The following is a 50,144-nucleotide window of genomic DNA, read 5'->3' on the forward strand; positions in this document are numbered from 1 at the left end:
GGGCTAAGGAACCGGCGACTGGCGCGCATCGTGCGCCGCTGCATGGAGTTGCCCGGCCAGCACCTGTTTCAATACCAGGACGAAAACGGGATGCGGCACCCAGTGAATTCGAGCGACGTCAACGTGTTCATTCACGAGATGAGCGGAGGCAACTTCACGGCCAAGGATTATCGAACCTGGGCAGGCAGTGTCCTGGCGTTGGACTGTCTGCGCAAACGTGAATGGCGACCACAGACGGTGGCGCGGCGCAATCTGGTCGAAGTGGTCAAGCGGGTGTCTCACCAGCTCGGCAATACTCCCGCCGTGTGTCGCCAGTGCTACATTCATCCCGACGTGCTTGAAGCCTTCGCTGCTGGCGAACTGGCGCAGCTGGGCAAGGCCAGAAAGCGCAAGTGGATGAGCAGCGAGGAAGTCACCTTGCTGAAATTCCTGAGCAGCCGCACCGCACCCACCGCAGCATCCTAGCGGTACAGGGTGACCTGATTGCGCCCTGAGGCTTTCGAAGAATACAGGGCATTATCCGCGCGTTCGATCAGTTGTGCATAGCCACGGGTGGGCTCGCTGAGATCCGCGATCCCGAGACTGACGGTGAAACGAATGCTACGCCCTTCGTGAACAACTTCATGCGCTTCGATGGATTGCCGTAGCCGCTCGGCAAAAGTCAAAGCCCCCCTGCTATCGGTGTCCGGCAGCAGCACCACGAACTCCTCGCCGCCGTAGCGTCCGGCAATGTCTGCATCGCGAGTGCACCGTCGAACCAGTTCGGCAGTCTGCTGGATGACCGCATCCCCGGCCTGATGGCCGTAGCTGTCATTGATCTTCTTGAAGTGGTCGATATCGAACATCACCAACGCCGCATTGCGCTCGTAGCGCCGATGCCGGGCGTAGTCTTGGCGCAACATCTCCTCCCAATGGCCCCGGTTGAACAGGCCGGTCAGGCGGTCAGTGCTGGAGAGGCGCTGCAGTTCCTGATTCGCCGCTTGCAACTGGCGGCGGTTGGTCGCCACGTCGGTGACGTCGTAGATGATCAGGCAGATCTGCTCGATGCTGCCATTGAGCGCCTTCAACGGCATCAACGTGGTGTTCTGGTACATGAAGTCTTCCAGCCCGGTGATCGGCTGGTAGTTCTTGAATCGCAGCAGGTAGGGCCGCTGTTCCCAGATGGTGAACGATGGCGTCCCGAGTGTCGCCACGTTTTCCACCTTGCGCCGGAACCACTGCTCGTCAACTTCCGGGAACAGCTCGAAAAAACTCTTCTTGCGCGCCTCCTCTGGCAACCGTCCGGAGCGGTTCTCCATGAAGGTATTCCACACATCGATGCGGTACTCGCGATCAAGCACCACGACACCGACATCGATGCTCTGAACGATAGCCAGCAACCAGTGAAGTTCACTCAGATCATTCGAGTCGGACATGGTCAGTTCATCATCAGGGCGAGTTTGCGCGCCAGCAGTTCAACCGAGTCTTCGGTGAACAGCAAGAGCAGGTCGAAATGAATATCATGACCTTCCAGGCTGTAGCTGATCTCCACCGCCAGGGTGTTTTTCCAACGTTGCCGGTTGACGCGAATGAGCTCGTCGATCGAAGCATGCTGGCCCAGCACCTGCGGGTGCCCTTGAGAAAACACCACATCGATTTGGTCTGCAATGCCACTGAGGCACGCACTGATCAGCAGACTGGAAAGATCGAGCAGCATCTCGAGTTCGAGATAATCGTCGGCGCGCAGCAGACGCGCCATATCGGCAATCTCCGAATCATGGAAGATCAACAGCGCCTCGCCGGCGATGCCCCCGCCGATATAGCCCTGGCACACCGCTGACAATTTGTCGCCCTGAGCCGCATCGGCCAGCGCCATGTGCAATTCGCCGACTTCGAGGATATTCACATTGGGAATCGGCAGCTGTACGAACACCCCCAACACCTTGGCCAGCAACGCCGCCGCGCGCCCCATCGCAACGTTGACCACCTCGCTGAAGGCCTCGCGGAACGAGACCTGCCCCGCGTTCCGCTCACCGAGCGCTGGAAGTTCGCTACCCACCACCCCGAGGCCCGCCAGGGTCTGTTGCAAATGCAGGGGATCGGCAGGCTTGCGGATGAATGCCAGAGCCCCCAGCTCGAGCACCCGGCGCACCGCCTCTTCCTGGATGTCCGCCGATATCACGATGACCTTGCAGCCCAATTGCTCTTGGCGAAGAGCAGCCAGAAGCTGGTAGCCGTCCATGTCCGGCATGGTCAGATCAAGCAGCAAGACGTCCACGCCACCTTCATGAATTCGTTCCAGCGCCTCGCGACCGCTGGCAGCCTGGAGAATGTCCAGCGGCCACGCAGCCGGCAGCGCGCGCAGCAATTGCTTGCGCGCCAGGCTTGAATCATCGCAAATCAATACGGTAACGGCAGACATGCAGCGCTCGCTCGGTTGGCCAGGCCTCTGGAACCTGGACAGCTTATCTCAGCTGACGAGCGCCATGGTGGGAGATAGTGGCATTTTGCCAACTAAGTGACCGATACGCCCACCGTTCAGGCTGTTATCACTCAATAATAAGCATTGTCCCGATTGGTGTGGTCGGTCACGTCACGAACGCCCTTTAGCTCCGGGATCCTCTCCACCAAGGTCTTTTCGACACCTTCCTTTAGCGTTACATCAACCTGACCACAGCCTTGGCACCCACCCCCGAACTGGAGCACCGCCACGCCCTCATCCACGACATCGATCAATGTCACCTGCCCGCCATGGCTGGCAAGACCGGGATTGATTTCGGTCTGCAGGTAATAATTGATGCGCTCATTAAGCGGGCTGTCTTCGTTGACCATCGGCACCTTGGCATTGGGTGCCTTGATCGTCAGCTGGCCGCCCATGCGGTCGGTGGCGTAGTCAACCAGCGCGTCTTCCAGGAAGGGCTCGCTGATACCGTCGATCCACGCGGTGAAGCTCTTCAGGGAAATCGCGATGTCGTCCGGCTTTTCCTCTCCCGGCTTGCAGTAGGCAATGCAGGTCTCAGCATAGGGCGTGCCGGGTTGAGTGATGAAGACCCGGATGCCAATCCCGGTGGTGTTCTGCTTTTCAAGCAGGTCGGCCAGGTAATCATGTGCAGCTTCGGTAATGGTAATGGCGCTCATGGGAACTCCTCTCATACGTGCTGAGTAGTGTACGCCAACCACTGCGCCGGATAAAGTCCTAGCATTTTAGTAGGAATTGTCTGTTAAAAAGATTGCCTGTTAAAAAGGTAGTTGCTCAGTCCACCGGGACGGACCCCTCAACGTATCTAAAGCAGGTTGTCGCCGTACGCGTATCCGAACAGGGACGCGACACCCACTGCGCAACCTGATCAGTCTCGTCGATACAGGGTCGTGCCAGTTATGCACGACGCCGCAGCAACATGAGCATTGCTCATGTAAATCGCCGGATGATCAAAAAGCGTGCAGCTTTGCTATTATTCGCGGTTCTCGTAACCAGCTTCAGGTAGCCCTCATGCTCGACCGTAACGCCCGTCTCCAGGCACTCCAGCAGGCCCTCAAGGAGCGCATCCTGATTCTCGACGGCGGCATGGGCACGATGATCCAGAGCTACAAACTGGAAGAGTCGGACTATCGCGGCGAGCGCTTCGCCGACTGGCCGCAAGACCTCAAAGGCAACAACGACCTCTTGATCCTCACCCGGCCGGACGCCATTAGCGCCATTGAAAAAGCCTACTTCGATGCCGGCGCCGACATCGTCGAGACCAACACCTTCAACGCCACCCGCGTTTCTCAGGCCGACTACGGCATGGAAGCGTTGGTCTATGAGCTCAACGTCGAAGGCGCCCGCCTCGCCCGCCAGACCGCTGATGCCAAGACCGCCGACACCCCGGACCGCCCGCGCTTCGTTGCCGGCGTGCTCGGCCCGACCAGCCGGACCTGCTCGCTGTCGCCCGACGTGAACAACCCGGGCTATCGCAACGTCACCTTCGACGAGCTGGTGGAAAACTACACCGAAGCCACCCGCGGCCTGATCGAAGGCGGCTCGGACCTGATCCTGATCGAGACCATCTTCGATACGCTCAACGCCAAGGCGGCGATCTTCGCCGTACAGCAGGTCTTCGAAGAGATCGGTTTCGAGCTGCCGATCATGATTTCCGGCACCATTACCGACGCCTCGGGCCGCACCCTGTCCGGGCAAACGACCGAGGCCTTCTGGAACTCCGTCCGCCACGCCAAGCCGATCTCGGTCGGGCTGAACTGCGCGCTGGGCGCAAAAGAGCTGCGCCCGTATCTGGAAGAGCTGTCGAACAAGGCCGAAACCCATGTCTCGGCCCACCCTAACGCCGGCTTGCCCAACGCTTTTGGTGAGTACGATGAAAGCCCGGCGGAAATGGCATCGGTCGTCGAGGAATTCGCCGCCAGTGGCTTCCTCAACATCGTCGGCGGCTGCTGCGGCACCACGCCCGCACACATCGAGGCGATTGCTAATGCGGTTGCCAAGTATCCGCCACGCGTCATTCCTGACATTCCCAAGGCCTGTCGCCTGTCGGGCCTCGAGCCTTTCACCATCGATCGCAGCTCGCTGTTCGTCAACGTCGGCGAACGGACCAACATCACCGGTTCCGCCCGTTTTGCCCGCCTGATCCGTGAAGACAACTACACCGAGGCCCTGGAAGTCGCCCTGCAACAGGTGGAAGCCGGCGCCCAGGTCATCGACATCAACATGGATGAGGGCATGCTGGATTCGAAGAAGGCCATGGTGACCTTCCTCAATCTGATCGCCGGCGAACCGGACATCTCCCGCGTGCCGATCATGATCGACTCCTCCAAATGGGAGGTGATCGAAGCCGGTCTCAAGTGCATCCAGGGCAAGGGCATCGTCAACTCGATCTCCATGAAGGAAGGCGTCGAGGCCTTCAAGCACCATGCGCGTCTGTGCAAGCGCTACGGCGCCGCCGTGGTGGTGATGGCCTTCGACGAAGCCGGCCAGGCCGATACCGCGGCGCGCAAGCGCGAAATCTGCAAGCGCTCCTACGACATCCTGGTCGAGGAAGTGGGCTTCCCGCCGGAAGACATCATCTTCGACCCGAACATCTTCGCCGTCGCCACCGGTATCGAGGAGCACAACAACTACGCCGTAGACTTCATCGAAGCCTGCGCGTATATCCGCGACAACCTCCCCTATGCGCTGACCTCGGGCGGCGTGTCCAACGTGTCGTTCTCGTTCCGCGGCAACAACCCGGTGCGCGAGGCGATCCACTCGGTCTTCCTCTACTACGCCATCCAGAACGGCCTGACGATGGGCATCGTCAACGCCGGCCAGTTGGAAATCTACGACGAGATCCCGAAGAAGCTGCGCGACGCGGTCGAGGACGTAGTGCTCAACCGCACCCCTAACGGCACCGAGGCGCTGCTGGCCATCGCCGACGAGTTCAAGGGCGACGGCAGCGTCAAGGAAGCGGAAACCGAAGAATGGCGCAGCTATACCGTCCAGAAGCGCCTGGAGCACGCGCTGGTCAAGGGCATCACCACGCACATCGTTCAGGACACCGAGGAGTTTCGCCAGCAGTGCGCACGGCCCATTGAGGTCATCGAAGGCCCCCTGATGAGCGGTATGAACGTGGTCGGTGATCTTTTCGGCTCGGGCAAGATGTTCCTGCCGCAGGTGGTCAAGTCCGCCCGTGTGATGAAACAGGCGGTTGCGCACCTGATCCCCTTCATCGAAGCGGAAAAAGGCGACAAGCCGGAAGCCAAGGGCAAGATTCTCATGGCGACCGTCAAGGGCGACGTCCACGACATCGGCAAGAACATCGTCGGCGTGGTGCTCGGTTGCAACGGCTATGACGTGGTCGACATGGGCGTGATGGTGCCGGCAGAGAAAATCCTGCAGACCGCCATCGCCGAAAAGTGCGACATCATCGGCCTGTCCGGCCTGATCACCCCGTCGCTCGACGAGATGGTGCACGTTGCGCGGGAAATGCAGCGCCAGGATTTCCATCTGCCGCTGATGATTGGCGGCGCGACCACCTCCAAGGCGCATACGGCAGTGAAGATCGATCCGCATTACAAGAACGATGCAGTGGTCTACGTCACCGATGCCTCGCGCGCGGTCGGGGTCGCGACAACATTGCTGTCGAAGGAGCTGAAGCCGGTCTTTGCGCAGAAGACCCGCGAAGAGTACGCAATGATCCGCGAGCGCACCGCCAACCGCAGCGCCCGTACCGAGCGCCTGACATACGCCGAAGCTGTCGCCGTCAAACCCAAGTTCGATTGGAGCGACTACTCACCAGTCAAACCAACCTTCACCGGCCGCAAGGTATTGGAGGACATCGATCTGCGCACGCTGGTGGACTACATCGACTGGACGCCCTTCTTCATCTCATGGGATCTGGCCGGCAAATATCCGCGCATTCTTGAAGACGACGTCGTTGGCGAAGCCGCTAGGTCGCTGTTCAACGATGCCCAGGCGATGCTCACCAAGCTGGTCGACGAAAAGCTGATCAAGGCCCGCGCCGTATTCGGCTTCTGGCCGGCCAACCAGGTCGACGAAGACGATATCCAGGTTTATGGCGACGACGGCGAAGCCTTGGCGACGCTGCACCACCTGCGGCAACAAACGGTGAAGACCGACGGCAAGCCGAACTTCTCGCTGGCCGACTTCGTCGCACCGAAAAGCAGCGGCGTGACCGATTACGTGGGCGGTTTCATCACTACGGCCGGCATCGGTGCCGAGGAAGTAGCCAAGGCTTATCAGGACGCCGGCGACGACTACAACTCGATCATGGTCAAGGCCTTGGCCGACCGCCTCGCCGAGGCCTGTGCCGAGTGGCTGCATCAGCAGGTCCGTAAGCATTGGTGGGGCTACGACCCGGAAGAACAGCTGAGCAACGAAGAGCTGATCAAAGAACAGTACAAAGGTATCCGCCCAGCGCCAGGCTACCCCGCCTGCCCCGACCATACGGAGAAAGGCACGCTGTTCCAGCTACTCGATGCCGACGGCATCAGCCAGGTCACCCTGACCGAGCACTACGCCATGTTCCCGACAGCTGCAGTCAGTGGTTGGTATTTCGCGCATCCTCAGGCGCAATATTTCGCGGTAGGCAAAATCGACAAGGACCAGGCCGAGCGCTACAGCGCTCGCAAAGGTCAAGACCTCGCCGTCACCGAACGCTGGCTGATGCCGAACCTCGGCTACGACAACTAGACCAATGCTGGTCGCCGCATCTCTATGCGGCGCAACCGAAATCAACAAACCCATACGCGAAGCGTGCAAATGTCTACCGCACCCCGTTATCTGCTCGATGAACTGGAAACCGCCGACATGCTCGAAGTCGACGGGCTGCACGCCTGGCAATTCACCCTTGACGATGCGCTACTGGACCGCGCCGACGCGGCCGCAGAAACAGGTGAATCCTTCGCCAGTGATGAACTCGTTGTTCAAATCGAGTCGATCGACGGCCGTGAGCGGCGCCAATGGTCGTTCAGCTATAACAGCGTGATGGAAGCAGTGTACTGCGAGGATGAGCAGTATTGGTGCCGTTGGGAGCACACCGCAGAGCCGCCTTCGCTGTCTTGGCGCGGTGGGCGCAAGCGCTGACGACGACTGAGCCGCGACCGGTCTACTGCCTCGGGGATAGTCCCAGGAACGGGCCGAAACCAATACTCGTCAAACAGATGTCGTACCGTGCCTGAGCAGTAGCCCGATAGCGAGAATGACCAACAAGCTGCCCGGCAGCCACTGCCAACCCATTCGTTGCGGCTGCTCTACAAACAGCAGCAGCATCGATACGAAGGGCACCAGATAGCTATAGGCGGTTACCACACCCGGCGTCAGGACAGCGGTCGCGCGCTGCTGCAGAAAGAACGTCATGCCACTGGAAAAGACCCCAAGGTATGCCACCAGCGCGACGTCTTCGGTCGTCATGTACGCGAGCGCGCTGGGCCGCTCCCAGATCAAGCCCAAGGCGCCGATCAGCAATGCGCCCATCAGCAGGCTCCAAAATGTCCGCAGCACGGCCTGCGGCGCCAGCCAGCCGCGGTGCAATCCCCATTTGCTCAGCGCTGGATACAGTGCGGACGCCACGCAGCCGAAGAAAAACGCCAGCTCGCCGAAACCCAGCCGCAATCCTGAAAACTGACCGCCATTCTCGGCCCAGGCCAGGCCCAGTGCGCCAACGGCACCCAACGCAAGGATCGCCAGCAATCGTCCGGCTGGTTGCTCCACGCCGAGCCCGCGCCCGATGCAATAGGCAAGCAGCGGCACGCTGACAAATAACGTCGCCATCGACAACGCACTGATTCGATGAGCCGCCCAGAACATGGTGCCGAAGAACCCAGCCAGGCTCAGCCCCATCAACGCGTAGAGCAGCAGCCCGTGCAGACTCGGCCATCGCTCGGGCTGTCGCCATAACAGCGGGAACAGCGCCAAGGCGGCAATCATGAAGCGAATCGCCGTCAGTAACAGAGGCGGCAGACCTTCGGTCATGAACCCCACTGCCGGAAAGGACAACCCGACGAAAAGCGCCCAGAGCACCATGCCAAGATGCGCGAGCGTGACTCTCCGCCTGGTGTCAGTCATTGCCCCCTCCTCCAGCGCGAACAGCAGTGTGCGCAACCCGGCCGCCAATGCCTGTTTTTGCTGGGCATCCAGCGGCGCCTGCAGCTCGTGCAGGGTGGCGAGATAGTTATCAAGGCACCCGAGCAGTACCTTCTGCCCTTCATCGCTCAGACGAATCAACAGGCTGCGGCGATCGTCCGGATTCGGCACTCGCTGAATAAATCCGGCAGCTTCCAGGCGGTCCAGCCGATTGGTCATCGCCCCTGAGCTGAGTACCGCAGCGTGCCGCAACGCGTTGGGCGTAAGCCCCTGCGGCTGGCCGCTGCGGTAGAGGGTTGCGAGCAGGTCGAACTCGCCATCGTGCAATCCATGTCGGCGGAACACCGAGGCCACGCTGCGATTGAGGTATTTGGAAAGGCGGTACAGGCGGGCGAATATCGCCATGGGCGATCCATCTGCGGGCGCGCCATTGCGCGAGCACGTGATCCACATGGTCGCTGCGTTGCCTCGCTGACATACATAGCCCCAGGAAAAGAATCTTCACGTGCAGATTCTTCGACGCACCGAAACAAGCAAGGTTTCGGAGCACCGGCACGCGCCCGATCGACGGATGGCCATCAATCGAGCCACAACGGAGCGCTCCAGATTACTGAAAGGGAGGCTTTCAGCGGAGCTCGGAGGGCGAGTTGCGAACGATCTTGATCGAGTGGGTCAAGGCCGGCTTGCGCGTGACGCTGATGGCCCTGCGCGTCACCGTATCGATGGTGATGTTCCAGAAGCCGGTGTTGGGCACCTTGATCCGTGCCGGGAATTTGTCGAACGCACCGCCGTGATAGACGTGACGCCCGCCATTCTTGAAACTACGAAAATTCTTGTCGTTCATCAGGCGGATGTTGCAAGGCTGCGAGCATTCAATGACCACGAAATCGTCTTCATTGAGGTGTTCGCGCTGGTGAATGAACTTCATGTACCGCTCCGGGCCGCATGTTGGCAAACGCGAAGATTACCATGAGCGTCCGGCCCGCTGGATGGTTTGAACCGGGCTCACACAATTAGCACTAGCCGCACTGCGGCCCAAGGTTCGGCTGCCGTCGCAGTTCTTTGGACCCAATGCGCGCCGCAGCCCGTCACGCGATGCCTGAACGCGGCCCCCATGGGGATACGCCAGCCTCGCCCTGATGGCGGGCATGGGCGAGCCTGCTCACAAGCTGGGCAACGTGCTCGACGCCATCGACTTGCTGGGCACCGATGGAGGCATCTGGTACAAGAACGACGCCGGCGCCCGGCGGAATCGCCCCGTGCTAGACGCCAATTGAACGGGTTACAGCGTGCAGTGTCCTAGCGCATTGACCCAATCCCCGGCTCCGACCGGATGCGAGAGCACGCATGCACACGTTGGCACAACTTGAACGCGGCGACCTCGCCGGAACAACCCGCCTGGACCTGTCAGAACAGCTCGACACTTTCCCTCGAGCCATATTCGACCTGGCTGATAGCCTGGAAATTCTCAACCTTTCAGGGAACCAGCTCAGCCGCTTGCCTGATGACCTGTCCCGCCTGCACAAGCTGCGCATCCTGTTCTGCTCGGACAACCCGTTCACCGAGCTGCCCGCCCCGATCGGCCACTGCGCCAGGCTGGAGATGGTCGGGTTCAAAGCCAATCGCATCCGCCACGTGCCCGCCGAAGCGCTGCCGCCCAGGCTGCGCTGGCTGATCCTGACCGACAACCAGCTCGAAGCGGTGCCTGACGATATTGGTCGCTGCGACCGCCTGCAGAAGCTGATGCTCGCCGGCAACCGACTAGCCGCATTGCCCGAATCGCTTGCTCGCTGCCGCCAGTTGGAATTGCTACGTATCGCCGCCAACCGCCTGCCAGCATTGCCGCAGTGGCTGTTGTCGATGCCGCGCCTCAGCTGGCTGGCGTTCGCCGGCAACCCGTTCAGCGATGCGCTGGAATCGCAGACCCTGGCGCAGCATCCGCTGCCACCGGTGGACCGCAGGCAGATCATGTTCGGCGACGTGCTCGGCCAGGGCGCCTCCGGTGTCGTTCATCGTGCTGACTGGCAAGCGCCCGGCCAGCCGAGCCGTGCCATGGCAGCCAAACTGTTCAAAGGCAGCCTGACCAGCGATGGGCTGCCACACAGCGAGATGGCGGCCTGTATCGCCGCTGGCGAACATCCCAACCTGATCGGCATTACCGGACCACTGGCCGAGCACACCGATGCGCTACCGGGCTTGCTGATGGCACTCATCGACCCTTCTTACCGGGTGCTCGCCGAGCCGCCATCATTGGCCAGCTGCACCCGCGACTGTTACGCGCCCGGGCAGCGGTTCTCCGCTGAACAGCTGCTGCGGATCGCGACGGGTGCAGCTTCAGCAACCAGCCACCTCCACACGCGCGGCATCCTGCACGGCGACCTCTACGCGCATAACCTGCTGGTCGATTCGCGCGGCCAAACGCTGCTCAGCGATTTTGGCGCAGCCTCGTTCTTCGATCCGCAGACCCCTGCGGGTCAGGCGCTACGGCGTATTGAAGCGCGTGCCTTCGGCTGTTTGCTCGAGGAATTGCTGGCACGCTGCGATGCATACGGTCAGGACGAGCGCCTTGCGCGTCTTGCCGCCCTGCAGCGTCAATGCATGCAGGAGAACCCCAGCCACCGCCCCGATTTCGACCAGCTGGTCGAGCAGTTGCAGCAACTATCAGCGCAACAGCGCGTTTCGGCCAGGTAGTTGCATAAGCCTTCGTCCCTCTCGCTTCCCGACGGGAACCTGACGCCATGCTCGCTCCAGAATCAAAACCCGATGAAGCACCTGAACGCTACGCCAGCAACCAGGATACCGTCATGCTCGACCAGGACCCGTTCGTGGTCGGACTCAAGCAACGGCTTCCTGCAGAGCTGCGCGAGACGTTCACGCCGCAGCAGCTGGATGCGTTACGCAATGCCTTCGCCAACCGCTCGTGGGCCAGGCACAAGCTCGATCTGCGCGGTACCTTCAGCCTGTGGAGCAACCAGTACTATTTCGTGCTGGTTGGCGGGCGAAACAAGCGCAGCCCGAGCCGAGCTCAACGGAGCCTTTCGCTGGCGGCCAAAGCCGGAGCGATCACCGCGTTTCTGTTCTTCTCGCTACTGGTCGGCCTGGTCGCGCTCTATCTGGTCAAGTCGGCACTCGGAATCAATCTGCTGCCGAACTATTCACTGGGGCTGTGGGACTGGTTCAAGGGATGACCGACAGCAGACCTGCAGATGAAAAGTCTGCAATCTGCATCAATCGCCGATCAGGATCAGCTTGCCGGTGGCCGGATCATGGTAAACTTGGTCAACGCTCTCGAGCCCTTGCCCACAGTCACCGTCAAGGCTGTCAGGTCGCTTTGGAAGCTCCCGCCCCGCGTTCGACGGCAACCGGCTGTTTCGCAGCATTCAACTGCTGGAGCAGGTCCGTCTGTGCGACCAGCGCCGCGATCAGCCCACAGGCGAATACCAGCACGACATCGACGATATTCGCAGCGGCCCGAGCGGATCGTCGTCGGCAGAGACGAACCGACCAGACCGCCAGTCAAGATCAAGCAAGATCAAGCAAGATCAAGCAACGACAAGGCTGACGACCCGTTGATGTCGCTGGCCATTGGATTGACCTCTCCAGAAGCAGGATTGCTGACTAGACTTCAAGGCAGTCAGCCTCACGGAGACACTTATGGACGACGATAGGCAACCCAAATCGCTCACGCTACGACAGATGCTTCAAAGCATGCTGGCCGGCGCTTTGGGCGTGCAGAGCGGGAAGAATCGAGCACGGGACTTCAGCCACGGTAAACCCCGCCATTTCATTCTGCTCGGTATCGGCTTCACCGTAGCGTTCGTCCTGGTGATTCTGGGGGTCGTCAAGCTGGTGCTCTATCTGGCCGGCGTTTGACCCGGTTACCTAGTGGCCGCCAGGTTATTGGTGGCTAACCCAGAACACTGCTGTCGCCACCGCGAGCAGGATCAGAAAGAAGATTGCGACGGCATCTACGCGGCTGTCGTTATCATGGCGTTTAAAGTGCTCTGACACAGCGGTATTCCTTGTTGTGGTGGAATGCAGTGCTTGCAGTTAAGACCATGCATGCAGGGCGCTCAAGGCCCGTGTTTGAAATGTTTTAAACGCGGCGTTTGGTTCTAAACATATTCCCAAACATCACTTTTGCGCATAAACGCTAACTGGTATCGTGCCGCCATCCCTAAATGGGTGCGCGGCCGTGCGCGCGAATGCTGTAGACAGCCTGAAAACAGGACATTTATGTACGTTTACGACGAGTATGATCAACACATCATCGAGGATCGGGTTCGGCAGTTCCGTGACCAGACTCGCCGCTTCCTGGCTGGCGAACTCGCTGATGAAGAATTCCGCCCGCTGCGCCTGCAGAACGGTCTGTATATCCAGCGCTATGCGCCGATGCTGCGCATTGCTGTGCCTTATGGGCTGTTGTCGTCTACTCAGGTCCGCAAGCTGGCCGACATCACCCGGCAGTACGATAAGGGCTATGCCCACATCAGTACCCGTACCAACGTGCAGCTCAACTGGCCCGAGCTGGAGGATGTCCCTGACATTCTCGCCGAACTGGCAACCGTGCAGATGCACGCCATCCAGACCAGTGGCAACTGCATCCGCAATACCACCACCGACCAGTTCGCCGGCGTGGCCAAAGACGAACTAGTCGACCCCCGCCCCTGGTGCGAGATCATTCGTCAGTGGTCGACCTTCCATCCAGAGTTCGCATTCCTGCCACGCAAGTTCAAGATTGCGGTGAACGGCGCTGCGAGTGATCGTGCGGCCATCGAAGTCCATGACATCGGGCTCGAAGCGGTGAACAACGAGGCTGGCGAGCTGGGCTTCCGCGTATCCGTGGGTGGCGGTCTTGGCCGTACGCCGATCGTGGGTAGCTTTATCAATGAGTTCCTGCCATGGCAGCACCTGTTGACCTATCTCGATGCGATTCTGCGCGTGTATAACCGCTATGGCCGTCGTGACAACAAGTTCAAGGCGCGCATCAAGATTCTGGTCAAGGCCCTCACTCCGGAAGTGTTTGCCGAGCGCGTAGAGGCTGAGTGGTCGTATCTGAAAGACGGCGCGAATACCTTGACCGAAGCCGAGGTCGAGCGGGTCAGCAGATTCTTCGTCGACCCGGCGTACAAATCTCTGGAAGACCAGAGCGCGGTGCTCGCTCAGCTTGATGCCGAGCACCCAGGCTTCGCTCGCTGGCGTGAGCGCAACGTTATCGCTCACAAGAAACCCGGTTACGCAGCGATCACGTTGTCGCTGAAAAGCACCGGCGTAGCGCCAGGTGACGTGACAGACAAGCAGCTCGATACCATTGCCGACCTGGCGGACAGATACAGCTTTGGCGAAGTACGCAACTCCCATGAGCAGAACATGATCCTGGCCGATGTCGAGCAATCACGTCTGTTCGAGCTGTGGCATGAGTTACGCGAACTGGGTGTCGCCACGCCAAACATCGGCTTGCTGACCGACATCATCTGCTGCCCGGGTGGCGACTTTTGCTCCCTGGCGAATGCGAAATCGATTCCGATCGCCGAAGCCATTCAACGCCGCTTCGATGACATGGATTACCTGTTCGACATCGGCGATATCGACCTGAACATCTCCGGTTGCATGAACGCCTGCGGACACCACCATGTAGGTCACATCGGCATTCTGGGCGTGGACAAAAAAGGCGCCGAGTTCTATCAGGTTTCACTCGGCGGCAGCTCCGGTCGTAACGCGAGCCTGGGTCAGATCCTCGGCCCGTCCTTTGCCCAGGAGGTCATGCCCGATGTGATCGAAAAGATCATCGGCGTCTATGTGGAGCAACGTACCGAAGATGAACAGTTTCTCGACACCTACCGCCGAATCGGTATCGACCCCTTCAAGGAGCGCGTTTATGCAGCGAATCATTAAGGATGGCCAGGTTATCGACGAAACCTGGCACCTGCTGCCCAAGGTCGTGACCCTTGATGGCCTGTCCAATTGCGACGATCTGATCGTACCCTTCCAGCTATGGCTCGATCATGCTCACGCCCTCAAGGTTCGTGATGGCGGTCTCGGCATCTGGTTGGACTCCGACGAGGCCGTGGAGGAGATTGCCGATGACCTGGAACATTTTCAGGTCATCGCACTGAACTTCCCCGCCTTCACCGATGGCCGTCATTACTCGACTGCGCGACTGCTGCGCGAGCGCTACGGTTACAAAGGCGAGATCCGCGCAATCGGCGACGTGCTGCGTGATCAGCTGTTCTACCTGCGCCGTTGCGGCTTCGATGCCTTCGCCGTGCGCGCTGATCGCGACCCTTATGATGCGCTGGAAGGTCTGAATGATTTCTCAGTCGCTTACCAGGCCGCCGCAGACGAACCTCTTCCGTTGTTTCGCCGCAGACAAGGCTGACCCAACGCTACGCTGTAAAAACCCGCCTTTTGGCGGGTTAACGAGATGGTCACCCCCCACCCTGCGAGGGCTACGCTTTCACAGGGTGTCTTATGTGGAGTCCATCATCATCAGCAGCAGTGTCGCACTGGCTGGTGTCGATCTCAGCAAGCACAGCTTCCATACGCACGGGCAGGACAATGTCGGCCGGGAGATCTTGTGCAAGAAAGCGATTGACTCCGATAACCAGGTATCTCGGTCCGCACCGGCATCGCGCACTTTGACCCGGATGCAGTCCAGGATCGGGCACAGCGGATCGAGTGGGACGGCCCTGCCAGAGCTTCACCTCGTCAGCCGCTTACCGCGTCCGGCCAAGGGCGCATGGTCGAAGATGCCGCCCCGGAAAACACCACCGCAGCCGTAGATCGAAACTTGTCCGACCCGCCTGGATGGTTTGGTCGAACGCCAACCGACAGCACCATCGCGGCGCACGCCTCACCATTTGAGCGCAGGTCGCAGGTCAGCCCAGGCTCAGAAGATTTCTAGTTAATGTCTCCAACCGATTGATACAAAAGCCATATGTGGTTGAAAGGCGAACTGGCACGTAACCTGCTCAAGCTAGAACAGAACGGGATGAGTCGCGACAGCGCTCGCATCGCTCGGCACACAGGAGCTACACAACAGGCGAACTAGGGTTCCGGCTCATGCAGATGAGCGCTGGTCCAAGAGTTCTCCGGTCCCACGGATTGGGACTACACGGCGGGATAAAAGCCCGGGAGGACGCGATATCATCCCGTGCCGGTTCTTCCACTGTGTAGGAGTTTCACCATGACAGGTCCGCTGTTTCCTTCGCTGCACAAGACCCTGCTCGGCGCCACCCTGGCCGTCGCGACCCTGTTCGCGCCGCTGGTGGGCCAGGCGGCGGAAAAACTGAAGATCGGCACCGTGGTCTGGGCCGGTTACGGACCGTTCTACGTGGCCGACAAGAAAGACCTGTTCAAACCTCACGGCCTGGACGTGGAGTTGCAGTTCTTCAACGACCCGGCCCTGATTCCCACCGCCATGCTCAGCCGCGCACTCGATGGCGGCATGCTGACCTATGACCAGGTCGTTGCCTCGGTCGCCAAGGGCCTCAAGCACCGCGTAGTGATGCCCATCGATTTCTCCAACGGTGGTGACGCCATCGTCGCGGATGCGTCGATCAACGCTGTGGCCGACTTCAAAGGCAAGAAAGTTGGCTACAACCCACTCTCGCCGTCCGACTTCCTGCTCGCCTACGCGCTGCAACAGAACGGTATGACCGAGAAGGATATCCAGCCGGTCAACATGACGCCCGAAGGCATTCCCGGCGCCATGGCCTCTGGCAATCTGCCGGTCGGCGTGACCTACGAGCCCAACGTGTCGCAGATCCTCTCCATGGGCAGCGGCGACCAGTTCAAGGTCGTGTATTCCTCCAAGGATGCGCCCGGCCTGATCACCGACGTGCTGGTGTTCGACGAAGCGGTGATCGCCAACAAGCCTGACGCCATCAAGGCAATGATCCAGGGCTACCTCGACGGGCTCGCCTACATGCAGGCGCACCCCGAGGAGTCGGCAGACATCATCGGCGAGGTGCTGGGCGTCAGCGCCGAAGAAGCCACCGAGCAGATGTCCGGTGCCTACAACATCCCGCTCGCGGAAATGAGCGAGAGCTTCGCGCCCAGCGACGACACCCATTCCTTCCATGGCAGCGGCGCGATCATCGCCAAGCTGCTGGTGGCTAACGGCCAGATTCCCTCCGTCCCGGATTTCAGCGACACCTACGATGCGCAGTTCATCGAAGCGCTCGCCAAGTAACGCGCGCCGGGGCGAGCCGCGCTCGCCCCGGCAGGAGACCCGTATGAAACCCCGCAAGCCGCTTTTCCGTTATGCCGATGGTCGAATGCCAAACACCCTGGCCATGAGCTATGCCCTGTTCGGCTACATCGCAGGGCTGATGATGCTGTTCCCGGCCAATGGCTGGTTGAATGCATTGGGTACGCTACTGCTTGGTCATGCAATGATCATTGCCGCCTACCTGATTCATGAGTTCGCTCACGGCACCATTTTCAGCGTGCCCAGGCACAACCAGTGGGCCGGCAATGCCTGCAGCTGGCTGGCCGGCAGTTGCTACGCCGACTTCCAGGACCTGCGCAAGAAACACATGCGTCACCACGTCGACCGTGCCGACGTGATCACCTTCGACAGCAAGGCCTTTCTCAAGGGGCGGCCGGTGTGGTTCCAGAAGCTGGTCATCGCGCTGGAGTGGGCCTACGTGCCGGCAGTCGAATTGATCATGCACGGCTACGTGATCGTGCTGCCCTTCGTCACCCGCAACGAAAAGCACCGTGCGCGCCGCGGCAAGGTCGCCCGGATCATGCTTGTCCGCGTGCTGCTGTTCGGGCTGCTTGGCTGGTTCTCGCTGAAAGCTCTGGTGCTGTATGCCGTGGCCTGGATGCTGATGGTCACGGTGCTGCGCTTCGCCGACGCCTACCAGCACACCTACGACGCCTTCGCCGTGCTCGAGGACGGCCAGGTGCCGGAAAACAAGCAACGCGACCGCGCCTACGAGCAACTCAATACCTTCAGCAATGTGGTGTCCGCCCGCTGGCCATCGCTGAATCTGCTGCTGCTCAACTTCCCCTACCACAACGCCCATCACGAGAAACCGGTCGCGCCCTGGTATCGCCTGCCCGCGCTGCATGCCGAGCTGTATGGCAGCGCCTACAACCAGGTCATTCCGATGCGCGATCTGCTCGGCAGCTTCCACCGCTATCGCCTGCGTCGGGTGCTGGATGACGACTATGGCGCAGTCGGTGAAGGTCCGCAGAAGGCCGACGGCTTCTACGGTGCAGTTGGCGTGTCTTTCCTCACGGCGGTGTGAAATGCATAAAGCGCTCGATTATCGCGGACGTTGCGTCGTCCTCACCGGTGCGGCTGGCGGTATAGGCCGGCAGTTGGCAAAGACCTACGCCGAGGCCGGCGCCACGCTGGAGCTGGTCGATCGCGACCCCGATGCACTGGCCGAACTGGCCGAAAGCCTGCAACCGGAGGGGCCGCTGCACGCCACCACACTGGAACTCGGAGACTGGCACGCCGTGCAGCACTTCGCTGACGATCTGGCCTGCCGTAACCGCTCGGTCGAAGTGCTGGTCAACAATGCCGGTATCGAATACCAGACGCCCATTACCGACCCTGGCGCCAAGGCAGACGCCTGCTGGACGCATTTGCTCGACAACAATGTGTCGTCCATGCAGCGACTGACCCGTGCGCTGCTGCCCCGCCTGCGTGCCGGTGCCAGTGTGATCAACCAGGCCTCGATCTGGGGGCTGAAAGGCGTACCGGGCTTCTCCGCCTACGCGGCCAGCAAGCATGCGGTGATCGGCCTGACCCGTTCACTGGCCTGGGAATTGGGACCGCGGCGCATCCGCGTCAATGCCGTCTGCCCAGGCTGGATCGGCACCGATGCCGCGATGCGTTCGCTGCGCATCATGGCGGCAGAAAACGGCCGCAGCGAAGCCGAAGAGCTGGTCGCGGTGCTGGCGGCCCAGGCGATTCCGGAGTTGCTGACCCCGGCGGACCTGTCCGGCACCTTCTTGTTTCTCGGCTCGCCGCTGGCCGCGGCGCTCACCGGGCAGGCGCTGTCGGTCAGCCATGGCGAGGTGATGCATTGATGAATCGCCAGCCACTGGAAGGCAAAGTTGCGCTGGTCACCGGCGCGGCGACCGGGATTGGCCGGGCCACCGTGTTGGGCCTGGCGCAGGTGGGCGCGAGCGTCTGGATCAACCACCTCGGCCAGCTCGAAGCGGCGGAACAATTGTGTGGAGAGATCGAATCACGGGGCGGAAATGCTCGCCATGTTGAGGCTGATGTTGGTTCGGCAGCCGCCGTTGCGGGAATGTTCGAAGAGATCTTTGCGGACGGGACGCTGGACCTGCTGGTCAACAATGCCGGGGTGATCCTAGAAAAACCTTTTCTCGACACCACTGAACAGGACTGGGCGCAGGTGCTCGGCGTTGACCTGCATGGCGTCTACCGCTGCTGCCAGCACGCACTGCGCCATATGCAACCGCGTGGTTGCGGCGCCATCGTCAATGTAGCTTCAGACCTCGGCTTTCTCGGCCGCAGTGACTACGCCGCCTATTGCACCACCAAGGCCGGCGTGATCGGCCTGACCCGCTCGCTGGCGCGCGAATTCGCCGCCAGCGGCATACGGATAAATGCCGTCGCGCCAGGCCCCATCGCCACGGCGATGGTCTCAGCAGAAAACATGAGCGCAAAATGGATGGCCAAGGAACTGGACATTCCCATGGCCCGACTCGGCACGCCTGATGAAGTTGCGTCGGCCATCGTTTTTTTGCTGTCACCTCAATCCAGCTACTTCACCGGACAAATACTCGGCCCTAACGGTGGCTCCTGGATGGGCGCGTGAGCACGCTGCTACCGCAGATGCTGCTGGTCACCGGTGCGATTGCCTGGGGCCTCGGCTGGCTGCCACTGCACCACTTCGCCAGCGTCGGGCTGGTCGGCATGCCACTGGTGCTGCTGGTCTACGGGTTGCTTACAGTCGTCGCCATTCCTGTGTTGTGGCGCGAGCGTCATGCCTGGCTGCCGCAGCGCAAAGGGCTGCTGGCTATAGCCATCTTCGGAGGTGGCGCGACCGCGGCTCTGGTAACGGCGTTGGCCATTGGCGATGTGGTACGGGTGATGCTGCTGTTTTACCTCGCGCCGGTTTGGGGCGTGCTCGGCGGTTGGCTGCTGTTGGGCGAACGCCTGACCCTGATCCGAATCGGCGCGCTGGCACTGGCAATGATCGGCATCGCTCTGACGCTGGACATCAGCATCGCGCTGATCAAACCGCTGAGTGGCAGTGACTGGCTGGCGCTTGTCGCCGGGCTCGGATTCAGCCTGAACAATCTCGCCACCCGAGCCGCCGATGGGGTGCCGCTGGCCAGCAAGACCTTGGCGCCTTTCGTCGGTAGCGCTCTGATTGCCGCCGTGCTCTGCCCATTGCTGGGCGATTACCCGCCGCCGCTGAGCCTTACGCTGAGCTGGCAGATCGGGTTGATGGCCCTCGGCTGGCTGTTGAGCATGGCCGCGGTGCAGTACGGCGTCAGCCATATCGAGGCTGGGCGCGCCGCTGTACTGGTGGTATTCGAACTCGTCGCCGCGGTGCTCTCCTCCGCCTGGCTCGGTGAACAAACCATCAGCCCCAATGAATGGCTTGGTGCGGCGCTGGTAATGCTTGCCGCACTGATCGCCAGCTGGCCGGAGCGCCCGGCGCTGCCCGTCATCCGGAGTCCTTCGCTATGAACAGCGTTCACATGGATCAACTCAGTTGGGTCGAATACGAACGCCGCGTGCGTGATGGCGCTGTGCTCTTGCTGCCCTGCGGTGCCACCGAACAGCACGGGCCGCATCTGCCGCTGGGCACCGACGCGCTGCTCGCCAGCGCCATCTGCGCCGATGTGGCGCAACGCGTCGGCGGGCTGGTCGCACCCGCCCTGTCCTACGGCTACAAATCACAGCCCAAGTGTGGCGGCGGTCAGCACTTTTGCGGCACCACCAGCCTGGATGGCGCCACGCTGAGCGCGCTGGTCCGCGACGCGGTGCGTGAATTTCACCGGCACGGCGTCAGGCGGCTGGTGTTGGTGGTCGGGCATTACGAGAACCAGTGGTTCGTCACCGAAGGCATCCAGTTGGCGCTACGCGAACTGGGACCGGATGCCGGTCTCGAGGTCATGCGCCTGGAACACTGGGACTTCTGCAGGGAAGATACGCTGGCCGATGTATTCCCCAATGGCTTTCCAGGCTTCGCGCTGGAGCACGCGGCCGTCATCGAAACCTCGTTGATGCTGCATTACCACCCAAGCCTGGTTGCGCTCAACCGTATTCCGGACGATGGTCCTGCGGACTTTCCGCCCTACGACATGTACCCCGCCCGAACCGAATGGGTACCGCCTTCGGGCGTGCTGTCTTCGGCCAAGGGATCGACAGCGGACAAGGGACAGCGCATGGCCGACGACATCGTCAGCGGTATCGCTGCGGCGGTCAGCCATGAGTTCGACCTGGGGAACCTGCAGTGAATCTCGCACTGGCGCATACCGCGCTGCTGGTGATCGACATGCAGCGCGACTTCTGCGCGCCGGGCGGCTATGCCGATCAGGCCGGGCTGGACATCGAGCGCCTGCGCGCGCCCATCGAACCTATCCGCCAGCTGCTGGTGGCGGCGCGACGCTGCGGGCTGTTGGTCGTGCACACCCGCGAAGGCCATCGCGCCGACCTCAGCGACCTCCCCGACACCAAGCGCCGGCGTGCCGAGGCCAGCGGCGCGCCAATCGGCAGCCCCGGTCCGTTGGGCCGTCTTCTGGTGCGAGGCGAACCTGGCAACGCGCTGATCGAGGAACTCACGGCCGAACCGGGCGAGCCGGTGATCGACAAGCCCGGCTATAGCGCCTTCGCTCATACCGACCTGCAAATGCTGCTGCAAAACCGCGGGATCGGTCAATTGATCCTGACTGGTGTAACCACCGAGGTCTGCGTTTCCTCAACGCTGCGCCAGGCGGTGGATCTCGGCTACTCCTGCCTCACGGTCGCTGACGCTTGCGGCTCCGCCTATCCCGCACTGCACGCCGCAGCGTTGTCGATGATTGGCGTCGAGGGCGGACTGTTCGGCGAAGTCATCACCAGCGATGCGCTATTCGCCTTGCTGGAGATGCCCGCATGACCGACGTGCTCAAGCTCTGGCCGCTGCTGACCGCCACCCATCGCTACGACAAATCGATTTCCACCCGCAACCGTGGCCACGGCACCCTGATCGAGGCGCCAATCCTGGCGTTCCTGATCGAGACCCGGCAGGGCCGCATCCTCTTCGATGTTGGCTGCGACTACGCCAAGATCAACGACCCGGCACTCAAAGCGCGCTGGTTCGATCCGCTGGAGTTCCCGATGGGGCCACCGGACATGCATGACGACCAGCGTCTGCCGGCCCACCTGGCCCGGCACGGCCTGACCCCGGCCAACATCGACCTGGTGTTTCTCAGTCACTTGCATTTCGACCACGCCGGCGGGCTTCGTGAGCTGTGCGGCTGCGACGTGCATGTGCACGAGGCCGAGCTGGCGGCTGCGCTCGCCGAGGCCGACGATGCCTACTTCGCCGACGATTTCACTGGCCCCTTCGTTGACCAGAACCGCTGGAGTCTGCAGCGCGAGGAATACCAACTGGTGCCCGGCGTGCAGGCAATCAACACGCCCGGCCACACCGCTGGGCACATGTCTCTGCTGATCGAACTGCCGCACGGCAAGCCCGTCATCCTGACGGGAGACGCGGCGGATCTGGAAGAAAACCTCACCGATGAAATAGCGCCCGGTCTCTGCTGGCAGGACCGCGAAGACATGGCGCTGGACAGCATCCGCACGCTCAAGGGATTGGCCGCCGACAGCGGGGCTGAGTTGTGGCCAAACCACGACATGGCCTTCTGGCGAACCCTCAAACGATTCCCGGAGTACCACGCATGAACAGCGTTCCCGAGACCTATCTGGGCGTATGGCGCCGTCGCCTGTTGACCACCAGCGACGGATGCCGCGACGAAACCAGCGATGTGTACTGGCTGCAGACGGCCCATTTGCACGCCGACGTACGCATCCCCCATCCCCCAACCACCGCTGCCTCGCTTGCCACGTGCACGCATGCACAACAGCTGGCCCTGTGCGAACAGGCCGGCTTTGCCGGCTTGACCAGGGTGGAAGGCGACATTTGCCAATGGCATCGGCTGATCGACTACCAGCCGCCCAGCGGCTCACCAGACATCGGTCGCATGCGCTTCGAGGGGCCCGATCGGTTGCTCGAAGATGGCCTGGACGGCCGCTATCACGAAGTCTGGCAGCGTGTGCCCGAATCCAGCGGCACCAACTGGGGACTGTGGCTGCGGTCAGCCGATGAACCTGAGCGCCAGGCTTGCCTGCTGGTTGCCGGGGATTACTTCATGTTCGCTGCCGACAGGCACGCGGCGTTGGACGCTGAAGGCGGTCGATTGCGCGACCAACTCGCCCGCGCCAATCCGGCAAAACGCCTCGAACTGCTCGCCTGTGAAATGTCCTTTGGCCGCCAACGCAACGGCGCAACGCCCTGGATGATCAGCCACTCGACCTTGCCCGGGCGTGTCGGCGACAACCTGCTGCCAAGCTACTGGAATTTCAGCCAACCCGCCGGTATTCCCGAAGGGGACCTGGCCCACATTGGCCAATTCCCGCCGACCCTCGGCTGGGTCAGCGTGGCCAATCCGATTTCAGCTCTCGTTCAGGAGGTAGTCGCATGACGGCGCATTTGTCCCTCGGCGCGAACACCAACCTGGAGCCGCGCTCGGCAGTCGCAGCGCAACCGCTCAGCACAGAACCCGCGCCCGTTGCCAAGACGCGCCGCGCCCGCTGGTGGCGCATTCGTGGCGATCTGCCGAAAACCACTGCTTGGACACTGGCCGCAGCGGGCCTGGTTTCACCGTTCATTCTCTGGTGGGCCTATACCGCGCTAGGGCTGGCCGACCCGATGTTCATGCCCAGCCCGGGCGCCGTGCTCGAGCGTCTGGGCCGCTGGTGGACCAGCGAAGGCTTGCTGGCGGATATCGGCATCAGTGTCTGGCGGGTGATGGCCGGGTTCGGCGCCTCGGCTTTACTGGCGCTGCCGCTGGGGCTGTACATCGGCACCTACCGCCCGGTGCAGGCTTTTCTCGAACCCCTGACCGACTTCATCCGCTACATGCCGGCGGTGGCCTTCATTCCGCTGGTGATGCTCTGGGTCGGCATCGACGAGGGTTCGAAGGTGCTGATCATCTTTATCGGCACCTTCTTCCAGATGGTCTTGATGATCGCCGAAGACGTTCGCCGCGTGCCGATGACCCAGATCGAGGCCGCCCAGACCATGGGCGCCAACCGCAGCGAGATCGTCAAGCTGGTAATCCTGCCGTCCGCGCGCCCGGCGATCCTCGACACCCTGCGCATCACCTGCGGCTGGGCCTGGACCTATCTCGTCGTTGCCGAGCTGGTCGCCGCCAATTCGGGCCTCGGCTACGCCATTCTCAAGGCTCAGCGCTACATGCACACCGACAAGATCTTCGCCGGCATCCTGCTGATCGGGCTGATCGGCTTGCTCACCGACCAGGCCTTCCGCTGGCTTTCCCGCCGCGCCTTCCCGTGGAGGACACAAGCATGACCGACGCCAAGATCCGTATTCAGCAGGTAGGCAAAGCGTTTATCAGCGACACGCGCGAGGTCGAGGCGCTGCAATCGGTCAGCCTGGATGTGCGCCCCAACGAATTCATCACCTTCGTCGGCGCCTCGGGCTGCGGCAAGTCCACCCTGCTGCGCATCATTGCCGGCCTGGAAACCCTGAGTCGCGGCGAAATCCTGCTCGATGGCAACCCCGTGGATGGCCCCGGCGTCGACCGCGCCATGGTGTTTCAGCACTACAGCCTCTACCCATGGCTTACGGTCATGAAAAACATCAAGTTCTGTCGTCAACTCAAAGTAATTTCGGACACCGTGCGCGGCGACGGCGACGTTGAAACCGCCAGTGGGCGCGCCGACGCGCTGCTCAGCCTGATGGGCCTGACGAATTTTGCCGATGCCTTTCCAAGCCAGCTGTCCGGCGGTATGCAGCAGCGCGTGGCGATCGCCCGCGCGTTGATGCCCAAGCCGGCCACCCTGCTGATGGACGAACCCTTCGGCGCGCTGGACGCCCAGACGCGTGAGGTGATGCACGACCTGATCCGGCACGTGCATAAGCTCGAGAACACCACGATCCTGTTCGTCACCCACGATGTGGAGGAAGCCCTCTACCTCGGCAGCCGCGTGGTGCTGATGGCGCCACGGCCAGGGCGAATCGATTCCATCTACGAGGTGCCGCTGCCAGCACAGCGCAACCAGGACATGAAGCTGTCGCCCGAATTCACCGCGTTGAAGCGCGAGATCCTCGGACGGATACGCGAGACCTCCGGCATGCAGACCGATCTCGACCAGTTGGCCAAGCTCACGGCCATTGCCGGGTAATCCATCGACTGGCCGCGCAAGCTCCCCACCCGCGCGGCCCGTCTGACCTGATGCTTAGCGCGGCATTCAAGAATGGCTGCCGCCGTCCAAAAGCGGACGGTCGTGAACGGCTACAAACAGTCCCAGGACAGGCCACCCAGTAGATACCAAGACCACCATCAGTGCAGTGATCAGGTACTTGGTCACTATCCAGGTCATGACGTGCTCCGCGGTGCTGCGAAAGAAGATCAGAGGTACTTGGTGATCTGTTTGAAGTCGCTCAGCGCGGTGATGTCCCCCTTTTCGGCGGCCGCGAGCGCATGCTCCAGACAGTGATCGATGTGGTCCTGGATCAAAGTGCGCTTGGCCTGACAGATCGCTTTTTCTACTGCGTGTAGCTGCTGGGCAAGGTCCACGCAGGGGCGACCAGCCTCGATCATGCCGACAGTGCTGCGCAGGTGGCCTTCGGCACGCTTCAACCTTTTGACGATATCGCTATGACTTTGGTGCTGATGGGCGTGTTCTTGATCGCTCATGCCTTGAGTCTCATGCCTCGATGACTTACGCTTCGATCCTATCCCCCCGGGGGGGATATGGCAAACCGGCCGTTGTCGTCGGGTGGCCCGCCGAATCTGTAATCGAAGACACAACATGCTCAGTAAACCGGTTAGCGCTCAGTTAACGTTTGTCCTAGCCCTCGTCATGCTAATGGCATGGGCCGGGCATAGCGCCGCGCTTGGCCCTGGGGTGAGCCAAGGTGCGTGGAACGGCGAGGACCGTGCTCATGCTCATTCCCACAGCACGGGTATTTCGGTCTGTGCCAGATGCGCAGATCACTACCACTCCACGCTTACCGTCGACCACGTGCACGAAACGCCATACCTGACCACGCTTCTCACCGTCAGTACGCTGCCAGAGCGTCCGCAGCCGATAGAAGCCACGCGCTACGCCATCCCTCCCAGTCCGATCTTCCTGATCGAGCGGCCACCACGCCCAAGATTCGCGCTCTGACACAGGCCGTTATGCGGCCAAGACCACTGTCACTTAGGACTCAACCATGCATTCGTTATCCATGTGCGGTATGGGCGCGTTTTACGCGCGCCCATACCGCTCGCTAATACTGCTGCTCTTGTTCACTGCATTGCTGTTTCTCGGCATGCCTGACGCGCTGGCCCACGCTGTTGCCGAGGGCGACAAGGGCTTTATCCAGGAAAGCTCCGGGGTGATGGTGCTGCCGTTCATTTACATGGGCGCCAAGCACATGATCACCGGCTACGACCATCTGCTGTTTCTCTTTGGAGTGATCTTCTTTCTCTACCGCCTAAAAGACGTGGGTCTCTACGTCACCCTGTTCGCCGTGGGCCACACCGTGACGCTGCTGCTCGGTGTATTGGCGGAAATCACCATCAGCTCCTATGTGATCGACGCCATCATCGGTTTTTCGGTGGTGTACAAGGCGCTGGATAACCTGGGCGCCTTCCAGCGCTGGTTCGGCCATCAGCCCAATACCAAGGCGGCCACGCTGATCTTTGGTTTGCTGCATGGCTTCGGCCTGGCGACCAAAATCCAGGAGTACGAGATCTCGGCGGATGGCCTGGTTGTCAACCTGATCGCTTTCAACGTCGGGGTGGAAATTGGCCAGCTACTGGCGCTGAGCGCTATTTTGATCGTCATGGGCTACTGGCGACGCACTGCCAGCTTCTGGCGCCATGCTTACACCGCCAACGTCGCCATGATGAGCGCCGGTTTCCTCTTGATGGGTTACCAGCTCACCGGCCTGATCGTCTCTCAGTAAGGAATTCTCAGCATGTTCAATACCAAGCTTCCAACCCAGAGTGAATTGCCGACCAGCCGCCAGCTGCTGCGCTCCACTGTGATCGCCGTGGGTGTTGCCGCAGCCTTACTGGTCACCGTAGTGATGCCTTCTGAATATGCCATCGACCCCACGGGCGTCGGCCGCGTACTGGGCCTGACCCAGATGGGTGAAATGAAAGAAATACTCGCCGAAGAAGCGGCTGCGGATGCAGCTGTTCAGCCAGCGGCGGCCCCGGTCGTACAAGCCCCCGCGCCAAGTCCGGTGGCGCCTCAGGAGCAAGTTGCGGCAGTACCTGTGGCCGAGCCGGTAGCAGAGCCACAGCAAGCCCTAAAGACTGATGAAATGACTGTCACGCTGAAGCCGGGCGAGGCCAGTGAAATTAAGCTGGAGATGCTGGACAAGGCCACGGTCAGCTACGAGTGGGCAACCAATGGCGTTCCGGTCAATCACGACACCCATGGCGAGCCCTACAACGGCCCCAAGGGCTATTACCACAGCTACAGCAAGGCCAAGCAGGTCAAAGGTGATAAAGGCGAATTCACTGCCATTTTCGATGGCACCCACGGCTGGTTCTGGCGTAACCGAACCAACAGAGACGTGACGATTACGCTGAAGACCAAGGGTGAGTACCTGAGCGTCAAACGCGTTATCTAAGACAAATAACCCCAGCGTAATAGGCGCTGGGGCTTTTACATCTAAGATCGAGATTGAAGGAATACATCACGAAAAACTCAATTATGCTGAGCAGCTCCCTGCTGCTGGTTTGTTTACTAGGTCTGCTGTCGGCGTGTGGCGGCAGCGAGCCGGAGACGCAAGCTGAAGTCGAAAGTCACGGTCATTCTCACGACTAAGAGGCGGAAAGTTGTCTTGTTACGTGCAATGACTCGCTAATCGCTTGCACGTAACAATTGGTAAGTTTTAGGCGCCGGCCACATCATATCTAAGATCTGTTAAGTGGCTGCTTTGGCCGAAAGCTGCCCGGCGTAACCAGCTGCAATCAGCCAGGAGCTACCTTTACGTCACTCGCCCAACCGGATCCTCAAGATCGCAGCAGCGCCCGCATCGCTGAGAACACTTGCGCCATGGCGTCGGGGCTGCGCCCTGGCCCGCCGGCGCAGTGGCCCCAGTCAGACTGCAGTACACGCAGCTCGGCGTTGGGCATCAACGAGGCTTCGTGTCGCGCGTCTTCAACGGTGAAATAGAGATCGGTGCTGCTGGGCATGATGATCGCCCGCGCAGAGAGCTGGGACAGTGCCGCGCCCAGGCTGCCAAACCCGGGCAGCGCGGACGGATCGGCTGATTGCCAGGTGTCCAGCACGCAAAGCAGATCGTTGGCGTCCTGCTCCAGGTGGTCCTGTTCCCAATAGTCGAGCAAGGCGTCGAGACTGCTGAAACCCAGCTCACGCCACTGCTCGGCGCGAAAGAACGCCTGCGAGTAAGCCCAGCCGGCATAGGCGCGGCCGAAGGCTCGCAAGCCGCGCTCGGGCGGCTCGATATAACGCCCACCCTGCCACGCCGAATCGGCCTGCAGAGCCGCCTTCACACCTTCGAGGAAGACGAAATTGTGCGGCCAGCAGCGCGCCGTACAGCAAAACGGCAGGATGCGGTGCACTTTTTCAGGGAACAGCAGCGCCCAGTAAAGCGCCTGCATTCCGCCCATGGACCAGCCGGTGACCAAGGACAATTGCCATGTCGGGCCGAACAGCTGGTCGAGCAACAGGCGTTGCGCACGCACGTTGTCCGCCAGCGTGATGTGCGGAAAATCCGCACCGCCCTGCCCTGCGGTGGCATTGCTCGGCGAGCTGGACCAGCCGGCACCGAACAGATTGGTCAACACCACACAGTAGTCACCACTGGCCAGGGGACTGCCCGCACCAAGCAGGGGCAGACTGCCCCAATGCGATCCACCGTAGTAGCTGGGAATCAGCACGATGTTGTCTCGCTGTGCATTCGGCGAGCCGACGACCTGATAGCAGAGCCGCGCTTTCGGCAAAGTCTGGCCCCTTTCTAGCACTAGATCGCCCAGCTCGATGAATCTTTTTTCCCTTTCTATCTCAAGCACTTGCAGTTCCTCTGAGCAGCATTGGCGGGTGTCCCGGCAGGTCTTGCAGCATCTTTTCTATACACGCTGGCATGTATATTGGATGAAGGATTCGTGCCACAGCGCGTAACGCTGGCCCGAATTCAGCAAGGGATTTCCCACCATGACGACCTTTCCGCTTTCCCAGATCGACGAACTCAAACAGAGCCTGCAGGACAAAGGCGTCAAGTACGCCATGGCCAGCTACGTGGACATGCACGGCGTGATCAAAGGCAAGTTCGTGCCACTGGCGCATCTCGGCCAGATGCTGCGTGGCTCGGAGCTGTATACCGGGGCGGCGCTGGACGGCGTGCCGCAGCAGATCAGCGATAACGAAGTAGCGGCGATGCCCGATCCGGCCAGCGCCACCCAGTGCAGCTGGAATCGCAGCCTGGCCTGGTTCGCCAGTGACCTCTACCTGGACGGCAAGCCGTTCGACGCCTGCTCGCGCGGCATTCTCAAGCGCCAGACCGACGCTGCGGCCGAGATGGGCTACAGCTTCAATCTGGGCATCGAGACCGAGTTCTTCCTCTACAAGGACACCCCGAACGGTGGCTTCGCCCCACTCAGCGATCGTGATACCGCAGCCAAGCCCTGCTACGACCCGCGCCTGTTGATGGACAACCTGCCGGTGATCGACGAGATGGTGGAAGCCATGAACGAGATGGGCTGGGGCGTCTACTCGTTCGACCATGAAGACGCCAACGGCCAGTTCGAAACCGACTTCAAGTACGCCGACGCGCTGACCATGGCCGACCGCTTCGTGTTCTTCCGCATGATGGCCAACGAGATCGCCCGCAAGCATGGCGCCTTCGCCACCTTCATGCCCAAGCCGTCCGCGCAGCGCACCGGCAGCGGCGCGCACTACAACATGTCATTGGCGGACCTGGCGTCTGGCAAAAACCTCTTTGAGGTGGACGGTGAGGACCCGCACGGCTGCGGTGTCACCCCGCTCGCCTACCACTTCATCGCTGGCGTCCTGAAACACGCCAAGGCGATCTGCGCGGTCATCGCGCCAACGGTGAACAGCTACAAGCGGCTGATTCGCAAGGGCGCCATGTCCGGCTCGACTTGGGCACCGGTGTTCGTCTGCTACGGCAACAACAACCGCACCAACATGCTGCGTATTCCGTCCCAGGGCGCGCGCGTGGAATGTCGCGCCGCCGATATCGGCTGCAACCCTTATCTCGGCGCCGCGATGATCCTTGCCGCTGGTCTCGAAGGGGTACGTGAAAGGCTCGAGCCGGGCCAGCCGCACCGCGAGAACATGTACGACTACAGCGAAAAGGACGTCGCGGACATGGGTATCGAGACCCTGCCGCGCACGCTGTCCGAAGCCATCGACGCCTTCGAGGCCGACCCGCTGTCGCGCCAGGTATTCGGCGATGCCATGTACCAGGCCTTCGTCGACTACAAGCGCGACGAATGGAATGCCTACCACACCCATGTTTCCGACTGGGAAATCCAGCGCTACCTGAAATTCTTCTGACTCGCTGAAAAGGAGATTCACCATGCAAGCCAATACGTTCAAGCGGGCACTCTGTGCCGGCGCCGTGATCTTTGCAGCCCTTTCGCCTTTTGCCGCGCAGGCCGAGGAAAAGAAAACTTTTGCCATCGCCTGGACCATCTACGCCGGCTGGATGCCGTGGCAGTACGCCAACGAATCGGGAATCATGAAGAAATGGGCCGACAAGTACGGGATCGAGGTGAACATCACCCAGATCAACGACTACGTCGAATCGATCAACCAGTACACCGCGGGCCAGTTCGACGGCGTAGTCGCCACCAGCATGGATGCGCTCTCGATCCCGGCTGCCGGCGGCGTAGACACCACGGCCCTAATCGTCGGTGACTACTCCAACGGCAACGACGGTCTGGTGATGAAGGACAGTGCCGATCTGAAATCGCTCGAAGGCCAGCCGATTCATCTGGTCGAGCTGTCGGTCTCGCATTACCTGCTGGCCCAGGCACTGGACAGCGTCGGCATGAGCGAGCGCGACGTGCAGGTGGTGAACACCTCGGATGCCGATCTGGTCGCCGCCTTCAGCACCGACGACGTGCGCAACGTCGTCACCTGGAATCCGCTGCTGGACGAAGTCGCCGCCATGCCCGGCGCGCACAAGGCCTTCGACTCCAGCCAGATCCCGGGCCATATCAAGGACCTGACCATCGTCAACAGCGAAACCCTGGCGGACAACCCGGACTTCGGCAAAGCGCTGGTAGGCGCCTGGTATGAGGTGATGGGCATCCTCGAAAGCGACACCGAGGAAGGCGCCAAGGCACGAGCGGCCCTGGGACAGGCATCGGGCACCGATCAAGCCGGTTACGAAAGCCAGCTCAAGGGCATGAAGATGTTCTGGAAGCCGGCCGCTTCGCTGGCCTTCATCGAAAGCGACGAGGCCTACCAGGCCATGGACAGCGTTCGCCGGTTCTCCTTCGATCACGGCCTGCTCGGCGACGGCGCCGACTCGGTAGATTTCGTCGGCATCGCCATGCCGGGCGACACGTTGCTCGGCTCCGATGCCAACGTCAAACTGCGCTTCGATACCACCTACATGCAGATGGCGGCGGACGGGAAGTTGTAAAAGGTGCTGGCTGCCAGCTTGTACCTGAAGCTGGCAGCTCGCGTTCGCTCGCCCCCACTCTCAACGATCAAGCTCATGCGCCGCACCAAAGAAGACGCCGAACAAACCCGCCTGAAGATCATCGCCGCCGCGCTGGAGCTGTTCAGCAAAAACGGTTATTCCAACACGACCCTGGCGATGATCGCCGATGAAGCAGGCTTCAGCCGCGGACCGATCTACTGGCACTTCAAGAACAAGGATGAGTTGTACCAGGCGGTTCTGGGATTTTCCCAGCAGCCGCTGGAAAAACTGATTACCCAGAGCCAGGGCATGGCCGAGCGGCCGCTGGAGGCTCTCGAGCATTTCGTCAGCGAATGGTTTCGCCTGTTGCTGGAGGATCGCTGGCACCGGCAATCATTCGAGATCTTGTTGAACAAGACCGAATTCACCGAGCAGATGGCCGATACCCTCGCGCGTGAGCGCAAACTGACACGCGACATCGTTACGCTGCTGGAAACGCTCATCGAAGCCGCAAGCCCAAGCAGCGACCCTGGCACAGCCAAGCCACACAGCCGCGCGCTATTTGTCTATGCAAGCCTTATGGGCATTACCCACAGCTGGCTGTTCTCGCCTGAACTGTTCAACCTCGAGTCGCAACAGATGTTCTTCACCAAGCAGCTGCTCGCCGACTGCCGCGCGCCAGAACCGGCATAGTCCTGTTCGCACCGGCTCGTCAGCGCGTTTTTTCCAATCAATACCAAGCAGAATGCTGACCCATCGGGCCTGGACATCAGCGCCTTCGGTTAATACCGCCGTGCCGGGGATTTTCAGGTCGGTAGCGGCAATCTCTCTGCATCGGCTCGCCATCGTATCGCACCATCCGCAGGCGTCAGCGACTGGCTAACACACCGCCGCACAACTGATCGGCCATCCGCTGTAGCGCTGCACAGCACCGTTGGCGTCGAGCATGCACGCGCCCATGGATGACGTCGAATCCGCGATCATCGAACGGCAGCGAATCCGCAAGGCAATCGGTTGCCGGGTTCGCGCAGGGGATATTTGCAATCGCATCAGCACCTTTCACGGCCAGTCGACGGATGTCCGCGAGCAGCGTTTACCGAACCAAACGAGGCGGCGAACTTCAGCAACCCCGCCGTATCCGTCGCAAGGATAGCCTGTGCATTCATGCAGACAGGCTATGCATCAAGCCGTATTGATGTTGACAAATATGCACTCTAGGATCACAACAGTTCCATCGATTTGCCTATCCGAACAACAACAGTCGCTAGGACACGCCATGACCCAGTCAAGTGCCATCCCCACAGTCAAACTCCTGATCGGCGGTGAGCTGATGGAGTCGTCCACCAGCAACTGGCGCGACATCATCAACCCGGCGACTCAGGAGGTCCTGGCCCGCGTGCCTTTCGCTACCGAAGCGGAAATGAATGCCGCCATTGCCAGTGCCAAGGAAGCCTTCAAGACCTGGCGCAAGACGCCCATCGGCGCGCGCTCGCGCATTTTCCTCAAGTACCAGCAGCTGATCCGTGAACACATGAAAGAGCTGGCGGCGATCCTCACCGCCGAGCAGGGCAAGACGCTGCCCGATGCCGAGGGCGATGTGTTCCGGGGGTTGGAAGTCGTCGAGCACGCCGCCGGCATCGGCAACCTGCAGCTGGGCGAGCTGGCGAATAACGTCGCCACGGGCGTCGATACCTATACCCTGCTGCAGCCGTTGGGGGTCTGCGCCGGCATCACACCCTTCAACTTTCCGGCGATGATCCCGCTGTGGATGTTTCCGATGGCCATCGCCACCGGTAACACCTTCGTCCTCAAGCCGTCCGAACAGGATCCGATGGTGACCATGCGTCTCGCCGAACTGGCGCTTGAAGCGGGTGTACCGCCGGGCGTGCTCAACGTCATCCATGGCGGCGCCGATGCGGTGAATCTGATCTGCGACCATCCGGACATCAAGGCCGTCTCCTTCGTCGGCTCGACCAAAGTCGGCACCCACGTCTACAACCGCGCCAGCCAGGCTGGCAAGCGAGTGCAGTGCATGATGGGTGCGAAGAACCACGGCATCATCCTGCCCGACGCCCACAAGGAGCAGACGCTCAACAACCTGGCCGGTGCGGCGTTTGGTGCCGCGGGTCAGCGCTGCATGGCGCTGTCGGTGCTGATCCTCGTGGGCGAAGCGCAGAGCTGGCTGCCGGACCTGGTCGCCAAGACCAAGACGTTGAAGGTCAACGCCGGCGCCGAAAGCGGCACCGATGTCGGCCCGGTGGTGTCCTGCGCAGCGCTGGATCGCATCAGCTCGCTGATCGAGCGCGGCGTGTCCGAGGGCGCTGAGCTGGTATTGGACGGCCGCAACCCGCAGGTGGCCGGCTATGACAAGGGCAACTTCGTCGGGCCGACCATTTTCTCCGGTGTGAAGCCAGAAATGAGCATCTACCGTGAAGAGATCTTCGGACCGGTGCTCTGCGTGATGCAGGCCGACACGCTCGATGAAGCCATCGAGCTGATCAACGCCAACCCCAACGGCAACGGCACCGCCCTCTTCACCCGTTCCGGTGCGGCAGCCCGACATTTCCAGGAAGAGATCGACGTCGGCCAGGTGGGCATCAACGTGCCGATCCCGGTGCCGGTGCCGATGTTCTCCTTTACCGGCTCACGCGCTTCCAAGCTCGGCGACCTCGGCCCTTACGGCAAGCAGGTGGTGCAGTTCTACACCCAGACCAAGACCGTCACCCAGCGCTGGTTCGACGAGAACGAAGTCGGCGGTCCGGTGAATACCACCATCACGCTCAAGTAACGGGTTGGCGCCTCGCTAACTGCGCGGCGCCGATTCAGCCGTCAAACAGAACAAGAAGGAAACGGCCATGCATATCGGTTTTCTAGGACTCGGCAACATGGGCGGGCCAATGGCCCACAACCTGCTCAAGGCCGGCCATCAGGTCAGCGTCTTCGACCTATCCGCTGCGGCGGTCTCCGCGCTGGTCGAAGCCGGCGCAAAAGAAGCGACCTCACCCGCTGCTGTCGCCCAGGCGGGCGTCGAAGCCATCATCACCATGCTGCCTGCCGCAGCACATGTGAAGCAGGTCTACCTCGGTGAGGACGGGCTGCTCGCGCACGTTCCGTCCGGCGTAGTGCTGATCGACTCCTCCACCATCGACCCGATGTCCGCAAGGGAAGTCGCAGCGGCCGCTGCGCAGAATGGCAACCCGATGCTCGACGCGCCGGTTTCGGGCGGCACCGTTGGCGCCGCCGCAGGCACCCTGACCTTCATGGTCGGCGGCCGCGAGGCGGACTTCCAGAAGGCGCAGCCGATCCTCGCCGCAATGGGCAAGAACATCGTCCATTGCGGCGACACCGGCAACGGGCAAGTGGCCAAGGTCGCCAACAACATGCTGCTGGGCATCTCGATGATCGGCGTGGCCGAAGCCATGTCCCTGGGCGTCGCGCTGGGGATGGACGCCAAGGTTCTGGCCGGAATCATCAACTCATCCAGTGGCCGATGCTGGGCCTCGGAGATCAACAACCCCTTCCCTGGCGTACTGGAGAACGGCCCGGCCTCGCGCGGCTACAGCGGCGGATTCGGCACCGATCTCATGCTCAAGGACCTCGGGCTGGCCAGCGAAGCGGCCAAACAGGTGCACCAGCCGGTTATCCTCGGTGGTCTCGCGCAGCAGCTGTACCAGGCCTTCAGCCGGCAAGGCCACGGTGGGCTGGACTTCTCCGCGATCATCAAACTCTACCGCCAAGAGGACTAGACATGACCCAGGCAGAAGCGCCGGTACTGATCGAGGTACGCAATCGCGTCGGCTATCTTACGCTGAACCGCCCCGCCGGGCTGAATGCCATCACCCTGGAGATGGTGAGGATGCTGCACCGCCAGTTGCAGCACTGGGCCGACGACCAGGACGTGGTGGCCGTGGTGCTGCGCGGCGCAGGCGAGAAAGCCTTCTGCGCCGGGGGTGACATCCGCTCGCTGTACGACAGCTACAAGAATGGCGACAGCCTGCACCGCGCGTTTTTCGAGGAGGAATACGCGCTCGATCAGTACATTCATGCGTATACCAAACCGCTGATGGCGCTGATCAATGGCTTCGTCCTGGGTGGCGGCATGGGGCTGGTTCAGGGCGCGTCGCTGCGGGTGATCTCCGAACGCACGCGCATGGGCATGCCGGAAGTCGGCATCGGCTATTTCCCTGATGTCGGCGGCAGCTACTTCCTGTCGCGCCTGCCGAACAACCTTGGCATCTACATGGGCCTGACCGGCAACCACGTCGGCTCGGCCGACGCGCTGTACGCCGGTCTCGCCGATTACAGCGTGCCGCACGAGCGATTCGCCGAACTCGAACGATGCCTCGACCAGCAGGACTGGTCCATGCCGCCGCTGCAGGCGCTGACCAACCTGCTGGTTTCGATGGGCTGCACCGAACTGCCGGACCCGCCCTTCGCCGCGCTCGCCCCAGCCATCGACAAGCATTTCGCGCATGACAGCGTCGAGGCTATCCGCCAGTCATTAGCCGAAGAGACGCGACCCGAGTATCGCGACTGGGCGGCCGAAACCCTGAAAGTGATTGACAGCCGTTCGCCGCTTTCGCTCAGCGTCACGCTTGAAATGCTCAGGCGCGGACGTACGCTGTCGCTGGCGGCATGCTTCGCCATGGAGCTGCATCTGGACCGACAGTGGTTCGATCAGGGCGACATCATCGAAGGCGTTCGCGCGCTGATCGTCGACAAGGACAAGAACCCGCGCTGGAACCCGCCTACGCTGGAGGAAGTGACGCCAGAACGCGTGGCGGCCTTCTTCGCCGACTAGGAACTGATTTTATGCAAGACATCGAACTGAGCGAAGAACAACGGATGATCCGCGACATGGCGCGCGACTTCGCCCGCGCCGAGATCGCACCGAAGGCCCAGGCGTGGGAACAGGCCGGCTGGATCGGCGATGACACCGTGACGCAACTGGGCGAACTGGGGCTGCTGGGCATGATCGTGCCCGAGCAATGGGGCGGCACCTATATCGACTATGTCGCCTACGCCCTGGCGGTCGAGGAAATCTCCGCCGGTGACGGCGCCATCGGGGCGTTGATGAGCATTCACAGCTCGGTCGGCTGCGGCCCGATCCTCAAATACGGCACGCCGGAGCAGCAGGATGAATGGCTGCCGGATCTGGCCGCCGGTCGTGCCATCGGCTGCTTCGCCCTGACCGAGCCCCAGGCCGGCTCCGAGGCGCACAACCTGCGCACCCGCGCCGTGCTCGAAAACGGCGAGTGGATCATCAACGGCGCCAAGCAGTTCGTCAGCAACGGCAAGCGCGCCAAGATCGCCATCGTCTTCGCCGTTACCGATCCGGACCTGGGAAAGAAAGGCCTGTCCGCGTTTCTGGTGCCCACCGACAACCCCGGCTTTGTTGTCGATCGCATGGAAAAGAAGCTGGGCATCCGCGCCTCGGACACCTGCGGCGTCACCTTGCGCGACTGCCGCATTCCCGAGGCCAACCTGCTCGGCCCGCGCGGCAAGGGATTGGCCATTGCCCTGTCGAATCTCGAAGGCGGTCGCATCGGCATCGGCGCCCAGGCGCTGGGTATCGCCCGTGCGGCATTCGAGGCGGCGCTGGTGTATGCCCGTGAACGCATCCAGTTCGACAAGCCGATCATCGAGCACCAGAGCGTGGCCAACATGCTCGCCGATATGCATACCCGGCTCAACGCGGCGCGCCTGCTGATCCTGCATGCGGCGCGCCTGCGCAGCGCCAATCTGCCGTGCCTGTCCGAAGCCTCCCAGGCCAAGCTCTTCGCCTCGGAAGTCGCCGAGTACGTGTGTTCCAAAGCCATGCAGATCCACGGCGGCTACGGCTATCTGGAGGACTACCCCGTCGAGCGTTATTATCGCGATGCGCGCATCACGCAGATTTATGAAGGCTCGAGTGAAATTCAGCGGCTGTTGATTGCGAGGGAGTTGAATCACTACGGGTTGTGATCAACTCTCTTGTGGCGGGAAATTAGGGCAAGCCCAGGGTTGCTACCCATCAGGAAGCCGTGCGGTACGGATCGCCAGCAAGCTGGCTCCTACACTTCATCGAGCTGCTATCGATGGTCTGCGGCCCTGATCAATTTCGGTATCCCACCCTTGTAGGAGCCAACTTGCTGGCGATCAGGGCCCGACCTTGAGAAACTGAAGAACGAAACACCTCGAAGCAGTATTCCGAGCGAGATGACGCCAAGCGCGGCGGCAAGCGCGGCCGCCATCCAGACAACAATAAGAAGGATACGAAGATGCTAAAAGGTACGATGCAGCAGACCCCGCTGATGATCAGCGGCATCCTGACCCACGCCGCCCTCGCCCATGGCGACCGAGAGGTTGTCTCGCGGCTGGTGGACGAGCCCCTGTGGCGCTACGACTACGCCGGCCTGGCGAAACGCACCGGCCAGGCGGCCAACATGTTGCGCAGCCTGGGGGTCAAGCCCGGCGACCTGGTGTCATCGCTGGCCTGGAATACCCATCGTCACTTCGAGCTGTTCTTCGCCGTACCGGGCATCGGCGCCGTGCTCCACACGGCCAACCCACGGCTGCCGGACGAACAGATCATCTATACGCTCAACCACGCAGGTAGCGGCGTGCTGTTGTTCGATCGCAGCTTCCTGGCCCTGGTCGAGCGCGTGCGTCCGCACCTGGAAAAGGCCCATACCTTCATCATGCTGTCCGATGCCCAGCGCACCGAACCGGGCAAGGTCGGCGCGCTGAGTTACGAAACGCTGATCGCTCAGGAACAGTCAGTCACCGACTGGCCGCAGTTCGACGAAGATGCAGGCGCCATGCTGTGCTACACCTCCGGCACCACCGGCAACCCGAAAGGCGTGGTCTACAGCCATCGCTCCGTCGTCCTGCACGCCATGGCAGCGGGGCTCACCGGTGCCTTCGGCTTCTCCGCGTTCGACTGCATCATGCCCTGTTCCTCGCTCTACCACGCGACCGCCTGGGGCGTGCCGTTTACCGCGGCAATCAATGGCTGCAAGTTCGTGCTGCCGTGCGACAAGATGGACGGCGCCAGTCTGCAGGAGCTGATCCAGACCGAAGGCGTAACCTTCTCCGGGGGCGTGCCGACGATTTGGACCATGTACCTCGATTATTTGGAGCGCACCGGCGAGAATACCGGCCAGCTCAAGTGTCTGGTCATCGCCGGATCGGCCGTGCCCAGGGCCCTCGCCGAGAAATTCGAGACCCGCTACGGCGTCAGCGTCCGCCAGCTCTGGGGCATGACCGAAACCAGCCCGCTCGGCGTGGTCGCCACCCCGACACCCAAGCTCGCCGCCATGGGCGAAGCGGCCACCAACGAGGCTATCTGGACCCGCCAGGGCCGCTTGCAGTTTGGCATCGAGATGAAAATCGTCGACGAAGCGGGCAACGAACTACCGCATGACGGGACCAGCTCCGGCGCCCTGCTGGTGCGCGGACCCTGGACTGTCGAGCGCTACTTTCGCAGCGATTCCAGCGCGCTGGACGAAAACGGCTGGTTCGACACCGGCGACATCGCGACGCTGGACCCCAACGGTTACATGCGCATCACCTACCGCAGCAAGGACGTGATCAAATCCGGCGGCGAGTGGATCAGTTCCATCGACATCGAAAACATCGCCGCGGGCTGCCCTGGCGTGCGCATCGCTGCGGTGGTCGGCGTGACGCACGAGAAATGGGAGGAGCGCCCGATTCTTATCATCGAAGCCCACGATGACGCCGAAGTCTGCGCCGAAGCCGTTCTCGCCTACCTCGAGCCGCAGATCGTCAAGTGGTGGATGCCCGACGCGGTGATCTTCGATGCCGTGCCGCTAACGGCCACCGGCAAGATCGACAAGAAGACCCTGCGCGACCGCTACCGCAACCACCTGCTTGGAATGAGCGCGAGCGCCGTGGGCAGCTAGACCGCCCGAGATGGGTTGCACCCATCCTACGAGTACGACGCAGGGGGCACCTCCTGGCAGGCCGTCCCGCGTGTTCACCGATGATGCATTAGGAAATCACTGCCGAGCTACAAAACGTAGGATGGGTGAAACCATCAATAGGCCTCACCGCCAATCAAGATGCCAGCACGTGCCGCCAGCTATGCGTTGCTCTGTCGGAACGACCTGATGGGTTGCAACCATCGAATACGACGCAGGGGGGACCTCCTGGCAGGCCGTCCCGGGTGTTCACCGATGATGCAATAGGAAATCACTGCCGAGCTACAAAACGTAGGATGGGTGCAACCCATCAATAGGCCGCACCGCCAATCAAAATGCCAGCACGTGCCGCCAGCTATGCGTTGCTCTGTCGGAACGACCTGATGGGTTGCACCCATCCTACGAATAACAATGCAGGCGGATCTCGCTTCGCCGGGTTATCTGCCTGATCGATGCACTAAACCTCGGGAGCTACCGATGTCGATGGACAAATCACGACCCCGCCAAGGTCCCCTGCTCGGCCTTCGCGTGCTGGAATTCGCCAGCATCGGCCCCGGCCCACACTGCGCGATGCTGCTCGCCGATCTCGGTGCGGAGGTCATCCGAATCGAACGGGACGGCGGCAATGGCTGGCCCAACCCAGTCGTGGATCGCGGCCGTAAACGGTTGACGCTGGATATCCGCACCGACGCCGGACGCGAGCGCTGCCTAGCGCTGGCCGAAGATGCGGATGTGCTGATCGAAGGTTTTCGGCCCGGCGTGATGGAGCGTTTGGGGCTCGGACCTGAGCAGGTTCTCGGGCGCAACCCGCGTTTGGTTTATGGCCGCATGACCGGCTGGGGCCAGACCGGCCCATTGGCCAAAAGCGCCGGCCACGACATCAATTACCTCGCCATCACCGGCGCACTGGCTGCGATCGGAAATCGCGAAGGCCCAGCGATTCCGCCACTCAACCTGGTTGGCGACTTTGGCGGCGGCTCGCTGTATCTGGCGTTCGGAATCATGGCTGCATTGTGGGAGCGGGAACGGTCAGGCCAGGGTCAGGTGGTCGATGCCGCTATCGTCGATGGCGTGTCCTCGATGATGAGCTTCTTCGCCGGGCTGCTGCCCAGCGGCGCCATCTCGCTGCAGCGCGACCGCAATCTGCTGTCGGGAGCCGCACCGCATTACCGCTGCTACACCTGTGCCGACGGCCGCGACATCGCCGTCGGGCCGCTGGAGCCGCAGTTCCTGGCCGAGCTGATGCAGCGCATCGATGCGCCCGAATCCTTGTGTGAAGGCTGCAACAACCCGGCGCAATGGCCGGAGCAAAGCGAACAGCTCGCCGCGCTGTTCGCCAGCCGAACCCAAGCCCAATGGTGCGCCCTGCTCGAAGGCACCGACGCGTGCTTCGCACCAGTGCTCACGCTGGAAGAAGCCGCGCAACACCCGCACATGCAACAACGTGGCGTTTATCGCGACATCGACGGCGCCCTGCACGCCGCACCCGCACCGCGCTTTTCCCGAACGCCGGGATCGATCAGAAATTCCGTCGAGGTGGAAGGCTGGGATTGACCGCGCGCGCCGGCTAACCAATGCCACACTATCGAGGTCTGGTTAGCAGCACCTACGATCAGAACACAGCGCCGGGTCTGACGACGGTTGCGCGTGAGGAATTGAGCATGGTCTTTACATTGAGAAGCGAAGCTCGTCTCATCAAACAAGAAATAACTCGTTGTTTTATATATAGAAATTAGATCAGAAAACGAACCCTGGAGCCAGCTTGCTGGCGATCTGGCGATATCTGCAGATCAAAAGCATCGCCAGCAAGCTGGCTCCTACAGTTTGCTGCGCGACAGCGCGGCGCCTGGACGACGGGGGATCTCCTACAAAAGCGAGTCAGTTGTTCACCTGGAGCCAGCTCGCTGGCGATCCGAGCCGTCTGCTGCAGGGCCGAGCGTGCTCGCGAATCAACGCCACCGCACTGCAGGTGCCAGCAGACGCAAGCTAATACTCTCCATATTCCGCTTGCAGCGCGAAAACAAACATAAAAAAGGCAGAGCCATGCGCTACCGCTCTGCCTTCCTGGTAACGCCAGCCAACCGTCAGCGGCTACGCAACATTTCCCGCGGGAAATACTTGCCCAACTCATGCTTGGCGATCGAAGCGCGGTGTACCTCGTCCGGGCCGTCCGCCAGACGCAAGGTGCGCTGCATGGCCCACCAGTGGGCCAGCGGGAAGTCCTCGGAAACCCCAGCGCCGCCGTGAATCTGAATGGCGCGGTCGATCACCTTCAGCGCAACGTTTGGCGCCACAACCTTGATCTGGGCAATCTCGCTCGCCGCGATCTTGTTGCCCACCGTGTCCATCATGTACGCGGCATTGAGCGTCAGCAGGCGCGCCATGTTGATCTCGATACGGCATTCGGCGATGTGGTCGAAGTTCGCACCCAGCCGGGCCAGCGGCTTGCCGAACGCCGTGCGGTTCACCGAGCGCTCGCACAACAGTTTCAACGCGCGCTCGGCTACACCGACAGAGCGCATGCAGTGGTGAATACGGCCCGGGCCGAGGCGGCCCTGAGCAATCTCGAAGCCTCGGCCCTCACCCAGCAGCACGTTCTCGTATGGCACGCGAACGTTTTCCAGCAGCACCTCGGCGTGGCCGTGCGGGGCATCGTCGTAGCCGAACACCGGCAGCGGACGCAGCACTTTCAGACCCGGCGCATCCATCGGCACGAGGATCATCGAGTGCTGCTGGTGGCGCGACGCGTCCGGGTTGGTCAGTCCCATGAAGATCATGACCTTGCAGCGCGGATCGCAAGCACCGGAGGTCCACCATTTGCGGCCGTTGATGACCCAGTCGTCCCCTTCACGTACCGCGCGCGCTTCCATGTTGGTCGCATCCGATGAGGCCACGCCCGGTTCGGTCATGCCGAATGCTGAACGGATTTCACCGCGCAGCAGGGGTTCGAGCCACTGCTTCTTCTGTTCTTCACTGCCGTAGCGAACCAGCACTTCCATGTTGCCGGTGTCCGGCGCCGAGCAGTTGAACGCTTCCGGGCCGAGACCCGAGCTGCCCATGATTTCTGCCAGCGGCGCATATTCGGTGTTGCTCAGCCCGGCGCCCAGCTCCGATTCCGGCAGGAACAGATTCCACAGCCCCTCTGCCTTGGCCTTGGCCTTGAGCTCCTCGACGATGGCCGTCGGCTGCCAGCGATCGCCTTCGGCGACCTGCTGGTAGAAAACTTTTTCGGCGGGATAGACGTGAGCATCCATGAACGCTTGCACGCGCTCTCTCAGCTCTTGAACCTTCGGGGAGTAGGCGAAATCCATGGGCGACAACCTTCTGGCAGGTAATGTTTTGTAGTTTTGAATGCTAGAGGAGGCCTGGCGATTTATCTAAGCTATTTTCCTCGTGTATAAACATTCATCACCAATATATGATCGGCGAATTCTGATACGCGCCGGAGCGCACAATAATGAACCTGAACAAGGTCGATCTGAATCTTTTCATCGTCTTCGACGCGATCTACACCGAAACGAACCTGACCCGCGCCGGGCAGATCGTCGGCATCACCCAGCCAGCCGTTTCGAACGCACTGGCCCGCCTGCGGGAAACCTTCAACGACCCGCTATTTGTGCGCACCGCACAAGGCATGGTGCCAACGCCGATGGCGCAGAACATCATCGGTCCTGTGCGCAACGCGCTGCAATTGCTGCGCATCTCGGTGCAGGAAAGCCGCACCTTCAGCCCGCTGCAGGCAAACAAGACCTTTCGAATCAGCATGACCGACCTAACTGAGGCCGTGGTGCTGCCGCCGTTGTTCCAGCGCCTGCGTCGACTGGCGCCAAACGTGAAAATCGAAAGCATGCTCGCCAAGCGCCGCGAAACCACCAAGGAGTTGGCGGCCGGGCGCCTGGATTTCGCCATGGACGCACCACTGAACACCGATCCGCAGGTGCGCCACGTCAAGCTGCTGGAGGACCGCTACGTCTGTGCCATGCGCCGCGGACACCCACTGGCCAAGGACAAGCTCAGCGTCGAGGAATACCTGTCGCTGTCGCACATCCATATTTCCAGCCGTCGCAGCGGGCTGGGCATGGTTGACCTGGCACTCGGCAAGATGGGCCAACAGCGCAAAATTGCCTTGCGCTCGCAGCACTACATGATGGCTACCCAGGTGATTCAGCAGACCGATATGGCAGTGACCGTCCCTGAGCGTTTCGCCCGGCGTCATGACCTGTATCAGGTGCTACTGCCGGTGGATATCCCGCCGTTGGAAACTCACATCTACTGGCACGAAAGCACCGATCAGGACCCGGCCAACCGCTGGATGCGCGAACAGATGATCGAGATCGCTCAGCAGGTAACGGCGGCGCAGCAGGCCGACTGATTTGCCCGCTTAAATGCCAGATCGGCCGGCACGTGCAATGCGTGCCGGTTTGACTCATGCGCTTTCGCGCATCACCACTTCAAAACCCACATCGATACGCCGTTGCGGTGGCGACTCGCCGCGCATCAGGCTCAGCAACATTTGCCCAGCCAGCTTGCCGATCTCGCCGCGGATGGTGCGTACGGTGGTCAGCGCCGGATGCATCCAGGCGGCGGCCGGCAGGTCGTTAAAGCCGGCAACGGCCAACCGCTCCGGCACTGCCAAGTTCAGCTGGCGAGCACGAAACAGGGCGCCCAACGCCAAATCATCATTATTGAAGAAGACCGCATCAATCTCGGGATGCTGCGCCAGTAGCCGATCGAGCAACTCGGCACCCAGCCCGATGGACGATACCTGCGGTGTGAGCAGCTCAAGTGCAGCATCGTACCGCAAGGCCTCGCGCATGACCTGCCGATAACCTTCGGCACGTTGCAGGGTTCGGGGGTCAAGCTGCGCCGCCGCAAAGGCAATGTTGCGGTAGCCGCGTTCGAGCAGCTTGCGGGTCATGGCCGCACCGGCTTCAAGCTGGGAAAAACCGACGCAGTACTCCTCATCGGCTTCGCTCAGCTCCATCAGCGTCACGATGGGACTGGTGTAGCTGCCGAGCACTTCGCGCGCGGCATCGCTGCGCTCGAAGCCGGTGACCAGCAGCCCCGCCGGTTGATGCGCGAGGTAGGCGCGCAGCAGGCGCTCGTCTTCTTCGGGATGGTAATGGCTGACGCCGATCATCAGCTCGTAGCCCGCCGGCATCAGCACGCGCTGAATGGCTTCGACGGTATCGACGAACACCGCGTTGGACAGCGAGGGAATGATCACCGCGACAAGATTCGAACGTGCGCTCGCCAGGTTTCGCGCCGCCGTATGCGGGACGTAACCCAAGGCTTTGACCGCAGCCATCACCCGCTCGCGCAAGGCGTCCGATACCCGTTCGGGCTGCGATAGCGCACGCGAAGCGGACATCAGCGAGCAACCGGCAGTACGTGCCACGTCGGATAATGTGGCCCGCTCCAGCGAACGGCGACGACGAGTACTCATAACGGGATCCAGCGGCAAGGGGGCGGAGATTCCATATCGGGAAGGCACCCGAAGCAGGCCATGCGAACGCTATCGCTCGCCGGGTTTTAAAAAGGTCTGCATGGGGCGCGTCCGATTATTTCGGCGCTTTCTCGATCGCGGCCTGTACTTCGTTGAACAGCGGCTCGCCAACCGTATCGATCACGGTCTGGATGGCCGGTTTAGCCTGCTCGCGCATACGCTGGATTTCTTCCGCGCTGACCTTGTTCACTTTCATGCCCTGCTCCTTGATCTTGGCCAGCGCTTGGCGGGCTTCGGCGCGGGTGTCCTCACGCTCGAAATCACGAGCCGTCTGCGCCGCCTGCATGATGATGTCCTGCTCAGTTTTCGACAGGCCATCCCACCAGCGCCTGGATGCCGTGACGATCCATGGGCTGTACACGTGATTGGTCACGCTCAGGTACTTCTGTACCTCGTAGAATTTGGACGAGAGGATGGTGTTGTAGGGGTTTTCCTGACCGTCGACTGCCTTGGTTTCCAGTGCCGTGAACAGCTCGGAGAACGGCAGCGGGACGGCATTCGCGCCCATCAGCTTGAAGGTGTCGATGAACACCGGGTTTGGCATTACCCGCAGTTTGATACCGTCGAAATCTTCCATCTTCTCGACCGGACGCACATTGTTGGTCAGATTGCGGAAGCCATTCTCCCAGTACGCCAGGCCCACGAGACCCTTTTCATCCAGCGCGTCCATGACCTTCTGGCCAACCGGACCATCCAGCACGTAGTCGGCCTGCTTTTCGCTCTCGAACAGGAACGGTGTGTCCCAGACCGCCATCTCTTCAGCGACACCGACCAGGGTGGCCGTGGAGCCGACCATCATTTCCTGAGCGCCGCCCATCAGCGCGTTCTGCATCTGCTCATCGGACCCCAGGCTGGCAGAACCGAAGGTGCGCACCTTGAGCTTGCCATCGGATGCCTTGGCGATCTCCTCGGCCAGCAGCTTCGCGGCGCGCCCCTGATTGCTGTCTTCGTTGAGTCCGTAGCCGAAGCGAATCATCCGAGGCCGGATATCGTCGGCTGCCTGAGCGGTCACTGCGGTGATAGCGCTGCTAAGCGTAGTGGCGGCCAGGGCCGCAATAAGCAATCGTTTCATGTTCACTTACCTTTTGTTGTTAGCAATGAAGGGTTGAAGCTCAAGCCTCGTGTCCATCACCGCAGCCATTCCAACGGCACGGTGATGATCGACGGCACTGCTATCAACAGGACGACGATGGCCAGATAGATGAGGAAGAACGGGATGACACCGCGCACCAGCGTTTCCATGCGCAGCCGCCCTATTCCGCCGACAACGTTGAGTACCGTGCCGACTGGCGGTGTGATCAGACCGATCGAGCCGATCAGCACAAACATCACGCCGAAGTACACCGGGTTGATCCCCGCCTTCACTGCAATCGGCGCCAACACCGGCCCGAGAATCAGGATGGTCGGGGTCAGGTCGAGCACCATGCCGATTGCAATCATCAGCACCATGATGGCGACCATCAGCAACTTCGGATCCTGCGCCAGCGGGCCCAGCATCGTGGCGATTTCGTCCGGCAGCTGGGCCAGCGTAATCATGTAGGCGGAGACGATCGCCGCAGCGCAAAGGAACATCACCGATGCCGTGGTGCGGCTGGCGCGGGTCAATACCTCGATGACACCGTTCCAGCTCAGTTCGCGGTACAGCAGCGTCGACACCAGCAATGCATAGACTGCAGCCACCACAGCAGCCTCGGTCGGCGTGAACAGGCCGAAACGCAAGCCGCCCACGATGATCACCGGCAGCATCAGCGCAGCCGCGCCATCGACCAGCGCCTTGCGGCGTTCAGCTCCGCTGGCTTTTTCCTGTGGGGGTTCGTCGATCCTGCGGGCGATCAGCGTCCAGGCCACCACCAGTCCTACGCCCATGATCAGGCCGGGAACCATACCGGCAAGGAACAGCTGGCTGATGGAGGTGTTGGTGACAACGCCGTAGATCACGAACGGCATCGACGGCGGAATGATCGGCGCAATAATGCCGCCAGCGGCCACCAGGCCCGAAGAGGAGCTCAGCGGATAGCCGCGCTCACGCATCATTGGCAGCAACAGTGTCGCCAGCGCTGCGGTATCGGCCAGGGCCGAGCCAGACATGCTGGCCAGCAGGACCGATGCCGCAATCGCCACGTAGCCGAGGCCACCGCGCTTGTGGCCAAAGTAGGCCTGCGCCATGTTGATGATCCGGCGCGAGATGCCGCCCGCATTCATCAGTTCGCCGGCCAGGATGAAGAACGGCACTGCCAACAGCGGAAAGCTGTCGGCACCGGCCTGAAGGTTCTGCGCCAGCAGCTGCACATCCCAAAAATCCAGGTACCACATCAGCACCGCGCCGGTAAGAATCAGCGCGAAGGCAATCGGCATACCGAAGGCCATGAAGCCAAACAATGACGATAAGAAGACGACGACAGTCATGCACGGACCTCAGGTGGGCGCAGGCCCTTGTTGTTATCAGGGATCAATCGACCGTTATGTTGGCTTCGGCGATGGGTAACGGCGGCTGCCGACGCCAGACATTCACCAGTTGGATCAGCGCAAGGACGGCGAGAGCGACCATGCTGGCCGCGACCGGAACCATGGCCACCGCCAGCGGATACCCCAGCACCGGGCTGTTGATGGTCCAGCCGAACTGCATCTGGTTCCATCCGCCCATCGCGGCCAACCCACTGGCCACCGCGACCATGATCCAGCTGACCGAGTCCACCAACCGGCGGAACAGATGCGGAAACCGGTCACGGATCATGCTGAAGGCCATCAGCTCGCCTCGGCGCATGCTCGAAGCCACACCGACGAATACCAGCCAGACGAATGCCAGCCTCGAAAGCTCCTCGGCACCCGTCCAACCAGTACCGAAGGCATAGCGCAGGACCACACTGCTGAACACCACGACGACCATGAAGGCCAGCAGCGCTGCCATCAGCCAGTCCGTAATCCGGTCGAAGCCCTGAGCAAACGTGCCGCCATAGATTGGCCGGGTGGTCAGCTCGGCCCCCTTCGGCTCAACCTCTTCAACATTGGTCTCATTGCCCGGCTGGCTGACGTGCTGGCCGCCGCGCTTGTTAGCGCTATCAAGCGGAGCCGCGGAAAGGTCTTCCCTGGCGTTGATAGCCAAACCGCCGTCCTGATTCATCCAGCGGGTGATCTCGTTCAGAACCTGCTCTCGCGGCTGGCTGGCATCCACTACGAGCACGTGTGGCTCGCCTGCGGGCGACTCAAGCGTCGCGAACTGGCTGTCCACCAGCGAAATCGGCATGAAATGACCGGCCCGTCCACCAACGCGCTGGACAGCCGTGTCGTAATCGATGGAAAGGTGCGCAAAGCACAGGCCAGGCACGGCGTCGCGCAACAGGTCGCGGTAACGGCGCTTCAGGGCAGAACAGGCGAGGACGAAGCCAACGCCGTCATCGATGGCACGTTGCATTTCGATGACGAGCTTTTGCAGCCACTCGACCCGGTCGGCATCTGACAAGGGCGTGCCGGCACGCATGCGCGCAACATTTTCTTCGGGATGGAAATGATCGGCTTCGATGTGTCGAAAGCCCAGGGCATCGGCCACGGCATGGCTGGTTTCGGTCTTGCCCGAACCACTGACGCCCATGACCACCAAAGCGCGGCGATTTGCGGGAAATTGGCTGTGAGAGTGGCAATCCACTGTCGGTCTCCGGCGGCATCGTTGTGCCACATTATGGTTGTGTGGCCGAATGGTAGCGCTAACATGTCGCAACCATACACACCGTTCGTCGGGTTTGTTTGCAGACCAAAGGTCGATCCCATTCGATTCACGCTTCGGTTTCCCGGGCTGAATAACTACAATCGTCGCCGCATCCGAGGAGAACCCCAATGGCAAAAGCCATGGCGAAGCCGAAGCCACGCAGCTGAAAAAGCGCATCGCCAGCGGCGAAGCCTTCGATGTGCTGGCCAAGAAATTTTCGACCTGCCCGTCGGGCAAGAAAGGCGGCGACCTGGGCGAAGTTCGCCCGGGACAAATGGTGCGCAGCATCGATCAGATCATTTTCAAGAAAGCCCTGCGCGAGATACATGGCCCGGTCAAAAGCCAGTTCGGTTATCACCTGGTACAGGTGTTCTACCGCGACTGAGGCTTAATCGGCCCTACCGAAACGCTGCAACTGCATCTCGCGCAATCGGCTCAGCGTGCGGCGAAAGGCAAAAGACAGATAGCCCTCGGTGTAAAGCTCGTCCATGGCAACCCGGGCTTCGAGATACAGCGGCACCCCCCGGTCATAGCATTCATCCACCAGCGCGATGAATCGCCGGACGCTATCATCGTGAGCAGCCAGCTTGGGTAGCTCGCGATCCCCCGCTTCCACCCGCGCCGCGCCATCCTCGGTTCCACGAGCAATGCGCCCTTCACGCTGTTCGCTGCCCAACCGCGGTACATCGCCAATCAGGATCGCCTGGTAGCGATCGCATAGCTCGATGAAATCCAACGCCGAGAATGGCTGTGCGCACAGGTCGGCAAAGCGACACCAAAGGACGGAGTCGCTATTGCACACGACTTGCAGCGGCCGGCGTCCGATGAGGGCCGGCTCTGTCGTAGCGGTCGCCCCGCCGTTCAACCTGTCGAAGACCGAACGTAGCACGCCCTCTTCGTGGGGATCACGGACCCAGTAACGCTGCTCGCCTACACCTGGACGCAAGCGATGATCAGCACCACCGTCCACGTTCACTACATGCATGTGGCGCTCGATCGCCTCGATGGCAGGGAGGAAGCGCTCGCGGTTGAAACCGTCGGCATAGAGCCGATCCGGTGGCTGGTTGGACGTTGCAACGATGACCACGCCCTGCTCGAACATCCCCTGAAACAGGCGGCCGAGGATGATCGCATCGCCGATATCCGCCACGAACAGCTCGTCGAAACACAGCACCCGCACGTCCTCGCTCAGCTCCCTCGCTAACGCCTGTAGCGGGTCAGACGTGCCGTTGAGCTGAAACAGACGAATGTGTACCCAGCGCATGAAGTGGTGAAAATGCTGGCGCCTTGCCGGCACCTTGAGGCTGCGATGGAACATGTCCATCAGCCAGGTCTTGCCGCGCCCGACCGGTCCCCATAGATAGACGCCGCGCGGCGTCTCCTCGGCAGCGCCGTGCAAGACTTCGTGGCAGTGCTGCAGCAAGGCGACAGCGCGCAGCTGAGCAGCGTCACTGACGAAGCCTTGATCGACGATGGTCTGCTGGTACAGGGCTAACGGGGAGCTGAGTTCCATGAAAAACGGGGCGACGGTGAAAATGTATCGCGATGGTAACTCAGGGCCATCTGAATCACAGGACAA

General features: G+C 61.4%; 43 protein-coding genes, 4 pseudogenes and 1 riboswitch. Of the genes and pseudogenes, 33 read left to right on the forward strand and 14 right to left on the reverse strand.

Features of this window, described 5'->3' with window-relative positions:
- A pseudogene (locus tag NA637_RS10500) lies at window positions 1–465 on the forward strand (DNA topoisomerase IB); the annotation flags it as partial.
- Here NA637_RS10500 and NA637_RS10505 read toward each other — a convergent pair.
- From NA637_RS10505 to nfuA, 3 genes are all read right to left on the reverse strand, one after another.
- Entirely contained in the window at window positions 462–1,415 is a 954-nt protein-coding gene (locus NA637_RS10505) for a sensor domain-containing diguanylate cyclase (protein ID WP_256072205.1), read from the reverse strand. The pseudogene NA637_RS10500 and the gene NA637_RS10505 overlap by 4 nt on opposite strands.
- A 2-nt stretch (window positions 1,416–1,417) precedes the next feature.
- Window positions 1,418–2,401, reverse strand: coding sequence for a response regulator (locus tag NA637_RS10510; RefSeq protein ID WP_256072206.1), 984 nt, complete (start codon window positions 2,399–2,401; stop codon window positions 1,418–1,420).
- 131 nt (window positions 2,402–2,532) lie between these two features.
- Window positions 2,533–3,117, reverse strand: coding sequence for a Fe-S biogenesis protein NfuA (gene nfuA / locus NA637_RS10515; RefSeq protein WP_256072208.1), 585 nt, complete (start codon window positions 3,115–3,117; stop codon window positions 2,533–2,535).
- Between the two features lie 352 nt (window positions 3,118–3,469).
- Here nfuA and metH point away from each other — a divergent pair, with 352 nt between their 5' ends.
- Window positions 3,470–7,162, forward strand: coding sequence for a methionine synthase (gene metH, locus NA637_RS10520; protein WP_256072209.1), 3,693 nt, complete (start codon window positions 3,470–3,472; stop codon window positions 7,160–7,162).
- A gap of 69 nt (window positions 7,163–7,231) precedes the next feature.
- A pseudogene (locus tag NA637_RS10525) lies at window positions 7,232–7,565 on the forward strand (DUF5629 family protein).
- A 59-nt stretch (window positions 7,566–7,624) separates the two neighbouring features.
- Here the strand turns inward: NA637_RS10525 and NA637_RS10530 are convergent.
- From NA637_RS10530 to NA637_RS10535, 3 genes and pseudogenes are all read right to left on the reverse strand, one after another.
- Window positions 7,625–8,536, reverse strand: a complete 912-nt coding sequence (locus NA637_RS10530) for a DMT family transporter (protein WP_336605499.1) — start codon at window positions 8,534–8,536, stop codon at window positions 7,625–7,627.
- 222 nt (window positions 8,537–8,758) lie between these two features.
- Window positions 8,759–9,007 (reverse strand): annotated as a pseudogene (locus NA637_RS25505) (hypothetical protein); the annotation flags it as partial.
- Between the two features lie 172 nt (window positions 9,008–9,179).
- A complete protein-coding gene (locus NA637_RS10535; protein ID WP_256072212.1) occupies window positions 9,180–9,482 on the reverse strand; it encodes a DUF1883 domain-containing protein in 303 nt (100 codons plus the stop codon).
- A gap of 217 nt (window positions 9,483–9,699) precedes the next feature.
- Here NA637_RS10535 and NA637_RS10540 point away from each other — a divergent pair.
- The 17 genes and pseudogenes from NA637_RS10540 to NA637_RS10620 form a co-directional block, all read left to right on the forward strand.
- A pseudogene (locus NA637_RS10540) lies at window positions 9,700–9,786 on the forward strand (hypothetical protein); the annotation flags it as partial.
- A gap of 115 nt (window positions 9,787–9,901) precedes the next feature.
- A complete protein-coding gene (locus tag NA637_RS10545; RefSeq protein WP_256072213.1) occupies window positions 9,902–11,245 on the forward strand; it encodes a leucine-rich repeat-containing protein kinase family protein in 1,344 nt (447 codons plus the stop codon).
- Window positions 11,246–11,292: 47 nt separating this feature from the next.
- Complete coding sequence (locus NA637_RS10550; protein ID WP_423836720.1) at window positions 11,293–11,742, forward strand: 3-phosphoshikimate 1-carboxyvinyltransferase; 450 nt, start codon at window positions 11,293–11,295, stop codon at window positions 11,740–11,742.
- 466 nt (window positions 11,743–12,208) lie between these two features.
- Window positions 12,209–12,427, forward strand: a complete 219-nt coding sequence (locus NA637_RS10555) for a DUF2970 domain-containing protein (protein WP_256072214.1) — start codon at window positions 12,209–12,211, stop codon at window positions 12,425–12,427.
- Between the two features lie 363 nt (window positions 12,428–12,790).
- Window positions 12,791–14,449, forward strand: a complete 1,659-nt coding sequence (locus tag NA637_RS10560; protein ID WP_256072215.1) for a nitrite/sulfite reductase — start codon at window positions 12,791–12,793, stop codon at window positions 14,447–14,449.
- Window positions 14,433–14,933, forward strand: a complete 501-nt coding sequence (locus tag NA637_RS10565; protein ID WP_256072216.1) for a DUF934 domain-containing protein — start codon at window positions 14,433–14,435, stop codon at window positions 14,931–14,933. Before NA637_RS10560 ends, NA637_RS10565 begins: the two co-directional genes overlap by 17 nt.
- Window positions 14,934–15,590: 657 nt before the next feature.
- Window positions 15,591–15,693: riboswitch (guanidine-I (ykkC/yxkD leader) on the forward strand.
- A 47-nt stretch (window positions 15,694–15,740) separates the two neighbouring features.
- The gene (locus NA637_RS10570) at window positions 15,741–16,748 is read left to right on the forward strand and encodes an ABC transporter substrate-binding protein (RefSeq protein WP_256072217.1); all 1,008 of its coding nucleotides are present in this window, start codon (window positions 15,741–15,743) and stop codon (window positions 16,746–16,748) included.
- A gap of 43 nt (window positions 16,749–16,791) precedes the next feature.
- Window positions 16,792–17,814 (forward strand): fatty acid desaturase family protein, encoded by a 1,023-nt coding sequence (locus tag NA637_RS10575; protein ID WP_256072218.1) that lies wholly within the window; start codon window positions 16,792–16,794, stop codon window positions 17,812–17,814.
- 1 nt (window position 17,815) lies between these two features.
- On the forward strand, window positions 17,816–18,604 hold the full coding sequence (locus NA637_RS10580) for an SDR family NAD(P)-dependent oxidoreductase (protein WP_127839375.1): 789 nt from the start codon (window positions 17,816–17,818) through the stop codon (window positions 18,602–18,604).
- The gene (locus tag NA637_RS10585; protein ID WP_256072221.1) at window positions 18,604–19,362 is read left to right on the forward strand and encodes an SDR family NAD(P)-dependent oxidoreductase; all 759 of its coding nucleotides are present in this window, start codon (window positions 18,604–18,606) and stop codon (window positions 19,360–19,362) included. The genes NA637_RS10580 and NA637_RS10585 overlap by 1 nt, the downstream gene beginning before the upstream one ends.
- A complete protein-coding gene (locus NA637_RS10590; RefSeq protein WP_256072222.1) occupies window positions 19,359–20,243 on the forward strand; it encodes a DMT family transporter in 885 nt (294 codons plus the stop codon). Before NA637_RS10585 ends, NA637_RS10590 begins: the two co-directional genes overlap by 4 nt.
- Window positions 20,240–21,016: a creatininase gene (locus tag NA637_RS10595; protein ID WP_256072223.1), complete on the forward strand. Its 777-nt coding sequence runs from the start codon at window positions 20,240–20,242 to the stop codon at window positions 21,014–21,016. The genes NA637_RS10590 and NA637_RS10595 overlap by 4 nt, the downstream gene beginning before the upstream one ends.
- Entirely contained in the window at window positions 21,013–21,657 is a 645-nt protein-coding gene (locus NA637_RS10600; RefSeq protein ID WP_256072224.1) for a cysteine hydrolase family protein, read from the forward strand. The genes NA637_RS10595 and NA637_RS10600 overlap by 4 nt, the downstream gene beginning before the upstream one ends.
- The gene (locus NA637_RS10605; protein ID WP_256072225.1) at window positions 21,654–22,448 is read left to right on the forward strand and encodes an N-acyl homoserine lactonase family protein; all 795 of its coding nucleotides are present in this window, start codon (window positions 21,654–21,656) and stop codon (window positions 22,446–22,448) included. Before NA637_RS10600 ends, NA637_RS10605 begins: the two co-directional genes overlap by 4 nt.
- Window positions 22,445–23,248 carry a hypothetical protein gene (locus tag NA637_RS10610; RefSeq protein WP_256072226.1) on the forward strand — a complete coding sequence of 268 codons (804 nt, stop codon included), beginning with the start codon at window positions 22,445–22,447 and terminating at the stop codon, window positions 23,246–23,248. Before NA637_RS10605 ends, NA637_RS10610 begins: the two co-directional genes overlap by 4 nt.
- Complete coding sequence (locus NA637_RS10615) at window positions 23,245–24,138, forward strand: ABC transporter permease (protein WP_256072227.1); 894 nt, start codon at window positions 23,245–23,247, stop codon at window positions 24,136–24,138. Before NA637_RS10610 ends, NA637_RS10615 begins: the two co-directional genes overlap by 4 nt.
- Complete coding sequence (locus NA637_RS10620; RefSeq protein ID WP_256072228.1) at window positions 24,135–24,974, forward strand: ABC transporter ATP-binding protein; 840 nt, start codon at window positions 24,135–24,137, stop codon at window positions 24,972–24,974. The genes NA637_RS10615 and NA637_RS10620 overlap by 4 nt, the downstream gene beginning before the upstream one ends.
- A 227-nt stretch (window positions 24,975–25,201) precedes the next feature.
- Here NA637_RS10620 and NA637_RS10625 read toward each other — a convergent pair whose 3' ends face one another.
- The gene (locus NA637_RS10625; protein ID WP_256072229.1) at window positions 25,202–25,489 is read right to left on the reverse strand and encodes a metal-sensing transcriptional repressor; all 288 of its coding nucleotides are present in this window, start codon (window positions 25,487–25,489) and stop codon (window positions 25,202–25,204) included.
- A gap of 521 nt (window positions 25,490–26,010) precedes the next feature.
- Here NA637_RS10625 and NA637_RS10630 point away from each other — a divergent pair.
- Window positions 26,011–26,748, forward strand: coding sequence for a HupE/UreJ family protein (locus NA637_RS10630; protein ID WP_256072230.1), 738 nt, complete (start codon window positions 26,011–26,013; stop codon window positions 26,746–26,748).
- Window positions 26,749–26,760: 12 nt separating this feature from the next.
- Window positions 26,761–27,423, forward strand: a complete 663-nt coding sequence (locus tag NA637_RS10635; protein ID WP_256072231.1) for a transmembrane anchor protein — start codon at window positions 26,761–26,763, stop codon at window positions 27,421–27,423.
- 385 nt (window positions 27,424–27,808) lie between these two features.
- Here the strand turns inward: NA637_RS10635 and NA637_RS10640 are convergent, their stop codons facing one another.
- Window positions 27,809–28,831, reverse strand: a complete 1,023-nt coding sequence (locus NA637_RS10640; RefSeq protein ID WP_256072232.1) for an alpha/beta fold hydrolase — start codon at window positions 28,829–28,831, stop codon at window positions 27,809–27,811.
- Window positions 28,832–28,973: 142 nt separating this feature from the next.
- Here NA637_RS10640 and glnT point away from each other — a divergent pair, with 142 nt between their 5' ends.
- From glnT to NA637_RS10685, 9 genes are all read left to right on the forward strand, one after another.
- Window positions 28,974–30,338, forward strand: coding sequence for a type III glutamate--ammonia ligase (gene glnT, locus NA637_RS10645; protein ID WP_256072233.1), 1,365 nt, complete (start codon window positions 28,974–28,976; stop codon window positions 30,336–30,338).
- A gap of 22 nt (window positions 30,339–30,360) precedes the next feature.
- The gene (locus NA637_RS10650; RefSeq protein ID WP_256072234.1) at window positions 30,361–31,434 is read left to right on the forward strand and encodes a putative urea ABC transporter substrate-binding protein; all 1,074 of its coding nucleotides are present in this window, start codon (window positions 30,361–30,363) and stop codon (window positions 31,432–31,434) included.
- 75 nt (window positions 31,435–31,509) lie between these two features.
- Window positions 31,510–32,127 (forward strand): TetR family transcriptional regulator, encoded by a 618-nt coding sequence (locus tag NA637_RS10655; protein ID WP_256072235.1) that lies wholly within the window; start codon window positions 31,510–31,512, stop codon window positions 32,125–32,127.
- Window positions 32,128–32,710: 583 nt separating this feature from the next.
- Window positions 32,711–34,222, forward strand: coding sequence for a CoA-acylating methylmalonate-semialdehyde dehydrogenase (locus NA637_RS10660; protein WP_256072236.1), 1,512 nt, complete (start codon window positions 32,711–32,713; stop codon window positions 34,220–34,222).
- Window positions 34,223–34,289: 67 nt separating this feature from the next.
- Window positions 34,290–35,180 (forward strand): 3-hydroxyisobutyrate dehydrogenase, encoded by an 891-nt coding sequence (gene mmsB / locus NA637_RS10665; protein ID WP_256072237.1) that lies wholly within the window; start codon window positions 34,290–34,292, stop codon window positions 35,178–35,180.
- A 2-nt stretch (window positions 35,181–35,182) separates the two neighbouring features.
- Complete coding sequence (locus NA637_RS10670) at window positions 35,183–36,235, forward strand: enoyl-CoA hydratase/isomerase family protein (RefSeq protein ID WP_256072238.1); 1,053 nt, start codon at window positions 35,183–35,185, stop codon at window positions 36,233–36,235.
- Window positions 36,236–36,246: 11 nt separating this feature from the next.
- Entirely contained in the window at window positions 36,247–37,398 is a 1,152-nt protein-coding gene (locus NA637_RS10675; protein WP_256072239.1) for an acyl-CoA dehydrogenase family protein, read from the forward strand.
- Between the two features lie 296 nt (window positions 37,399–37,694).
- Window positions 37,695–39,338, forward strand: coding sequence for a long-chain fatty acid--CoA ligase (locus NA637_RS10680; protein ID WP_423836721.1), 1,644 nt, complete (start codon window positions 37,695–37,697; stop codon window positions 39,336–39,338).
- Window positions 39,339–39,839: 501 nt separating this feature from the next.
- Window positions 39,840–40,910 carry a CaiB/BaiF CoA transferase family protein gene (locus tag NA637_RS10685; protein ID WP_256072247.1) on the forward strand — a complete coding sequence of 357 codons (1,071 nt, stop codon included), beginning with the start codon at window positions 39,840–39,842 and terminating at the stop codon, window positions 40,908–40,910.
- Window positions 40,911–41,440: 530 nt separating this feature from the next.
- Here the strand turns inward: NA637_RS10685 and NA637_RS10690 are convergent.
- Window positions 41,441–42,667 (reverse strand): acyl-CoA dehydrogenase, encoded by a 1,227-nt coding sequence (locus tag NA637_RS10690; protein WP_256072240.1) that lies wholly within the window; start codon window positions 42,665–42,667, stop codon window positions 41,441–41,443.
- Between the two features lie 146 nt (window positions 42,668–42,813).
- Here NA637_RS10690 and NA637_RS10695 point away from each other — a divergent pair, with 146 nt between their 5' ends.
- Window positions 42,814–43,728 (forward strand): LysR family transcriptional regulator, encoded by a 915-nt coding sequence (locus NA637_RS10695; protein ID WP_256072241.1) that lies wholly within the window; start codon window positions 42,814–42,816, stop codon window positions 43,726–43,728.
- 54 nt (window positions 43,729–43,782) lie between these two features.
- Here the strand turns inward: NA637_RS10695 and NA637_RS10700 are convergent, their stop codons facing one another.
- The 4 genes from NA637_RS10700 to NA637_RS10715 form a co-directional block, all read right to left on the reverse strand.
- Complete coding sequence (locus NA637_RS10700) at window positions 43,783–44,802, reverse strand: LacI family DNA-binding transcriptional regulator (RefSeq protein WP_256072242.1); 1,020 nt, start codon at window positions 44,800–44,802, stop codon at window positions 43,783–43,785.
- Window positions 44,803–44,917: 115 nt separating this feature from the next.
- A complete protein-coding gene (locus tag NA637_RS10705; protein ID WP_256072243.1) occupies window positions 44,918–45,934 on the reverse strand; it encodes a TRAP transporter substrate-binding protein in 1,017 nt (338 codons plus the stop codon).
- A gap of 56 nt (window positions 45,935–45,990) precedes the next feature.
- On the reverse strand, window positions 45,991–47,268 hold the full coding sequence (locus tag NA637_RS10710; RefSeq protein ID WP_256072244.1) for a TRAP transporter large permease: 1,278 nt from the start codon (window positions 47,266–47,268) through the stop codon (window positions 45,991–45,993).
- A gap of 43 nt (window positions 47,269–47,311) precedes the next feature.
- A complete protein-coding gene (locus NA637_RS10715; RefSeq protein WP_256072248.1) occupies window positions 47,312–48,451 on the reverse strand; it encodes a gluconokinase, GntK/IdnK-type in 1,140 nt (379 codons plus the stop codon).
- Between the two features lie 214 nt (window positions 48,452–48,665).
- Between NA637_RS10715 and NA637_RS10720 the strand changes: the two genes are divergently transcribed.
- Window positions 48,666–48,950: a peptidylprolyl isomerase gene (locus NA637_RS10720; protein ID WP_256072249.1), complete on the forward strand. Its 285-nt coding sequence runs from the start codon at window positions 48,666–48,668 to the stop codon at window positions 48,948–48,950.
- 3 nt (window positions 48,951–48,953) lie between these two features.
- Here the strand turns inward: NA637_RS10720 and zapE are convergent, their stop codons facing one another.
- Window positions 48,954–50,078: a cell division protein ZapE gene (gene zapE, locus NA637_RS10725; RefSeq protein ID WP_256072250.1), complete on the reverse strand. Its 1,125-nt coding sequence runs from the start codon at window positions 50,076–50,078 to the stop codon at window positions 48,954–48,956.
- Between the last annotated feature and the right edge of the window lie 66 nt (window positions 50,079–50,144).

The organism is Stutzerimonas stutzeri (assembly GCF_024448935.1).
Classification (GTDB): domain Bacteria; phylum Pseudomonadota; class Gammaproteobacteria; order Pseudomonadales; family Pseudomonadaceae; genus Stutzerimonas; species Stutzerimonas stutzeri_AO.

Coding starts and splice junctions, on each gene's coding strand:
- NA637_RS10505 (WP_256072205.1), bottom strand. CDS start 1,415: ATGTCCGACTCGAATGATCTGAGTGAACTTCACTGGTTGCTGGCTATC.
- NA637_RS10510 (WP_256072206.1), bottom strand. CDS start 2,401: ATGTCTGCCGTTACCGTATTGATTTGCGATGATTCAAGCCTGGCGCGC.
- nfuA (WP_256072208.1), bottom strand. CDS start 3,117: ATGAGCGCCATTACCATTACCGAAGCTGCACATGATTACCTGGCCGAC.
- metH (WP_256072209.1), top strand. CDS start 3,470: ATGCTCGACCGTAACGCCCGTCTCCAGGCACTCCAGCAGGCCCTCAAG.
- NA637_RS10530 (WP_336605499.1), bottom strand. CDS start 8,536: ATGACTGACACCAGGCGGAGAGTCACGCTCGCGCATCTTGGCATGGTG.
- NA637_RS10535 (WP_256072212.1), bottom strand. CDS start 9,482: ATGAAGTTCATTCACCAGCGCGAACACCTCAATGAAGACGATTTCGTG.
- NA637_RS10545 (WP_256072213.1), top strand. CDS start 9,902: ATGCACACGTTGGCACAACTTGAACGCGGCGACCTCGCCGGAACAACC.
- NA637_RS10550 (WP_423836720.1), top strand. CDS start 11,293: ATGCTCGCTCCAGAATCAAAACCCGATGAAGCACCTGAACGCTACGCC.
- NA637_RS10555 (WP_256072214.1), top strand. CDS start 12,209: ATGGACGACGATAGGCAACCCAAATCGCTCACGCTACGACAGATGCTT.
- NA637_RS10560 (WP_256072215.1), top strand. CDS start 12,791: ATGTACGTTTACGACGAGTATGATCAACACATCATCGAGGATCGGGTT.
- NA637_RS10565 (WP_256072216.1), top strand. CDS start 14,433: ATGCAGCGAATCATTAAGGATGGCCAGGTTATCGACGAAACCTGGCAC.
- NA637_RS10570 (WP_256072217.1), top strand. CDS start 15,741: ATGACAGGTCCGCTGTTTCCTTCGCTGCACAAGACCCTGCTCGGCGCC.
- NA637_RS10575 (WP_256072218.1), top strand. CDS start 16,792: ATGAAACCCCGCAAGCCGCTTTTCCGTTATGCCGATGGTCGAATGCCA.
- NA637_RS10580 (WP_127839375.1), top strand. CDS start 17,816: ATGCATAAAGCGCTCGATTATCGCGGACGTTGCGTCGTCCTCACCGGT.
- NA637_RS10585 (WP_256072221.1), top strand. CDS start 18,604: ATGAATCGCCAGCCACTGGAAGGCAAAGTTGCGCTGGTCACCGGCGCG.
- NA637_RS10595 (WP_256072223.1), top strand. CDS start 20,240: ATGAACAGCGTTCACATGGATCAACTCAGTTGGGTCGAATACGAACGC.
- NA637_RS10605 (WP_256072225.1), top strand. CDS start 21,654: ATGACCGACGTGCTCAAGCTCTGGCCGCTGCTGACCGCCACCCATCGC.
- NA637_RS10610 (WP_256072226.1), top strand. CDS start 22,445: ATGAACAGCGTTCCCGAGACCTATCTGGGCGTATGGCGCCGTCGCCTG.
- NA637_RS10615 (WP_256072227.1), top strand. CDS start 23,245: ATGACGGCGCATTTGTCCCTCGGCGCGAACACCAACCTGGAGCCGCGC.
- NA637_RS10620 (WP_256072228.1), top strand. CDS start 24,135: ATGACCGACGCCAAGATCCGTATTCAGCAGGTAGGCAAAGCGTTTATC.
- NA637_RS10625 (WP_256072229.1), bottom strand. CDS start 25,489: ATGAGCGATCAAGAACACGCCCATCAGCACCAAAGTCATAGCGATATC.
- NA637_RS10630 (WP_256072230.1), top strand. CDS start 26,011: ATGCATTCGTTATCCATGTGCGGTATGGGCGCGTTTTACGCGCGCCCA.
- NA637_RS10635 (WP_256072231.1), top strand. CDS start 26,761: ATGTTCAATACCAAGCTTCCAACCCAGAGTGAATTGCCGACCAGCCGC.
- glnT (WP_256072233.1), top strand. CDS start 28,974: ATGACGACCTTTCCGCTTTCCCAGATCGACGAACTCAAACAGAGCCTG.
- NA637_RS10650 (WP_256072234.1), top strand. CDS start 30,361: ATGCAAGCCAATACGTTCAAGCGGGCACTCTGTGCCGGCGCCGTGATC.
- NA637_RS10655 (WP_256072235.1), top strand. CDS start 31,510: ATGCGCCGCACCAAAGAAGACGCCGAACAAACCCGCCTGAAGATCATC.
- NA637_RS10660 (WP_256072236.1), top strand. CDS start 32,711: ATGACCCAGTCAAGTGCCATCCCCACAGTCAAACTCCTGATCGGCGGT.
- mmsB (WP_256072237.1), top strand. CDS start 34,290: ATGCATATCGGTTTTCTAGGACTCGGCAACATGGGCGGGCCAATGGCC.
- NA637_RS10670 (WP_256072238.1), top strand. CDS start 35,183: ATGACCCAGGCAGAAGCGCCGGTACTGATCGAGGTACGCAATCGCGTC.
- NA637_RS10675 (WP_256072239.1), top strand. CDS start 36,247: ATGCAAGACATCGAACTGAGCGAAGAACAACGGATGATCCGCGACATG.
- NA637_RS10680 (WP_423836721.1), top strand. CDS start 37,695: ATGCTAAAAGGTACGATGCAGCAGACCCCGCTGATGATCAGCGGCATC.
- NA637_RS10685 (WP_256072247.1), top strand. CDS start 39,840: ATGGACAAATCACGACCCCGCCAAGGTCCCCTGCTCGGCCTTCGCGTG.
- NA637_RS10690 (WP_256072240.1), bottom strand. CDS start 42,667: ATGGATTTCGCCTACTCCCCGAAGGTTCAAGAGCTGAGAGAGCGCGTG.
- NA637_RS10695 (WP_256072241.1), top strand. CDS start 42,814: ATGAACCTGAACAAGGTCGATCTGAATCTTTTCATCGTCTTCGACGCG.
- NA637_RS10700 (WP_256072242.1), bottom strand. CDS start 44,802: ATGAGTACTCGTCGTCGCCGTTCGCTGGAGCGGGCCACATTATCCGAC.
- NA637_RS10705 (WP_256072243.1), bottom strand. CDS start 45,934: ATGAAACGATTGCTTATTGCGGCCCTGGCCGCCACTACGCTTAGCAGC.
- NA637_RS10710 (WP_256072244.1), bottom strand. CDS start 47,268: ATGACTGTCGTCGTCTTCTTATCGTCATTGTTTGGCTTCATGGCCTTC.
- NA637_RS10715 (WP_256072248.1), bottom strand. CDS start 48,451: ATGGGCGTCAGTGGTTCGGGCAAGACCGAAACCAGCCATGCCGTGGCC.
- zapE (WP_256072250.1), bottom strand. CDS start 50,078: ATGGAACTCAGCTCCCCGTTAGCCCTGTACCAGCAGACCATCGTCGAT.